We start from the raw sequence: 54,965 nt of genomic DNA on the forward strand, positions 1-54,965 counted from the left end.
TTTCTTTTGGCCTTTTTGGCTCCATTCATGAAAACCAGTCGGCAAAACACCAATGACAACGAAGGATCTTTCGACAAGACCGACCTTGCCATCCTGCGCGTTCTGCTGCTCGACTCGCGCAAGACCCTGCAGGAGATCGGCAACGAGGTCGGCCTGTCGCCCACCAGCTGCTGGACGCGCATCAAGAAGCTCGAGGCCTCGGGCGTCATCAAGCGCTACACGGTCGACGTCGATCCGGCCAAGCTCGGCTACCACGACTCGGTGATCGTGCAGGTCACGCTCGAAAGCCACACCGACGAGACCCTGTATGACTTCGGCCGCACGCTGGCGACCATTCCGGAGATCCAGGAGGCCTACCTCGTCTCGGGCGACTACGACTACTACATCCGCATCGCCGTGCGCGACACGCGCGACTACGAGCGGCTGCTGCGCGAAAAGCTCTACAAGATCCCCGGCATCCGGCACAGCAAGTCGCACTTCGTCCTGCGGGTGCTGAAGGAAACCAGCGTGCCCGTGATCTAGGGGTGAACGCGCCGATGCCCGCGTTGGCGGGGAAGTTGAGCCAAGGACATAATCGGCTCGCGGTCGGCCGGCGGGAGCGGGAGCCGAACCGCATCACAGTGCCTACGCTCGTCAGGCGCATCCACAAAAATGAGTTCCATGGCAGAAGCGATCTAGATCTATGAGGCCAGCCAGCAAAGGCTGTTGGAGAGTCAGCCGATGGATCGCCAAGCTGTGGCTGGCATTGCCGCTCGCCGTACTGCCTTGTGCGCATGCCAGCGAACCATCGGAGGCCGATGCCGTGCCGCAGCGCGATGGCGTCGTCCACATCACGAAGGCCGAGCTGCTGTCCGTTTCCGGCACGGGTTATTCCGCCCCTCCGAAGCGTGCGGAAGACGCCGCGCTGCCGGCCGACGGCTGGAAGACAATCAGCCTTCCGCATACGGCCCCGCGCGAACTGGTGCCGACGTCTTCCAGCGGCGCGCGGACCGTCACCGACTGGTACCGCATCGACCTGGCCGGGCTGGCGCCATCGGCGCAGCCGCGCCTTCTTTATCTCCCGCGCTGGAAGACCCTGGGCCACATTGCGGTGTACGGCGACGGCCTTTTGCTCTATCAGTCGCATGGCAGCCCCGTCCACAACGACTACAACCATCCGCTCCTGCTGCCGCTGAACGCGACCGCCAACACGCCTTCGCCCACGTCCGTGCTGATCCGCGTCGACCGCCTGCGCAACAGCGGGAGCGGATTCTCGACCGTGTGGGTGGGCGACGAGGATTCACTCAGCTGGCGCTACCAGGTGCGCCAACTGCTGCAGGTGCAGTTGCCGTTCATGGGCAGCGCCGCCTTCCTGGCGGTCGGCGCATTCGCGTTCGCCGTGTGGCTGGGCAAGAGGCGCGAATCGCTCTACCTGCTGTTCTTCGCCATCTCCGCGCTCGCCTTCCTGCGAACGCTTCACTACTACGTGGGCGGCAGCTACACCCCGATTTCGGACGAATGGTTCGAATGGATAACCGTGGCCAGCCTGCTCTGGCTGATCGTCCTGATCCACCTGTTCCTGCAGCGCCTGCATCGGCAGCCTTCGGCCTGGCTGACCCGCTCGGCGCTGGCCTTGACACTGGCCTGCAATGTCGCAACGCTGCCTCACGCCTCGACGTGGGTGGTCAGCCTCTACCTCTTCACGCCCCTGCTCAACCTGATGGTGCTGCCCGTCGCGGTGCTGATCTTTGCGGTGAATTTGCGCAAGGCGTTGCGCGCGCAACTGCCCGAGGGACGGCTGGTGGCGGGCTGGACCGTCTTCGCCGTCGCCTTCACCTCCTACGACGGGTTCCTGCAGAACAACCTGGTCAGCCCGGAGAGCGTGTACACCTCTCCCTACGCCATCATCGGCCTGTTCTTCGTCTTTTCGTACATCCTGTTCCAGCGCTACACCGACGCGTTCGCCGAAGTGGGCCGGTTGAACAAGGGCCTGGCCCAGCGCCTGCAGGCCCGCGAAGCCGAGCTGGGGCAAAGCTACCGGCGGCTGCGCGCCATCGAAACCCAGCACATGCTCAGCGCCGAGCGCCGGCGCCTGATGCAGGACATGCACGACGGACTCGGTTCGTCGCTGATCAGCGCCATCCGCTCGGTGGAGCGGGGCACCATGAGCGACGCCGAGGTTTCCGACGTGCTCAAGGGCTGCATGGACGACCTGAAGCTGGTGATCGACTCCATGGAGAACGTGGACGCCGACTTGCTGCTGCTGCTGGCAACCCTGCGCTTTCGCCTGGCGCCGCGCATCGAGAGCGCGGGTGTCGCGCTGCGCTGGGAGGTGCAGCCCGTGCCCGTGCTGTCCTGGCTGGAACCGAAAAGCGCGCTGCACATCCTGCGCATCGTGCAGGAATGCGTGGCCAACGTGCTGCGCCACACACGGGCCACCACCATCTGCGTGAGCACCGCGACGCTCGACCAGGCCGTGTGCGTGGCGATCGAAGACAACGGCGCGGGCTTCGACGTGGATGAGGCCCTGCGCCGCGGCGGCCGCGGGCTGCGCAACCAGCAGCGGCGCGCACTTGCCATCGGCGCCACCGTGAGCTGGGAATCCGGCAGCACCGGCACCCGCTTCATGCTGTGGCTGCCCCTGCACCGCAAGGTCGACGCCGAGAAGGCCATCGATGCCTTCTAGGCCCGCCGGGCTTCAGAGGCTCGCCGCGATCTGCTCGCGCAGCCACTTATGCGCAGGGTCGCGGTGCCGGCGCTCATGCCAGAGCATGGCCATCTCGTAGCCGGCCACCTCGAGCGGCGCTTCCACCACCCGCAGCCCGGGCGCGCCGCGCGCCAGCCGCTCGGGCAGCATCGCCACCATGTCGGTGGAGGCCAGCACCGACATCATGAAAAGGAAGTGCGGCACCGACAGCACCACGCGCCGCGCGAGGCTCTTCCCTGCGAGCGCCTCGTCCGTCGGCCCGGCGAAGCCGCCGCCGCCGAGCGAGACCACCACGTGCTCCAGCGCGCAGAACTGCGCCAGCGTCGGCCGCCGCTTCAGGCGCGGATGCCCTGCCCGCCCGGCCAGCACATAGCGCTCATGGAACAGCACGCGCCGGTGCAGCCCCGGTGGCGCGCCAACGCTGGTGTGAAAGAACAGGTCGATCTCCCCCTGCTCCAGCTGCCGTGCCATGCGCGACGGCACCGCCTCCACCACGGCCAGCCGGGTGTTCGGCGCTTCGGCGCGCAAGCGGGCCAGCGCCGGCAGGAGGATCGCCGACTCGGCGTAGTCGGCAGCGGCCACGCGCCAGGTGATGGTCGCCTCGGCCGGATCGAAAGGCCCCGTGGGTGCGACCGCGCGGCCCAGCGACTCCAGCGCTTCGCGCAGCGGCTCGCGCAGCTCGTCCGCGCGAGCGGTGGGCCGCATGCCGCGCTGCGCGGGCACCAGCAGCGGATCGCCGAACACTTCCCGAAGCTTGGCGAGCTGCACGCTCACCGAGGGCTGCGAAAGGTTCAGGCGCTCGGCCGCGCGCGTGACGTTGCGCTCGGCCAGGAGCGTGTCGAGCGTGACCAGCAGGTTGAGATCGAGGCGGCTGAAATTGTTCATGGCAATTGCTGGAATTCAGACTATTCATTTCCAATATATCGCCACGGCGCCTAACCTGCGGACATCTTCATTCCAACCCTTGTGAAACCGTGAACATCCTGCTGGTCCTTGCCCATCCCGAAGCCGCCTCGCTCAACGGTGCGCTCCATCGCTTCATGACCGAACGCCTCGCGGCCGCCGGCCACTCCGTGCGCGTGTCGGACCTGTACGCCATGCGCTGGAAGCCCGCGCTCGACGCCGACGACTTCCCCGCGCGCGATGCCGCCGCGCGCTTCGACCCCTCCCTCGAATCGCTGCAGGCCTTCGAGGCCGGCACGCAAACCGCCGACATCGCCGCCGAGCAGGAAAAGCTGCTCTGGGCCGACGCGGTGATTCTGCAGTTTCCGCTGTGGTGGTACTCGATGCCGGCCATCCTCAAGGGCTGGGTCGAGCGCATCTACGCGTATGGCTTCGCCTACGGCGTGGGCGAGCACTCCGACACGCACTGGGGCGACCGCTTCGGCGAAGGCACGCTGACCGGCAAGCGCGCCATGCTGGTGGTGACGACCGGCGGCTGGGCCTCGCACTACGCGCCGCGCGGCATCAACGGGCCCATGGACGACCTGCTGTTCCCCATCCAGCACGGCATCCTCTACTACCCCGGCTTCGACGTGCTACCGCCTTACGTGGTGCATCGCACGCACAAGGTCGACGAGGCCGCTTACGCGCGCATCACCGAAGAGCTGGGCCAGCGGCTCGACACGCTGTTCACGGCCGAGCCGATTCCGTTCCGCCGGCAGAACGGAGGCGACTACGAGATTCCCGCCCTCACGCTGCGCGAGGACATCGCGCCGGGTGAGGCGGGCTTTGGGGTGCACAGTGCCTAAGGCAGTTGTCGGTTCTCACTGGTTCGCAATTTCTGGTTCAAGTCGATCCCGCCGCATGGCACGCCACAGGGCGAGATCGTAGGAAATCTTGAGCAGCCCGCACGCAATGAGCGGCAAGGAGATCCATCCGGCCGCAAACAGTGCGCCACTGAGCGTCGGACTGATGGCCGCGGCCAGGCTCCGCGGAACGGCAGTGAAACTCGCCGCGGCGCTGCGCTCTGCAGGAGTCACCACGGCCATCACATAGGCCGTCCGGGTGGGAACGTCCATCGATGACAACGCGCTGCGAACCATCAGCAAACCAAGCGCAATCGGCAAGCTGGGCGCCAGCGCAGCCAACACAAGGCAGACGTTGGCGGGCAGATGCGTGAAGACCATCGTGTTGAGCAGCCCTATTCGTTGTGCCACCACAGGAGCCGCGAGCTGCGATGCGGCACTCAGCAAGCCAGTCCAGAAGAAGAACACTCCGGCCTGGGTCAGCGAGAAGCCGAATCGCTGCAGCAGCCACAACGACATCAACGCGTTGACCGTCAATCCGCCGGCGAAGGCGTCGACGCTGAAGAGTGCCGCCAATCGCATCACCACGCCGCGTGAAGGCCCCAGGGGTGCCGGGGCGACAGGTGCGCTGCTTGAGTTGTTGCCTGCGTCAGGGGCCGACAGGTTTCGATAGAGCCAGAAAACAATGAGCCCGATCGCGGCATACACTAGGAACATTCCGCGCAGCGCGTCGAGGCGCGCAAGCCGGCTGTGTTGAACCAGCCAATCCGGCACGGCCGCAGCCAATGCGCCTATCGCGGCACACAGCGCACCCAGGAGGCTGTAGCGGGCAAACAGCGCGGTTCGCGCATGGCCTTGCGCCGCTGCGGCCAGCCGGGCGTGTTCGAGAGGTAGGAAGACGCTCACATCGCCCGAACTGGGGTTAAGGGTGCCGACGAGCGCGACGACCAGCAACGGCCAGAATGCCGACAAACCCGCAAAGCCGAGGCCGGTCGCGGCCATCAGCACGGCGGCAATGCGCAGCAATTTCCCTCCTGCGAAGCGGTAGCCCCATGCACCAACCGCCAGCGTGGCCAAGGCGGAGCCCAGCATCGTGGCCGTGCTGAGGATGCCGACCTCCAGCGTACCCAGCCCGTTCGAAAGCAGGTAGGCCGGTAGCAGCACGGCCATGTACCCATCGCCGAAGGCGCGCAAACCTCGTGCGGCGAGCAGAGGCATGGCGACGGGGTCGACGCCGGCGGGCAGCAGGCGCATGAGACCGCCCAATGAACGAGACGAAGGGGGCGTACTCATTGCGTGCCGGAGAGGAAAGAAGGCCGGGCCACGATCGCGATTTGCCCCGCCGGTCCGCCAAAGCTGATGAAGCCGGGCTTGCGCCAGAAGCGGAAGGCTTCAGCGAATGAAATGGACTGGATGGGCGCAGAAGGCGCGGGCTGTGCGTCAGGCAAGGCGGTGTCCACAGATAGCTCCGTTATGAGTCGCCAGCGCTTGGACGGGACACCGTCTAACTTTGCAGAACGGGAGGCTGTATTCCCGGTGGCGAGATCGTAGCAGACAGAGCCGGCCAGCTGTGTGCGCCCAGACTGCGGATGCCCGCCACGGCGCGCGGGCTACTCGGCCTCGATGCCGGCCGCCTTCACGATGCGGCCCCACTTCTGGGACTCGGCCGCCTGGAACTTCGCGAGCTCTTCGGGCGAGGTCGTGTACACCTCGGTGCCGGTCGGCTCGTAGAAGGCCGTCTTTGCAGCGTCGCTCTTCGCGGCCTTCACCAGCAGCTCATTGAGCCGCTTGACCACGGCCGGCGGCGTCTTCGCGGGCGCATAGGCCGCGAACCAGTAGCCCATCTCGTAGCCCTTCACGCCGGCCTCGGAAATGGTGGGCACATCGGGCGCGAGCGGCGATCGCACCGAGCTGGAAAAGCCCAACGCACGCAGCTTGCCTGCCTTGACCTGCGGCAGGCCGGTAGCGGTGTCGGTGATCATCATGTGGATCTGGCCGCCCAGCAGGTCGGTCACGGCGAGCGTGTTGCTCTTGTAGGGCACGTGCAGCAGCCTGATGTCGGCCATCTGCTGCAGCAGCTCGCCCGCCATGCGGCTCGACGAACTGCCGCTGCCGAAGCTGTACTTGCCCGGCTCCTTCTTCGCAAGCGCGATGAATTCGGCAACGCTCTTTGCTGGGAACGAGGGGTTCACCACCATGATCTGGCCGCCCTTGCCGAGCGCGGCCACGGGCACGAAGTCTTTCACCGGGTCGTAGGGCAGCTTCTTGAACAGGTGCTCGTTGGCAGCGTGCGTGGTGTTGGTAGTGATGAGCACCGTGTAGCCGTCGGCGGGCGCCTTGGCCACGTTCTGCGAGGCGATGAAGCCGCTGGCGCCAGCCTTGTTGTCGATGATGACGGCTTGCTTGGTCTCGGCCGCGACCTGGTTGCCGATGGCGCGCGCGATCTGGTCGGTAGCGGTACCGGCCGCGAAGGGCACGACGAAGGTAATGGGCTTCTCGGGGAAGGCCTGCGCATGGCCCAGCAGCGGCGCCAGGGCCAATGCGGTGGTCAGTACGGTGAGGGGAAATCGTTTCATTGTTTTGTCTCCGGATGGAATGGTTCAAAGAAAAAAAGAAGCCGCCGCTACGGCCCGGCCAGCAAGGGCTCGAGTGCGCGCGGCACGCGCACAGGCATGTCGAGCAGCAGGAAGGACAGCGCCTTGCCGTGTGCATCGAGGTTCAGCGCATCGTTGACGCCGCCGTCGAGCACTGCGTCGAGCACGAAGTTCATCGCGTGCAGCTTCGGCAGCACGAAGCGCTGCACCTGCGACGGCGCGCGATGGCGGAACTGCGCGGCCACGCGCTCGGGCGTGATCTGTTCGACCAGCAAGGGATACAGCTGCGGGTGCCAGGCGATCACGCTGATGTTGGAGCGATCGCCCTTGTCGCCGGTGCGGCCGTGGGCAGCGCGGTAGAGCGGCACGTCGATCATGTCGAGGGTGTTCATGCCAGTGCCTCCGCGTCGAGCAATTCGAAGCGCACCGGCACTGCTTCGCGCGGCAGCAGGCACGACAGCGTGTTGAGCCGCGGCGTGAGCGCGGTGCGCACGCCGCCGCCGCCGGCCGGGCCGCAGGTGTAGAGCGCCATCACCTCGCACGCCAGCCGTTCAGCCTGCGCGCGATCGGTATGCGTGGCCGCCACGCGCAGGCGCACGTCGCGCAGGCCCGCATCGGGCGTATCCGCCAGCGCGCGGCCGGCGTCGTCGCCGAGGATGCTCAGCGCGCCGATCAGGTCCACGCGCAGCGCGAGTCCGTCGAGCCGCTTGCGAAGCACATCCGCAGCAAGCCGAGCGCGGGCCTCGGCGCGTGCCCCCGCATAGGAGATCTCGCCCTCCGCCAACCAGCCGCCTTCATGGCAGACATTGACCTTGTAGCGGCCCGGCCGTTCGTGGCCGCGCACGCCGGAGAGCGCCACGCGGTCGGCGCCGGGAAGCGCGTGCACGTCGGCATCGGCAATGTCCGCGACCACGTCGGGCGTCAGGTAGGCGGCCGGGTCATGCACCTCGTAGAGCAGTTGCTCCTTCACGGTGGCCTCGCTCACGAGGCCGCCGGTGCCGTCGGCCTTGCCGATGGTGCAGCGGCCATCGGCGTCGATCTCGGCGATCGGAAAGCCGACCGCCTCCAGCCCCGGCACGTCCTTGTAGTCGGGATCGGCAAAGTAACCGCCGCACACCTGCGCGCCGCATTCGAGCAAGTGGCCCGCCATGGTCGCGCGCCCGAGCCGGTCCCAGTCGTCGGCGCGCCAGCCGAAATGCGACATGGCCGGCCCGACGGTGAGCGAAGGGTCGGCCACGCGGCCGCACACCACGATCTGCGCGCCCGCGTCGAGCGCCGCGGCAATGGGTTCCGCGCCGATGTACGCATTGGCGCTGACCACGCGCAGGCCTTGCATCCGCGCGCCGAGCGCTTTATTCAGCAATGCGCGATGCTCGGGTCCCGACAGGTCGTCGCCCTCCACCACCGCGATGCGCGGCGCATCCGCGCCCAGTTCGCGCGCCATGCGGGCGATGTGCCGGGCGGCGGCACGCGGATTGGCGGCACCGAAGTTGCTCACGATGCGAATGCCATGCACCAGGCAGCGCGCGAGCACGGGCCGCAGCATGTCGTCGAGCAACGGCTCGTAGCCGGCGTCGGGGTTGGCGCGACGGCGCAGCTGCGCCAACGCCAGCGTGCGTTCGGCCAGCGTCTCGAAGATGAGGAAGGCGCGACTGCCGGCGGGCCCCGCGGCGAGCCGTGCGATCAGCGTGTCGACCACCGGCCCGGCTGCATCGGTGCGGTCGCCCGAGAAGCCGGCAGCGCATCCGATCAGCAGCGTGGACGGTTCGATGGAGTTCATTGCCATGCACTGTAGGCAGCGGCCGCTCATCCGTAAAATCGAAAATCCGGATCGATTGATCCGAGTTTCAAATAACAAGCCGGCCACCGACATCCAGGACATGAGAAAGACGCCCGACCTCTCCGCGCGGCAGCTGCGCGCCTTTCTCGCGCTGGCCGAGCACCGCAACTTCACGCGCGCGGCGCAGAGCAGCCACCTTTCGCAGCCCGCGTTCAGCGCGCTGATCCGCACACTCGAAGACGCGGTCGGCACGCGTCTGTTCGACCGCGACACGCGCAGCGTGCAGCTCACGCCCGAGGGCCGGCTGTTCGAGGGCTCCGCGCGCCGGCTGCTCGACGATATGGGCAGCGCCATGGCCGACCTCGCCGACCACGTGGAACGCCGCAAGGGCCGCGTGCGCGTGGCCGCCCTGCCCTCGCTCGCGGCCGGCTGGCTGCCCGCGGTGTTCGCCGAGTTCATGCAGGCCTGGCCGGGCATCCGCATCGACCTGGACGACGCGCTGTCCGACGCCTGCATCGCGCTGGTGCGCAGCGGCCAGGCCGACTTCGCGCTCGCCGCATCGGGCGCCGGAGGCACCGCCGACGGCGACCTGCGCGCACGCAAGCTCTGCACCGACCGCTTCCACCTCGTGTGCCGCGCCGACCATCCGCTCGCGCGCGAGCCGCGCCTCACGGCGAAGAAGATCGCGCCCTACCCCTTCATCCAGATGGCGCGCAACAGCAGCGTGCGGCAGGCGCTCGACGCGGCGCTGCATCCGCAAAGGTTGAATGCGGTGTTCGAGGTGGAGCACCTGGCCACCGTGATGGGCCTCGTCGAGGCCGGTCTGGGCATCAGCGTGGTGCCTGCCCTCACACTGTTCCATTTCCAGCGCGAGACGCTGGTGACCCGGCCACTGCCCCTGGCTTCCCTCACGCGCACGCTCTACATGGTGCAGCGGCGCGAAGGCAGCCTGTCGGTGGCGGCGCAGACGCTGCACGACCTGATCGTCGCGCGGCTGGGGTCGCTGCGGCTGGACTGATGCCCGGCGCGCAGCAAGCCAGGACCAGCTGGCGATAGCCGCTCAGCCCACGGCGCTCGCCATCGCGGCACGCGCAGTCGGATTCGGCGTGGGCTCCCCGATCTTGCGCATCGTGTTGCGATCGGTGTGGCTGAAGGGTTCGGGCTTTCCGCGCACGCTCAGCACCGTCTCGAGTTCGTAGGACCAGCTGCCATCGTCATGGATCGACACCTCGATGCTGTAGCGCAGCGTCTTGAACGCATGCTCCAGGAACGGGTTGGCCACGATGCCGTTGGTCTCGCCGCCGCGCACCGCTTCGAGCCTGAAACTGCGGTCGCCGGGCTTCGCGTGGCCGGTGGCCATGGCCGTGAGCCCGCGCGGGATCGACAGCGTCTGGATCAGTGCGCCCGTGGCGGGCTCCCACAGCCAGTAGCCGACCTGGTCGTGAAAAGTCTCCACCTCGTCGGGCTTGGCGATGCGCAGGTGGTAGCGCAGCCCGTAGAAGATCTGCGGCCCGTTGGTCTGTGCATCGATGGGCTGGAACTCCGCGTGCTCGATGAAGGCTTCGGCCTCGGGGCCGTCTTCCTTCGGGCTCACGTCGTGGCCGGCCGTGCCGATCCAGAGGCCCGCCAGGCCCGCGAGCGGGCCGAGGTTGGCGAGCGTGTGCGGATCGGGCTCGGGTTCCGTGTAGATGTCGCGGGGAAACTGTTCCATGTTCTTTTCCTGATGAAATCTTCTCTTGTGGCGTGCGGATAAATGTCACTGGTCGAGGCGAATGCCGACCTTGGCGATGATCGCACCCCATTTGCGGCCCTCGCTGTCGATGAAGGCCTTGAACTCCTCGGGCGAGCCGCCGCCCGCCACCAGCCCCTGGTTGGCCAGCAGTTCGCGCACGGCCGGCTCCCGCAGCACCTCGTTGACGTCGGCGTTGATGCGGCGCACCACCTCGGGCGGCGTGCCGCTGGCGGCGAAGAAACCATTCCAGGCCAGCGCCTCGAAACCGGCATAGCCCGACTCGGCCACGGTGGGCAGGTCTTTCATGAGCTCGGAACGCGTGGCGCTCGTGATGGCGATGAGCTTCACGCGCTGCCCCTGGATCAGCGGCAGCAGCGCGGGCGCCACCGCGAACAACGCCTGCGTGTCGCCCGCCGCCAGCGACAGACCCGCGGGCGGCGAACCTGCATAAGGCACATGCACCGCCTCGATGTGCGCCACGCTGCGAAACAGCTCCATCGTGAGGTGCGAAGAACTGCCCGCGCCCACCGACGCATAGCTGAATTTGTCGCCCCGCTTCTTCGCCCATTCGACGAACTCGGGCAGCGTGTTCGCGGGGTTGTTCGCCTGCACCGCCAGCACGTTGGGTTGCGAGGTCGTGAGCACGACGGGCACCAGGTCGCGCGAAGGCACATAAGGCATGCGCGCATACATGTAGGGGCCGAAGGCAATCGGGCCGTTGAAACCGATGCCCAGCGTGTAGCCGTCGTGCGGCCCCTTGGCCACGGTGTCCATGCCGATCAGGCCGCCCGCGCCCGCCTTGGTCTCGATCACCACGGGTTGCTTCCAGATCACGCGCAGGCGGTCGGCCAGCGTCCGCGCAATGAGGTCGAGCGAACTGCCTGCAGGTGCGGGCACGATGACGCGAACTGGCTTCGCGGGCCAGTCCTGAGCCCATGCGCCGGCGGCCAACACGCTGGCAAGCAACAACATGCCGAGCTTGTAGTTCTTCTTCACTTCAGTCTTTCACTAGTGATTTACCCGAACGATACGGCCTGCGCTTTGTCAAGAACTGATGCGCGAACGACACACAAGCGTGACCGCACGCATCCTGCACATCGAGACCTCGCAAATCCAGGTCCGAATATGAAGTCGAAAGGCTTCCAGAGCGGTTCCGATGGGCTCGATGGCCTTTAACCACTTTGCGAACGGGCCAATTGTGCAGGGGCTTCAAACTGCCATCGCATCGCGGCAAGATGCGCATCCGCCGAATCTTGCGTCAACCCGATCTGACCGAAGGAGCATTCTCATGTTCGCTACCGCGGAACGCACCATCAAGACCCCCGGCCCCGATCATCCGATCACAATCACACCGAACCCGCTGCGCGTGGTGGTGTCGGTCGACGGCCGTGTCATCGCCGACACGCGCGAAGCGTTGACGCTGCGCGAAACGCATTTCGGAACGGTGCACTACATCCCCCGCAAGGACGTCAGGATGTCGCTGCTGGAGCGTACGCAACACGCGACCTATTGCCCGTACAAGGGCGAGTGCAACTACTACAGCATTCCTGCGGGCGGCGAACGCTCGGTGAATGCGGTATGGACCTACGAGTCGCCCTACGAGCCGGTCGCACAGATCAAGGACCACCTGGCGTTCTATCCGGATCGCGTGGGGCCGATCGAAGAGCGGGTTGCCTAGAGCGCGAACTCACCTCGCCGGTCTTGACCGGCGCGAGCGTCACCGTGTTCGGCTCGGCGTGCGCTAAAAGCCCAACCAGCCAACGGCTGACATGCCGATTACAAGCCGGCGAACAGCGCCATTGCGGCGCACCGTGGCGCAGGCTTGCTGATGGGCTTCACCAACATCAACACCACCGCCGAAGCGCACCAGCTCGCGGCAAGGCTGCGCGCGGCTTCCGGCTGACCTGCCGTCAGGCCGTTCCGTGGCCGAGGGCGGTCACGATGCGCGCGTCAAAACCACACCGCACTTCACAGCACGCGGCAAGCCAGCTACATTCGTCGCTTCGACAACCACACAGAAAGCGGAGGTGCGCGATGGAAGACACTGCAATTCAAGCCCCCACCAACGTGCGGTTTGCCGGGCCTCATCTGAACTGATCGTTCACGCGTCGACCGCGTAGCCGGTCTGCCCCGCGCGGCCATCACCCGCCGCGACGACCACAAACCGCCCCGATTCAAACGCCGCTACCGGTACGCACGTGCCGGCAGCGCCCCGTTCATTTGTCGAATCAAGGCCAACGACCATGCTTGAAAACCGTGCCGCACCTGCGCGGCATACCGTGACCACCGTGTTCGATCCCCAGCGCGCTTCCGAAACCGACTGGGGCCATTTCCTCGCCTACTGGCGCCTGCGCGCCGCGGAAGACTTTCCCGGCGACCCTGTTCCTCCCGATGCCGACACCCGGCACAACGTGCTGCAGCCCGGCCCGCTGTATGCCGTTCATCGCGTGCTCGCCGTTGGCGCACACGGCGAATTCATCGGCAGCCTGAGCGCGAGCTTCCGCCGCGAAGGCACGCCCGGGCACGAGGCGTTCGCACCGTTCCTCGAAGCCTGGGGCGGCGTGCTGCGTCCGCACCGGCGCCGCGGCGTGGCGAGCACGCTGCTTCGCGCGTTGCTGGCATTGATGGAAATGCACTGCAAGTCCGTCGCAACCATCAAGACCCACCTGCCCGACGGCCACGCCTTCCTGCAGGCCATCGGCGCCGTCGAAAAGCACCGCAGCGTCGAGAACCGCATGCCCCTGGCCGGGCTCGACTGGCAGATGCTCGCCCGCTGGCGCGCTGATGGCTTCGCGCCCGCCCACGGCCTGCGCGCCGAGGTGCACGCGGGCCGCGTGCCCTTCGAGCGGCTCGCTGCGCTGATGGCGCCGCTGTCCGCGCTGCTGAACGACGCGCCCACCACCAACCTCGAACGGCCGCCGCTGCGCTACGACCTGGAGGACTTCCCGCCCTGGTACGCCGACATGGACCGCCGCGGGGGCGAGCACTTTCTCGTGCTCCTGCTCGACGGGGACGAGGTGGTCGCGGTATGCGACGCCTCCTGGAACCAGCGCTTCCCCGACCGCTTGCAACAGCGGCTCACGGCCGTCGCGCGCCAGTGGCGCGGCAAGGGCCTTGCAAAGGGCGTGAAGGCCGCCATGCTGCAGCTCGTGCGCGAGCGCCACCCCGAGGTCACGCTCGCCGTGACCCACAACGCCGAAGTCAATGCCCCCATGCTCACCATCAACCACCGGCTCGGCTTTGCCGCGCACAAGCACGACGGCCTCTACCAGATCGACACGCAAAGCCTGCGGACCTTCCTGGAGGCACGGCCATGAAGGCACCCCAGCGACTGCAGGCATTGATCGACGAGGGCCTGATCGACACCGTGGTGCGCCAGCTCATGAGCGGCAAGGAAGCCATGGTCTACGTCGTGCGCTGCGGCGACGAGACGCGCTGCGCCAAGATCTACAAGGAAGCCGACAAGCGCAGCTTCCGCCAGGCCGTCGACTACACCGAGAACCGGCGCGTCAAGAACACCCGCGAGGCACGCGCCATGGCCAAGGGCACGCGCTTCGGCCGCAAGGTGACCGAGGCCATCTGGCAGAGCGCCGAGGTCGATGCGCTCTACCGCCTGGCCGCCGCGGGCGTGCGCGTGCCCACGCCGCACAACTTCCTCGAAGGCGTGCTGCTGATGGACCTGGTGACCGACGCCCACGGCGACGCCGCCCCGCGCCTCAACGACGTGGTCTTCTCGCCCGAAGACGCGCTGCGCCACCACGCCAACCTGCTGAAAGAGGTGATGCGCATGCTGTGCGCCGGCATCGTGCATGGCGACCTCTCCGAGTTCAACGTGCTGCTGGCCGAAGACGGCCCGGTGATCATCGACCTGCCGCAGGCGGTGGACGCCGCCGGCAACAACCACGCACGGCGCATGCTGCTGCGCGACGTCGAGAACCTGCGCAACTTCTTCGGCCAGTTCGCGCCCGCGCTGCTGCGCACGCACTACGGCGACGAGATCTGGCAGCTGTACGAACGCGGCCTGTTGCGCCCCGAGACGGAACTGACAGGCACGTTCGTGCGCGAGACCGGCCCGGTCGACCTGCGCAACGTGATGCGCGAGGTGGACGACGCGCGCGAGGAAGAAGCGGCGCGGCGCCTGCGCATGCAGGCACCGCGACAATAGCGGGCTGACAACGCCCGCCCCGATGAACCCCACCACCTCGCCGCCCCCTGCCCCGCACCCGCCGTTTGCCTCCGCCGCCCGCCAAATCGCGAAGGCCGCGGCCTTCGTGGCCCTGGGCTTCGGTTCGGTGGCGCACGCGGCGGGCATCCGCCTCGAAGACGACCGCGGCACCACGCTCGAACTGCAGGCGCCGGCGCGGCGCATCGTGTCGCTGATGCCCTCGCTGACCGAAACGGTCTGCGCGCTCGACGCCTGCGACCGGCTGGTGGGCATCGACCGCCATGCCAACTGGCCGGTGTCGGTGAAGGGCTTGCCGCAGGTCGGCGGCATCGACGACGCGAACATCGAGCGCATCGTCGCGCTCAAGCCCGACCTTGTGCTGCTGCGTCCGCGCAGCCGCGCTGCCGAACCGCTGGAGCGCCTTGGCATCAAGGTGCTGGCGCTCGACGCCAAGACCCACGCCGACATGCGCCGCGTGATGGAAACCGTGGCCCGCGCCACCGGCCGGCCTGGAGCGGGCGAAGCCTTCTGGCGCAGGCTCGACGCCGGGCTGGACGCCGCCAAGGCCCGCGTGCCGGCTGGCTGGCAAGGCCGTCGCGTTTACTTCGAGGTGCACGGCGGCATGGCCGCGGCCAGCGAGAGCTCCTTCATCGGCGAGACGCTGGCCCGCCTCGGGCTTGGCAACGCTGTGCCGGGCACACTCGGCCCGTTCCCGAAGATGAGCCCCGAGTTCGTGGTACGCGCCAATCCGGACGTGCTGATGGTGTCGGCGCTCGGCGAAATCTCCGCCATGGCTTCGCGGCCCGGCTGGTCGGCCATGTCGGCCATCCAGCGCGGGCGCGTGTGCAGCTTCGCCTCGGCGCGCTTCGACCTGATGATGCGCCCCGGTCCGCGGCTGGACGAAGCGGCCGACGCCATCGTGGGCTGCCTGGCCTCGCTGGGCGCACCGAAGCCCTGACACCCGACGACTCATCCCTTCCGCCATGAAGCATCGCAAGCAAACCTCCTCCACTCCTTTCGTCCGGGTAGGCCCCAGCGGCGTGCACGGCCTCGGCGCCTTCGCCACGCGCGACCTGCCGGCGGAAGCTTTCCTCGGCCTCTACGAAGGCCGCCGCTACACCCAGGCCGAAATCGCCACCAAGGTCTGGGACGACCAGCTCACCTACCTGTTCACGCTGTCGAACCACGAGACCATCGACGGCGCCAAGGGCGGCAACGCCACTCGCCACCTGAACCATTCATGCGAGCCGAATTGCGAGGCCGTCGAGGAATACGACGAGGGCGGCGAAATGGTGCTGAAGTTCCAGACGCTGATGGCCGTGGACGCAGGCGACGAGCTATTCATCGACTATTCGCTGACCGCGGACGACGGCTCGCCGCCGTCGAAGTACCCGTGCCATTGCGGCTCGCCCAGTTGCCGGGGAACGATGCTGGCGCCGGTCGAAACAGCGGCCGGGCAAGACGCTCAAGCGTTCGGGTTCGAGGCCACGACGTAGCGCGCATCCCAATGCGTGGCAAGCTGCCGCGCACGGTGCAGCGGCACGCGCGCCGTCTCGAAGTCCACCACGCAGGCCATGTCGGCGGCCTCGGGCCGCGCGGGGTTTTCGCTGCTGCGGCCATCGGTCAACAGCCACAGCCAGCGTTGGCGCGACTCGCTCTTCGCCAGCAGGTGCCCCGCGCGCTGCACGCCCAATGCCAGCGGCGTGCCGCCGCCCGCTGCGATCGGCGCGACCCAGTCGTCGTTCCAGGCGCTGGCGCGGCGCGGCGGCAGGCGCAGTTCGACCACCTCGCCGGCAAAACACAGCAGCGCGACGTGGTCGCGGCGCTGGTAGGCCTCCTGCATCAGCGCGAGCAGCAGGCCCTTGGCGCGCGCGAGGCTGCTGTCGCTGCGCATCGAGGCCGAGCAGTCGAGCAGGAAGCAATGCAGCGCGCCGCTGCGTGCCTGCTGCGGGCGGCGGCGCAGGTGCTCCGGGCGCAGGTGGCCGGCACCGCGCGCCGCGAAGGTGCGCGGCCAGTCGAAGGCCGCGCCCTGCGAGGCGGGGCCGCGCCATGCATCCCTCTGCGCGCCCTGCCTCCGGTCACCCTGGCGTGCGCCAGTGGGTACGGCGTCCCGGAGGCTCAGGCTTTTTTTGACGCGGCCTGTGCAGGAGCGATCAGCGGTCGCAGCGGCTTCACGCGCTCGATGCCGACGGGCTCGGGCGGCATGGCCCCCCAGTCTTCATCGCCCGCACTGTTCGCGGCGTCGTTCGGATTCGCGTCGGGCATTGCGGAGCGAGGAGCCGCCGATGGCGCAGCCTCGGCTTCGGGCCTGCGCCGGTGCAGCAGCACGGCTTCGGCCACGCGCTGCACGTGGCCAGTGGTAATGGCGCCCGCCCCGTCCCAGGCCGCGAGCGCGCGAGCGGAGCGCAGCATCACGAGATCGGCGCGCAAGCCATCGACGCCGGCTGCGATGCACAGCGCACCGACCGCCTCATGCACCGCATCGCCATACGGCAGCGCTGTCGCATCGGCCACGAGGGCGCGCGCACGGACCAATGCGGCTGCCAGTTCGGCTTGCGCCTTCGCATGCGTCGTGCGAAAGCCCTGCGGATCGGCATCGAAGGCCAGCCGCGCACGCACGATGGCCTGCCGTTCTGCGGCATCCTCGATGTTGCGCAGCTGCACGCACAGGCCGAAGCGGTCGAGCAGCTGCGGGCGCAGCGTGCCCTCTTCCGGGTTCATGGTGCCGACCAGCACGAAGCGCGCGGCATGCCGGTGGGAAATTCCGTCGCGCTCCACCACGTTGACGCCGCTGGCCGCGGCGTCGAGCAGCGAGTCGATCAGCGCATCGGGCAGCAGGTTGATCTCGTCGACGTACAGCACGCCGCCGTGCGCGCGCGCCAGCAGGCCGGGCGCGAACTTCAGTTCGTGGCCGGCCAGCGCCTGCCCGAGGTCGAGCGTGCCCACGAGGCTTTCAAGGCTCGCGCCCAGCGGCAGCGTGACAAAAGGCGCGCGCGGCAGCAGCTCTGCCAGCGCGCGCGCAGCGGTGGTCTTGGCGGTGCCGCGCGGTCCTTCGATCAGCACGCCGCCAAGGCCCGGATCGACAGCGGCCAGCAGCAGCGCCTGGCGCAGCTGCGGCTGGCCCGCGATCGCGGCAAAAGGAAAAGGGACCGGCATGGGGGCGGCAGTGGTCATCGCGAAAGTCCTTCCATCTGCTGCTCGTGGCCGAGCAGCAGGTTTTGCAATTGGTCCTTGTAGTCGCCGGGCGATTGCCACAGGCCGCGCTGCATGGCCTCGAGCAGGCGGCTGAGCATGTCGTGCAGCGCGCGCGGATTGTGTGTGTTCACGAAGTCGCGGGTGGCTTCGTCGAGCACGTAGGCGTCCGCCACCATCGCGTACTGGTGGTCGCCGACCACGCGCGCGGTGGCGTCGAAGCCGAACAGGTAGTCCACCGTCGCGGCCATTTCGAAGGCGCCCTTGTAGCCGTGGCGCTTCACTCCGTCGATCCACTTCGGGTTGACCACGCGCGCGCGGATGACGCGGCTGATTTCTTCCTTCAGCGTGCGCACGCGCGGCGCCTGCGGGTTGCCGTGGTCGCCGTGGTACATGGCCGGCTGCCGCCCGCTCAGGTGGCGCACGGCGGCGGCCATGCCGCCCTGGAACTGGTAGTAGTCGTTGGAGTCGAGCAGGTCGTGCTCGCGGCTGTCCTGGTTCTGCAGCACGACGTTCATCGCGCGCAGGCGGCGCACCAGCGCGCCGGTGGCGGGCACGCCGTCGCTGCCCTGGCCGTAGGCGTGGGCGCTGCCGCCGACATAGGCTTTCGACAAATCGTCGTCGGTCTGCCAGTCGCCATGATCGAACAGCCGTTGCAGGCCGGAGCCGTAGCTGCCGGGCGCGGAGCCGAACACGCGCCAGCCCGCCTGCGTGCGGGCGGCCTCGGGCGCCATGCCCTGCGCTTCGAGCGCGGCGGCCTCGCTGAGGATGCGCGCGCGGACGGGGTTGCGCTCGGCGTCTTCGTCTTCCTGCGCGGCGACGGCCTGCACGGCCGCGTCGAACATCTGCACCGCATTGGGAAACGCGTCGCGGAAGAAGCCCGAGATGCGCAGCGTGACGTCGATGCGCGGACGGCCGAGGCCCACCGTGGGCAGCACCTCGAAATCGACCACGCGCTGGCTGCCCGGCGCCCACTTCGGCCGCACGCCAATGAGGGCGAAGGCCTGCGCCAGGTCGTCGCCGCCGGTGCGCATGGTGGCCGTGCCCCAGACCGAGAGGCCCAGCGCCGCGGGATAGTCGCCGTGCTCCTGCAGGTGCCGCTCGACCAGCTGCGCGGCGGACTTGAGGCCGAGCATCCAGGCGGTGGGCGTGGGAATGGCACGGGTGTCGACCGCGTAGAAGTTGCGCCCGGTGGGCAGCACGTCGGGGCGGCCGCGCGATGGCGAGCCGCTCGGTCCGGGCGGAACGAAGCGGCCTTGCAGGGCGCGTGAAAGCTGCAGCAGCTCCTGCGCACCGCAGGCGTCGAGCGCGGGGGCGAGATCTTGTTCGACGCGGCCCATCACCGCAGCGGTATGCGGCATGCCGGACGGACAGTTGTTGTCCTCCAGCAGGCGCTGCGCCAGCAGCTCCAGCCGCTCACGCGTATCGCCCTGATGCCGCCACGCATCGGTGCTCACCGATTGCAGCAGCGCGGGACGCGCGCCCAGCCACGGTTGTGCCGCGTCGATGTCGAGCGGGTCAAACGCCTCGCCCGGCAACAGGTCTTGCGACAACGCGCCGAGCAGCCCGGCATTCGCGCCCGCGCCGTCCGCAGCCGGATAGCGCGACAGCGCCAGCAGCGTGTCGCGCCGCAGCCGCTCGCGCGGCGACGCGCCGAACACATGCAGCCCGTCGCGGATCTGCGTTTCCTTCAGCTCGCACAGGTAGGCATCCACGCGCGCCAACACCGCATCGTCTTCCGCGCCCGGCAGGCCGCCCAGCTCTTCGACCAGATGCTGCGCCCGCACCGCCGCGAGGATCTGCGCGCGCAGCACCTTCGCGCGGCGCGCATCGGCCAGCAACGCGTCGTAGTACTCGTCGACCTGCCGCTCCAGGTCCTGCATCGGGCCATGGTTCTCGGCGCGCGTGAGCGGCGGCATCAGGTGGTCGACGATGACCGCCTGCGTTCGCCGCTTGGCCTGCGCACCCTCGCCGGGGTCGTTGACGATGAAGGGGTACACGTTGGGCAGCGGCCCGAGGATCGCGTCGGGCCAGCAGGCCCGTGACAGCGCGATGCTCTTGCCCGGCAGCCATTCGAGGTTGCCGTGCTTGCCGACGTGCACGACCGCGTCGATGGCGAAGGCATCGCGCAGCCAGAAATAGAACGCGAGGTAGCTGTGCGGCGGCACCAGTTCGGCGTCGTGGTAGCTCGCGTAGTCGGCCATGTCCAGGGTACCCAGCGCGCGCGCGGGCTGGATGCCGACGAACACGCGGCCCAGCCGCAGGCCAGCGATCATGAAGCGATCGCGCCGCAGCATCGGGTCCTGCTCGGGCGGGCCCCAGCGTGCGTCGATGGCGTCGGCCATACCTTCAGGCAGCAACGCGAGCCGCATGCGGTACTCGGCCAGCCCGTAGCTCTGCCACGCCGGCCGCGCAGCCCACTGCGCGGGATCGTTCGCAATACCTTCCTGCAGCTTGCGCATCAGCGCATCGCCGTCGGCGGGCATCGCACCGGGTTCGCCCAACGCATAGCCCTCGGCCGCCATCGCCTGCAGGATCGCCATCACCGAAGCCGGCGTGTCGAGCCCCACACCGCTGCCGATACGGCCCTCGCTGCCCGGGTAGTTCGCAAGGATCAACGCAATGCGCTTCTCGTCGGCGCGCAGGCTGCGCAGCCGGCACCAGCGGCGCGCCAGCTCGGCCACGAAGGCGATGCGGTCCGGCTCGGGCTGGTAGCTGACCACCTCGGTCTGCGTGAGTTCGCAGCGGTGCAACAAGCCCTTGAAGCTCACGGCGCGCGTGACGATGCGGCCGTCCATCTCGGGCAGCGCGATCTGCATGGCGATGTCGCGCGGACGCAGGCCCTGGCTGTCGGCCAGCCAGTCCTCGCGGTTGCCGCCGCTCACGATCACCTGCAGCACCGGCGCGTCGCCGGCCAGGGCCAGGGCTTCGCCGTCTTCATCCTGCGCGCCCTGCCCCAGCGCCGCGAAGGCCGTGGTGTTGAGCACCAGTTGCACGTCGTGCTCGATGCACAGCGCACGCAGCGTGGACAGGCACAGCGGGTCTTTCAGCGAATCGAGCGCCACCGGCAGCGGGTTGAGCCCCTCGGCGCTCAGCGCCGCGGCGAGCGCATCGAAGGCCGCCGTGTTGCCCGACAGCAGATGCGAGCGATAGAACACCAGCGCCACCACCGGCGCACCCGCATGCCAGCCGGCGCGCAGGTCGTCGATGCCGGCGACGGCATGCGCCGCGCCCATGCCCTGCGGCACATGCAGCGCGACCTGCGGCAGGCTGCGCGGCGGCAGCGGCGCTTCGCCGTGGCCAAGCCCGTGGAAAGCCACCGCACGCAGGAACTGCATCGCATTGCCCGCTCCGCCGCTGCGCATGTACTGCCACAGCTGGCGGCTCACCGCGCGCGGCGCCGTGCTGCGCGCGAGCAGGTCTTCGTCTTCCTGCAGGTCGCCGGAGAACATGGCGAGCTGCTGGCCTTTGCGTTTGGCCAGCTTCTCGAGCTGCTGGAGTCCGTAGGCCCAGGCCGATTCCGCGCCCAGGTGGTCGACCACCACCACGCGCGCGTGCTGCAGCACCTCGTCGATGTACAGGTCTAGCGAGGCCGGCTGGCGCAGGTGCATCAGGTTGGCCAGCCGCAGCGACGGGTAGCCCGGGTCGGTGACCGCCAGCGCAGTGCGCGCGGCCGCGAGCAGCGCGAGCGTGGTGTCGGCCGAGCTGAGCACCACGATGTCGCCCGGCGTCTGGTCGAGGCGGGTGACGACGCTGTCGTCCTCGACGAAGCGTCCGGGCTGGGTGCTCAGCAAGTGCATCGGTTCAGGTGGTCAGGCGGCGACTGCGCTCACCTCTTCCAGCGCCTTGCGCAGCATCGCTTCGTCAAGGTCTTCGCCGATGAACACGAGGCGCGTGCGCTGCGCCTCGCCATCGCGCCAGCGGCGATCGAAGTGGTGGTCGAAGCGGCGGCCCACGCCCTGCACCAGCAGGCGCATCGGCTTGCCCGGAATGGCGACGAAGCCCTTCACGCGGTAGATGGTGTGCTGCTCGACCAGTTGGCCCAGCACAGCCAGCAGGCTGTCGCGGTCCACGGGCGGCAGCTCGATCACGAGCGAGTCGAACTCGTCGTGATCATGGTCTTCCTCATGGTCGTGGTGGCTCTCGCGCAGGTGGATGGTGGCTTCGGCCTCACGGCCCTGGCCCAGCAGCAACGCGAGCGGCAGCCTGCCCTCGGTGGCGGCGACGATCTTCACTTCGGGCGGCAACTCCTCGCGCACCAGCGCCTCGACCTTGGCCCGCGCGGCGTCGTCCATCAGGTCGGTCTTGTTGAGCACCACGAGGTCGGCGGCCGAAAGCTGGTCTTCGAACAGCTCATGCAGCGGCGATTCGTGGTCGAGGTTGGGGTCGGCGCGGCGCGCTTCGTCCACGGCCTGCGGGTTCTCGGCGAACTGGCCCGAGGCGGCGGCCGAGCCGTCGACCACCGTGACCACCGAATCCACAGTGAAGATGTTGGCGATGTCCGGCCACTGGAAGGCCTGCACCAGCGGCTTGGGCAGCGCGAGGCCGGAGGTCTCGATGAGCACCGCGTCAAGCTCGCCGCGGCGCTCGGCCAGCTGCAGCATCACGGGCAGGAACTCTTCCTGCACAGTGCAGCAGACGCAGCCGTTGGCCAGTTCGTAGAGCGCGCCCGCACGCTCGTTGCCTTCATCGTCGCAGCCGATGCCGCAGCCGCGAAGAATCTCGCCGTCGATGCCGAGCTCGCCGAACTCGTTGACGATCACCGCGATGCGGCGGCCTTCCGCGTTGCCAAGGATGTGGCGCAGCAGCGTGGTCTTGCCGCTGCCGAGGAAGCCTGTGACGATGGTGACGGGGATCTTGGCGTTGTTTGCTTGTGTCATGGATGTGTTCGAGGCGCCGCTGGCAAGGGGATGGGTGAGCGAGAACCAGGCGCCCAGCGGCGCGCCTGCTTCGGATTTTTCCAGGGGATGCGCCGCTCCCCCGAGGCGTGCTCAAGGCAGTGGCGCCGGGCTTGGGTCAGACGCTGCTGTACAAGCGGCGCTCGACGAAGGCCGTCCCTTGCAAACGGCGCCAGCCCTTCGCGGCGGCCAGTACACCCAGGTCGACCAGCGGCTCGACAAGCACGACGGTCATGTAGGCCGCGCCGAAGCTGGCGATCTGGCCCAGGTTCTCGAGCCCGGTACCGCGTCCGTACAGCGCCCAGAAGCCGACCCAGACCACGATGCCGCCCTGGTAGGCCACCGAGAGCTTGAAGGCCTGCTGGTAGCCGATGTCCACGTAGGCCAGCTTTTCGGGAATGATCCGGCGGGCCAGCGCGGAAGTGGCGAACAGCGGCACCAGCAGCGTGGTGACGTTCATGCCGTACTGCGGCAGATCCTGCGGCTCGAAGAACAGGCCCTGCACGAGCAGCCCGCCCGCCAGCCCGATGGCCGCGGGCGCCAGCCCGAACACCAACAGCAGCGTGGTGCCCAGGATCAGGTGCACCTCGGACACGCCCACCGGATGGTGCGGGAACACCTCGAAGAAGCAGAACACCAGCGCCACCGCGATGGCGGAGCGCAGCACCAGCGCGGCGGGCCCGTCCTTCATGAGCATCTGGAACGCGACCTTGCCGGTGTAGGCAAGAGCGGCTGCCGCCGTCGCATAGCTGAGGAAAATCTTGGATCCGTCGACGAGACCTGGTTCGATGTGCATCGAGCACCTCCTGAAATGCACCGCAGTGCGAAAGTTGATTGTTGGTGGATGGGCCGGCTCGCGCAAGCCCCTGTCATGAACGCCGAAGCACGGGCTGCGCTCCCGGCGCGGCCGACGAGCGAGGCTTGCGCAGCAACCGCCGCCAGCCGATCACCACGCCGCTGGCGGAGGCCAAGGCGCCGATGATCGACAGCAGCCACATCACGATGTCCCAGGCCGGCCGGTACTGGATGAGCCAGGGAAAGTCGAGGCTGTGCGCCGCGTTGAAGAGCCAGCGGCGCAGGCGCGAATTGCTGTCGTTGCTGCCGACGACCTGCCCGCTCGCGGGATCGATGTAGATCCAGCTGCGCGCGGAGTCGTCGAACTGAAGCCGCCATACGGGCACGATGCGCTCGCGGTGGTGGCCGTACCAATGGAAGTCCTCGCGGGTCTGGAGCGTGGCCTGCGTGACGGCCGATCCGGGCCGCAGGCGCGGGGCGGCGCGCAGGATGTCTTCGCGGCTTATCGACGCAATCGCGCCAGTGGCAGCGTCGATCACGCGAACGTGGGCCTGCGCATCGCGCAGCTGCAGCAGCGGCTTGCCATCGAACCACAACGGCACGGCTTCGCGCGGTGCGGCAGCGCCCTCGCCGGTCTGCAGCGAAGCCGGTGCCCATGGGAACGGCGATGTGCCGGCGCCCGTGTAGCGCGCCATCACCGCCGCATCGACCGGTCCGCGCTGGAACCAGCCATTGGGGTTCATCGACAGCCAGCCGCTGACGATCCACGTCAGCACGAAGAAGCCACCGATCAACCCTGCAATGTGGTGCCACGCCATCCAGCCGGTGTACGGCGTGACCGCGCCGTTGCGGAATCGCCGCCGCAAGCGCACCCGCAGGATGCCGATGACGATGCCCGTCACGGCCGAGACGATGCACGCCCCCGACAGCCACACCACCACGTCGTGCCACAGCGGCGGATCGGCGCGCAGCGGCGTGAAGTAGATCCAGTGCGGCACGGAGCCCAGCCAGTTCCACAAACGCTCCGAGCGCGAGGTGTCGCGCACCACCTCGCCGTTGCGCGAGGACACATACAGCTCGGTGCCGGCCGCGTCGCCGACCTCGATGCGGTGCAGCGGGCGCAGCGGGTCCAGGCCCTGCGGCACGGTCCACTGGTCGCGCTCCAGCGTCTCGGCCCAGTGCGCGCCGGCACGGCCCGAGAAAGCTCGCGCGATGGCCTGGGCCTGCGCGACATCGACCGGGCCGGGCACATGGCCGTCGCGCGCCGAGACGGTGTGCCGGCCGCCGCGCGCATCGACGATGCGCCACACCCGTTAGGGGCTGTCGCCGCCCTGCATCTCCAGCACCATGCGCCGCGGCGGCTGGGGTAGTCGATCGAGCGCGGCAGCGGGCGACACCGCCGCCTGCCCGAAGCGCAGCGGCGCGAGCCCCGCCAGCCGCTCTTCGTCCGTGAGGTTGGGATATCCCACGTACATCATCACCACGCCCGAGACGAACCACATGGCGAACAGCAGGCAGCCGCCGATGCCCAGCCATCGATGCGTCCAGTAGAGCCAGTGCCGAATTCGCGGCCAGGCGCGGCGCCATGCAGAGGTCATGAGGGCACTGCTCAGAAGTTGACCAGCGCCGACAGCTCGAACGAGCGCGGCCGCCCCAGCAGCCACTGGTTGCCGCCGTTCGAGAACGACACCGGATAGCGCCGGTCCGCCAGGTTGTAGGCGCGCAGCGCGAGCTTGAGCGACGGGTTCGCCTGCCAGCTCACGCCTGCGTCGGCCACCGTGTAGGAACCGATCTTGCGCGAGTTGGCCGTGTCGGCCTGGCGCGGGCCGACGTAGCGCACGCCGAACTCGGCTTCCCACTGCGGCATGAAGCGCCAGTTGAGCCACAGGTTGGCTGCCTCCTCGGGCACGCCTGTGGGCGTGTTGCCCGTGCGCGAGACCAGCGACTGGCCGACCAGCTCATTGAAGTCGTCGTAGCGCGCACGCAGCTTGGCGACGTTGGCTTCGAGCCTCAGCGTGGATGTCAATGCCAGGTCGAGCGTGGCCTCGACGCCTTCGGACGACTGCTTGCCGATCTGCTGGGTGATGGTCGGGTCGGTCGCGTCGCGCGAGAGCAGCTTGCTCTTCTCGATGCGATAGGCCGCCACCGTCCAGGCACCGCGGTTGTCGGCCAGCTGGCGCTTGTAGCCGACCTCGACCTGCCTGCCGGTGCTGAGGTCGAAGGCCGCCTGCGAAGTCGAGGTCGTGACCAGCGAGCCCAGCGGATCGGCCGCGCGCGCCACCTGTGCATAGAAAGACTGCGACACATCGGGCGCATAGACCACGCCGAGTCGGCCGGTGGCGTACTCGAAGGTCTTGCCGAAGCTGTTGGCGGCGTTCAACAGGTCGGTGCGCGCGATCTTCGCGTGATCCCAGCGCAGGCTGCCCACCACCGACCACTGCTGGTTGAAGGCCAGCTTGTCCTCGGCGAAGAAGGCGTAGGTGCTGGTCCTGGTCTTGTAGCGCGGCGTGTAGGCCACGGGCGAAGCGTAGTAGCCGGGGTTGAAGACGAAGGGGTCGACCACCGAGCGGCCGCCATAGGGCGAGTCGTTGGTGTGCGTGAAGTCGATGCGGTTCGCATCGAAGCCCACCAGCACCTGGTTGGCCAGGCCGAACAGACCATGCCTGAAGGTGGCGTCGGTGCGGTTGCCGATCTGCTCCTGGTCGTGGCCGATCTCCAGGTAGTCGCCGCGCGTCACGCGCCGCGTGGCGGCGTTGTAGGTGTAGGTTTCGCTGTTGCGCCAGTGGCGCTTGCTCTCCAGCCGGTAGAGCTGGTTGCGCACGGTGACGGCATCGTTGGGCGTCCACTGCGCGTCGAGCCGGGTCCACTTGTCGCGGTACTTGATCTCGGCGTCGTCCACGTTGTAGTTCTGGCGCAGCGTCTGGCTGCCCAGGCGGCCGTCGATCAGCGGCACGCCGTAGTAGCGCTGCGGCGACTGGCTGCCTTCGTCGTGCGACAGCGTGAACTGCAGCTGCGGCGACACGTCGAGCCGCACGGCCGCGCCCACGGCGAGGCTCTCGGCCTCCCCGCGCTGCATGAAACCGTCGGTGGCGCGGTGGCTGATGTCGAAGCGGTACGAGAGCCTGTCGTCGATCGCCCCGCCGCTGCCGAAGGCCACCTGGCGGGTGGCGTCGGAGCCGAGCGTAACGAGCGCCTCGTTGCGGATCGGGCCGCGCGTGGGCTTCCTGGGCACCACGTTGATCGCGCCGCCGATGGCGCCCTCGCCGTACATCACCGAGGCCGCGCCGCGCAGCACCTCGATGCGATCGACCGACCAGGTGTCGAACGGAAAGGTGACGGTGCCCGCGCCCGCATACAGGCGCGTGCCGTCGAACAGCTGCATCACCGAGCCGTGGCCCGAGAAGCCGCGCGCGGCCATGGCGGTGCCGCCGTTGCCGGGGCCGGGCGAGCCGGTGATGCCGGTGGCGCGGGTAGCGGCGTCGATCACCGAGACGTCGCCGCGCGCGCGGATGGTGTCGCCCGTCAGCACCTCGATGCTGGCCGGCGTTTCCAGCGGGGAGAGGCCGAGGCGGCTGCCGGTGTACGAGGGTTCGTCGATGGCCAGCGGCGTGTGCCGCTCGGCCTCGACCTGCACCGGCCTCAAACCATGGCCGCTGCCGGCCGCTTCATCCGGCGATTGCGCGAAGCCGGCGGAAGGCCCGAAGGCCAGCCCCAAGCCCAATGAGAAACCCGAAAGGCGCGCCCAACGCAGCGGCGTACCCATGCAATCGCGCGCCGGCGATGCTTGCTGACCCATTTGATCTCTCCTGCGACCTGCGTCCCCGCAGGCTCCCGACCGATAGAGGACGCAACGGAAGAGGCGAAGGGACTGCGGCGGTCCGCGCGAGCGCGAGGCGGCAGGCCCGGACACGCACTCCCGCAGCGTCCGAAGGCGATTGCGAAGGCCGGTATCCGGGCTCGCGGAGCGCCGCGGTGTGCTGTTGGATGCACACCGCGGCCGAAACCCTCGCCTTCCCACGCCGATGCGCAGTGGCTGCCCATGCCTGCGTGGAAGCAGGCATGGGCGTGAGGGTTTCCAGATCCGCCGACCGTTGCGGGGGCAGCGCAGGAATTGACGCGTCAAGATCGACGCGGCGCACCTGCTTCCCGTTTAACCCCGTGGCCATCACATGGCGTGCGGGGCACCTTCGAACCGTGTTGCCTGGCGCAAGTCAGTTCATAAGAACTGACACACCAGGGCGGGCGGGATTATAGGGAACGGCCTGCGGCAAGCCGCATTGCGCCGAGAACTTCAGGCGGGCTTCCCGTCGGGCCCGAACAGCCGCCGCAGCACGGCCACGCCCGCCACCAGCGCATTCGAGTAGGTGGCGTAGGGATCCTGGGCGGCCTCCAGCGGCATGTAGACGTGGGAGGTTTCGCCCGGCGTGTCGTCGACCGCCTCCATCAGCACCCAATAGAACTCGCCCGCTTCCAGTTCATGGACGGTGAGTGCGACGTTTCTTGATAAGGACATGGAAATGGGCGTGACGGGATGGTCTGTCCTGAATGGGCGGGGAACGCATGCGGTTGACAGTGCTTTCGGGGTTCTCCTACAGAGCCCGACCCGCGCGCGGCCTAATGTTGTAGTCAGGGATCTTCGAAGAACCTCAAAAGAGCCAGGAGGCATCATGAAGCATTTCACTCTTGAACCGAACATGCGGTCGAGCATCGGCGGCGCCTTTTACCCGACCGGCTACTCGATGGTGATGTTTCCAAGCGCAGAAGATGCCAACCGCATCGGTCACCGCCTGATCGAAAAAGGCATGAGTGGGGACGAGGTCTACCTGCTTCCCGCGCAAACGGTGCTGGCCGAGATCACCCCGACCGTGAAGAGCTCCGACGATCCGTTGCCGTCCGCCGGCACCGATGCCGCGACCGTACGCGCCTATACCAAGCTGGCGAACGAAGGCCACACCGGCCTGCTGGTCAGGACCCGCGACAGCGCGACGGCCGAACGCCTGATGGAACTGGTGCGCACGGTGCCCTATTCCATCGCCCAGCGATACCGCACGCTGGTCATCGAAGACCTCTGACGGCACGGGCGTCAAGCCGGCACGGCCATCGACACGGCCCGCTGGACCACGTCGCGCGCCATGGCCTGGGCCAGTTCCTGTTCGCCCAGGAACACGGTGGCGGAAGTCTCCTGCGTGAGCAGCCGGGCCTCCTGCTCGTTGTGGCTGCGAATCACGGTCTGGATGGTGGGGTTGAGCGTGCGGGCCGTCCCCATCATCTGGCGCACGTTCATGGCGTCGGGCGTGGCCACCACCAGCACGCGGGCACGCGCGATGTGCGCCTGGATCAGCACGGCCGGATCGGCCGCGTCGCCCCACACGGCCGGCGTACCGGCCTCGCGCAGCCTCTCGACCAGTTCGCGGTTCTGCTCGGCCACCACATACGGGATGTCGTGCGCGTCGAGTTCGGCCGCGATGCGGCGCCCCACGCGGCCGTAGCCCACGAGCACCACCTGCCGCGAGAGGTATTTCGCCTCGGTGGTCATGGGCAGTTCGGCCAGCGGGTCATCGCGCGATTCGAGTCCGCGCGCGAAGGAGGAATGGGCGTGCAGCCACTTCTGCATCGGCACGATCAGGCTGAACCACAGCGGGTTGGTGGCAATGGAGATCAGCGCGCCCGCCAGCACCAGGCTCTGCCCTTCCACCGGCAGCAGGCCCAGCGATACGCCCAGCCCGGCCAGGATGAACGAGAACTCGCCGATCTGCGCGAGGCTGGCGCTCACCGTGAGCGCGGTGCCCAGCGGGTATCGAAACACCAGCACCAGCGCGCAAGCCGCGAGCGACTTGCCCAGCACGATGACGAGCACCACCGCCAACACCTGCAGCGGCCGCTCGATCAGCACCGAGGGATCGAACAGCATGCCGACCGACACGAAGAACAGCACTGCGAAGGCATCGCGCAGCGGCAACGACTCCTGCGCCGCGCGATGGGCGAACTGCGACTCGCGCATCACCATGCCGGCAAAGAAAGCACCCAGCGCGAAGGACACGCCGAACAGCGCCGCCGAGGCGAAGGCGATGCTCACGGCGGCGGCCACCACGCACAGCGTGAACAGTTCGCGCGAGCCGGTGCGCGCGACCTGCCAGAGGATCCACGGGAACACGCGCCGCCCGACCACCAGCATCAGCGCGACGAAACCGCCGACCTGCAGCAGCGTGAGGCCCAGCGTCTGCCACAGCGGATCGCCCGGCCCGGCCTGCGCGCTCTGGCCGCCCAGCGCGCCCGCCAGCGGCGGCAGCAGCACGAGCACCAGCACCATGGCCAGGTCTTCGACCACGAGCCAGCCGACGGCGATACGGCCGGTGAAGGAATCGAGGATGCCCAGGCTTTCGAGTGCGCGCAGCAGCACGACGGTGCTGGCCACCGACAATGCCAGCCCGAACACCAGCGCCGCGCCGGGGCTCCAGCCCCACCACAGGGCGAGCCCGCCGCCGAGCAACGTGGCCACGGCGATCTGCGCGAGCGCACCGGGCAGCGCGATCTTGCGCACGGCCAGCAGGTCGTCGAGGGAAAAATGAAGGCCGACGCCGAACATCAGCAGCATCACGCCGATTTCGGCAAGCTGCGCGGCAATGCCTGCGTCGGCCACGAAGCCCGGTGTGAACGGGCCGATGATCACGCCGGCCAGCAGGTAGCCGACCAGCGCCGGCAGCCGCAGCCTGGCTGCCAGGAACCCGAGCACGAGCGCCAGCCCCAGGCCGGCGGCTATCGTGTTGATGAGGGAGACGCTGTGGGGCATCGCTGCATTCTGCAGGAACGATGTCTGGCCTTTTATTTCACACGGCCTTCTTTGAGGGGCTCTTTTTCGGACTCTTCTTCGGGGGGCGTGCACAGGCCACCGGGTGCTCCCCTGCGCGAATGTCCCCCGTCGGCGTGAGCACCCCCGAATCACATATGCAAAAAGTTCAGCCTCAACCAGCCATCTTGCTGCTGCGCGCCGCGTCGAGCGCCTCGGGTTCCTGCGCCTCGACCCAGCTCTCGTTGTTGAGTCCAGCCTGCAGCCGTGTCTCGTCGAGCTCATGGGTCCACTTGGCCACCACGATGGTGGCGACGCCGTTGCCGATCAGGTTGGTCAGCGCGCGGGCTTCCGACATGAAGCGGTCGATGCCCAGGATCAGCGCGAGGCCCGCCACCGGCACATGGCCCACGGCCGACAGCGTGGCCGCCAGCACGATGAAGCCGCTGCCCGTGACGCCGGCTGCGCCCTTCGAGGTGAGCAGCAGCACGGCCAGCAGGGTGATCTCCTGCGTGAGCGTCATCGGCGTGTTGGTGGCCTGTGCGATGAACACGGCCGCCATGGTCAGGTAGATCGACGTGCCGTCGAGATTGAACGAGTAGCCGGTGGGAATGACGAGGCCCACGCAGGTCTTGTTGGCGCCCAGGTTCTCCATCTTCTCCATCATGCGCGGCAGCACCGACTCGCTCGACGACGTGCCCAGCACGATCAGCAGCTCTTCCTTGATGTACTTGATGAACTTCCAGATGCTGAAGCCGTGGAAGCGCGCGATGAGCCCCAGCACCACGAAGATGAACAGCAGGCAGGTCAGGTAGAAGGTGCCCATCAGCTTGCCGAGCGAGAACAGGCTGCCCAGGCCGTACTTGCCGATGGTGAATGCCATCGCACCGAAGGCGCCGATGGGCGCGAGCTTCATGATGTAGTTGACGATGCCGAAGAGCACGTGCGAGCCTTTCTCGATCACGTCGAACACCAGCGTGCCGCGACCGCCGAAGCGGTGCAGCGCGAAGCCGAACAGCACCGCGATCAGCAGCACCTGCAGGATCTCGCCCTTGGCGAAGGCGTCGACCACCGTGCTCGGAATGACGTTGAGCAGGAAGTCGACCGTGCCGGTCATCTTGCCAGGGCCGGTGTAGGCCGCGATGCTCTTGGTGTCGAGCGTGGCCGGGTCGATGTTCATGCCGGCGCCGGGTTTGAGCAGGTTCACCAGCACCAGGCCGACCAGCAGCGCGATACTGCTGACGATCTCGAAGTACAGCAGCGCCAGCCCGCCGGTCTTGCCTACCTTCTTCATGTCCTCCATGCCGGCGATGCCCACCACCACCGTGCAGAAGATGATCGGCGCGATGATCATCTTGATCAGCTTGATGAAGCCGTCGCCCAGCGGCTTCATCGCCTCACCCGTCGCCGGGTAGAAGTAGCCGAGCAGCACGCCGATGATCACCGCGGTGATCACCTGCACGTAGAGGGAACGGTAGATCGGGAGCTTTCTGGCGGGTGTGATTGTTGTGCTTTCCATGGCTTGCCTTCCGGAGGGTTTGGAAACTGTAGGACGCATATCGGCCGCTTTCTATCCGTGGAACCCGCATCGATGAAATGAAAAAACCCGCCGAAGCGGGTCTTGTCGATCAGGTACAGGTCCGCATGCTCAGTGCATGTGCAGGCCGCCGTTGACCGAGAAGTCGGCCCCCGTGCTGTAGCCGCCCTCGTCGGTGGCGAGCCACGCGATGATGGAGGCGATTTCGCTCGGTTCGCCCAGGCGCTTGACCGGGATGGTGGCGACGATCTTGTCGAGCACTTCCTGTCGGATGGCCTTGACCATGTCGGTGCCGATGTAGCCCGGGCTCACGGTGTTGACCGTCACGCCCTTGCTGGCCAGCTCCTGCGCCAGCGCCATGGTGAAGCCGTGCATGCCGGCCTTGGCCGCCGAGTAGTTGGTCTGGCCCGCCTGGCCCTTGGCGCCGTTGACCGAGCTGATGTTGATGATGCGGCCCCAGCCCTTCTCGACCATGTCGCCCACCACCTGCTTGGTGACGTTGAACATGCTGTTGAGGTTGGTCTCGATCACCGCGCTCCAGTCCTCGGGCGTCATCTTCAGGAACATGCGGTCCCGCGTGATGCCGGCGTTGTTGACCAGCACGTCGATCGGGCCGTGCGCGGCCTTGGCGGCGGAGAAGGCCTCGACGGTGGATTGCCAGTCGCCGACATTGCCGACCGACGCATGGAACTCGAAGCCTTCGGCCTTCTGTTCGGCCAGCCACTTGGCGTGGTCGCGCGTGGGGCCGCATCCGGCGACCACGGTGAACCCGTCCTTGTGCAGACGCTGGCAGATGGCAGTTCCGATGCCACCCATGCCCCCGGTGACATATGCAACTTTCTTGCTCATGAGATTTCCTTTATGTACATAGCAAAAGCCTGAACGGCCGCCTTCACTCTAGCGAGTTTCAAGCCGTGGTCCTCTGAGGAAAACACTGAGCCGAGCTTGCAACCAGCTGTCACGAAGCGACCTTCGTGCCCGGGCTCTATCCTCGCATCTGTACGCTCTCGCGCAAGCGTCATCGCCAACCTTATTACCAAGGAGTCGAAAGTATGAATTTCGGGATCATCGTCTTCCCCGAGGTCGAGGAACTCGACTTTGTCGGCCCCTGGGAAATGCTCACCATGTGGAGCAAGCTGGCCGGCGGTCCCGAGCATTGCCTGATCGTGGCCGAAAAGCGCGAACCGGTGGTCTGCGCCAAGGGGCTGTCCATCAACCCGCACGTGTCCTTCGCTGACTGCCCGCCGCTCGATCATCTGCTGGTGCCCGGCGGCATGGGCACGCGACGCGAGGTCGACAATCCCGCAATGACCCGTTTCCTCGCCGACCAGGCGCCGGGATGCCAAACGCTGATGTCGGTATGCACCGGCGCCTTCGTGCTGCACGCGGCCGGGCTGCTCTCGGGCAAGACCGCTACCACGCACTGGGGATCGCTGGACCGCCTGCGCGCACTGGGCGACGTGAAGGTGATCGAGCAGCGCTTCGTGCAGGACGGCAACGTCTGGACATCGGCGGGGGTATCGGCCGGTACCGATCTGATGCTGGCCTTCATCGCCCACACCGCCGGCGATGAAGCCGCCGCCCGGGTGCAGCTGCAGGCCGAGTATTACCCGGCGGATACGGTATACGGCAGTACCGCGAGCCACGAGCGCGCGCCGGCCTACGTGACGCGTCCGGGCACGCCCTTCAAGACGCCATGAGCGCCGTTCCCCCGCCCGAACTTCTGTCCGTCCTGGCCGCGCGCGTCGGCGAAACGCTGCGCGCGCGGGGCCAGACGGTGTCGGTCGTCGAGTCTTCGGCCGGCGGCCTCGTGTCTGCCGCTCTGCTCGCCATTCCCGGTGCATCGGCCTACTTCCGCGGCGGCGCGGTCGTCTATTAGCGGCGCGCCGGCCGCGCGCTGCTGGGCCTGACCGCGGAAGACATGGCCGGCATGCGCGGGGAAACCGAGCCCTACGCCCGGCTCGTGGCAGGCCGGGTGCGCGACACCCATCACACGACTTGGGGCATCGCCGAAAGCGGTGCGGCCGGCCCGTCGGGCAGTCCGTATGGCGATGCGCCGGGACACGTGTGCGTCGCCGTGGTCGGTGGGGTCACGGTGAGCCGGACTATCGAGACCGGCGACACGGACCGTCCGAGGAACATGGAGGTGTTCGCGCGCCACCTGCTCGCGCTGTTCGACGAGACGCTGCGGGCGCAGCCGCAGACACCGCCCGCCTGAGAGATTCAATCCGCCTGCACGCCCGCTGCGCGGATCACCTTGCCCCATTTCTCGATCTCCGCCGCGAGGTGCGTGCGCAGGCCTTCCGGCGTCTGCTTGTCGAGCGGCACGATCTCCGAGCTGAGTTCGGCCAGCCGGTGCTTGACCATGTCGTCCTGCAGCGCGGCGCGCAGGGCGACGTTGAGCTTCTCGAGCACTGCGGGCGGCGTGCCCTTGGGCGCGTAGATGCCGTGCCACACCTTCACGTCGAAGCCCTTGAGCCCCTGTTCGTCGAGCGTGGGAATGGTCGGCATGCTCGACAGCCGCCTTGGCGTGGTCACGCCGAACACCTTCACGCGATTGCCGTCCTTGATGACCGGCGCGGTCTGCGTGGTCTGGTCGCACAGCAGGTCGACCTGCCCGCCCATGAGGTCGTTGAGCGCCGGGCCCGCGCCCTTGTAGGGCACGGTGGTCAGCTGAACGCCGATCTGGTTCATGAACAGCAGGCCGCACAGCTGCGACACCGCGCCCACGCCCGCATTGGCCAGCGTCACCTTGTCCTTGTGGGCCTTCACGTAAGCCAGCAGCTCCTGGTAGTTGTTGGCGGGGAAGTCCTTGCGCGACAGCAGCGTCATCGGCACGTCCATCACCTGGCCGATGTATTCGAAATCTTTCAACGGGTCGTAGTTGAGCTTCTTGTAGAGCGCGGGCGCGGTGGCCATGCCCATGTGATGGATCAGGATGGTGTAGCCGTTGGGCGCCGCCTTGGCCACCCGCGTGGGCGCGATGGTGCCGCCCGCGCCCACCGTGTTCTCGACGATCACGGTCTGGCCCAGCGACTTGCCCATGGGAATGGCCAGCATGCGCGCCACCACGTCCGTCGGGCCGCCGGCGGAGTACGGCACGACCAGGGTGACGGGCTTGTCGGGCCACGCAGCCTGTGCGGCCGCCGGTGATTGAAAGGCAAGCAGGCAGGCGCTCGCCGCGGCCGCGAGCAGGGCCTTGGATTTCCAGGTCTTCGTTGCTGTCACTTCGTTGTCTCCTTCTGGGGGTTATTTATTTACGGATGTTCGAGCGCGAGCAGGCGTTCGGCCAGGCGCACCACGGGCGCGTCGACCATGCGGCTGTCCAGGCTGACGACTCCGCCGCCGGCTGCGCGCACGGCATCGATCACGCGGCGGGCCCATGCCACTTCGTCGGCGCTCGGGCCGAGCGCGGCGTGCACCGGCGCGACCTGATCGGGGTGGATGCACAGCTTGGCGCCGAAGCCGCCGCGCCGGGCGCGTGCGGTGTCGGCCGCAAGCCTTGGCGCATCGCGCCAGTCGGGCGTCACGCCGTCGATGGGCGCGGGCAGGCCGGCGCGGCGCGAGGCCAGCAGCAGCGCGAGGCGCACCGGCACGAGTTCGGCTTCGTCCGCATCGCAGGCCAGGCCGAGGTCGGCCTGGAAATCCAGGTTGCCGAACGCCAGGCGCAGCACCTGCGGGCCAGCCGCGAGCTCATCGACCGCCGACAGGCCTTCGGCCGACTCGATCAACGGCACCAGCACGCCCTTCGGGCCGATGGCTTCCGCAATCCTGGACAGATGAGCCGCGCGCTCCGCCTTGGGCAGCACGACGCCGGCAATCAAGCCTTGCGCCGCCAGTGCGCCGACCTGCGCGCAATCGTCTTCATGCCACGGCGTGCCGGCGGCATTGATGCGCACCAGCAGGCGTTGCCGGTCGATCTCGGGCAGCTTGGCGAACGAGGCGGCGAGCGCCTCGCGCGCCGCCACCTTGCGCTCGGGCGCCACCGCGTCTTCGAGATCGACGATCACGCCGCCCGCACCGGTCGCCAGTGCCCGCGCATGGCGCTCGGGCCGGTCGGCCGGCACGAAGAGAAAGGCGCGCGCGAGAGCAAGCGGAGCCAATGGCACGCTCACACCGCCCCTGCCTCGCGCAGCGCCGCGATGTCCGCCTCGCTGCGGCCGAGGCTGCGCAGGATGGCGTCGGAGTGCTCGCCCACCGCCGGGATCGGGTCCATGCGGTAGTCGAACGCGCTCTGCCGGCCGGCCGGCAGCAGGGCCGGGATGTTTCCGGCCGGAGACCCCACCTGCCGCCAGCGCTCGCGTGCCTGCAACTGCGGATGGGCCCACAGCCCGGCCATGTCGTTCATGCGGGCGTTGGCGATCTGCGCCGCGTCGAGCCGTTCCAGCACCTGCGCGGTGCTCAGCGCGCCGAAGGTCTCGACGATGATTGAGCGCAGAGCCTCGCGGTTGTCGTTGCGCCGCGCATTGCTGTCGAAGCGCGCATCGGCCGCGAGCCCGGTCTGCAGCAGCACCTTCTCGCAGAAGGTGCGCCATTCGCGTTCATTCTGCAGGCCCAGCATCACCGTGCCGCCATCGCCGGCGGGGAACGGGCCATAGGGATAGATGGTCGCGTGCGAAGCGGCGCTGCGTGGCGGCGGCGCCGCGCCTTCGTACGCGTAGTACATCGGATAACCCATCCACTCGGCGAGCGATTCGAGCATCGACACGTCGATGTGCGAGCCCTTGCCGGTCTTGCCGCGCTGCAGCAGCGCCGCGAGGATGCCGGTGTACGCATACATGCCCGCTGCGATGTCGGCGATGGAGTTGCCCGACTTGCACGGATCGTTGGGCGTGCCCGTGACCGACAGGAAGCCGGCTTCGCTCTGGATCAGCAGGTCGTAGGCCTTCTTGTCGCGGTACGGGCCGTCTTCGCCGTAGCCCGAGATGTCGCAGACGATGAGCCGCGGATGCTTCGCCTGCAGCGCCTCGGCGCCGAGCCCCATGCGCGCCGAGGCCCCGGGTGCGAGGTTCTGCACCAGCACGTCGGCGCCGGCCAGCAGCTCCTGCAGGACCGCGAGCGCGGCGGGCTGCTTGAGGTCGAGCGTGAGGCTTTCCTTTGAGCGATTCACCCACACGAAGTGCGAGGCCTCGCCGGCCACGCGGGCGTCGTAGGCCCGCGCGAAGTCGCCTACCTCGGGGCGCTCCACCTTGATGACTCGGGCGCCGAGGTCGGCCAGCTGGCGGGTGCAGAACGGTGCGGCAATCGCGTGTTCGAGCGAGATGACGGTGATGCCGTCCAGGGGTCTTGTCATGTGTTCCTTCTCCTGTCAGGCGAGTACGGCCGTGGCCTGCATCGTGAGCCAGCCGTCGGCGTCCTCGCCCCAGAGGCTGAATGTCTTTCCATCGGCGTCCGGCTTGCCGTGCACGCGGAACGGCGCGATGTCGAAGGTCGGGCGCACGGCGCGAAATTCGAAGCGCGCGAGCAGCGCGCCCGGCACGTTGCGGCGAAGCAGGTCGACCAGCAGCGTCGCGATCAGCGGGCCATGCACGATCAGGCCCGGGTAGCCCTCGACCTGCGTCACGTAGCGGCGGTCGTAGTGGATGCGGTGGCCGTTGAAGGTCAGCGCGGAGTAGCGGAACAGCAGCACGTCGTCGGGCGCGATGTCGCGGCTGAAGGCAGCGTCTTTCGGCGCGGGCGTGGGCGGCGGGGCCTTCTCGCCAGGCGCGGCGGCGGCGCGGTAGACGATGTCGTGCTCCTCGGTCAGCGCGAGGCCGCGCTCGTTGCGCACCTCATGGCGCACGAGCACGAATACCAGTTCGCCGGTGCGGCCCGCCTTGTGCGTGACCGAGGCGATGGTCGAGGTGCGCTCCACCTTGTCGCCGACCCGCAGCGGATTGCCCGCCTCCCAGTTGAGCCGCCCGCCGGCCCACATGCGGCGCGGCAGCGGCACGGGCGGCAGGAAGCCGCCGCGTTTCGCATGGCCGTCGTCGCCGATCTCGGACTGGCGATGGTGCGGCAGGAAGTAGAGCCAGTGCCACAGCTCGGGCAGGCGCGTGCCGGCCTGCGGCAGCGGATCGTCGCGATCGAGCGTCGCGGAGAGCGCGCGCACGGGTGCGGCGGTAATGTCGTCGGCCAGCGTTTCGCTGCGGCCCTGCCAGGCCTGCAGCCTGGCCAGCGCATCGCTGTCGATCATGGAAGGCGCCGTGCGGTTGTCGTTGCTCATGGGGCTTCCTTCAGTCGACCGCAGCGCCTGAGGCCTTGACGATGCGCGCCCACTTTGCGAGATCGCCCTGCAGCAGCGCCGCGAACTGCTCGGGAGAAGTCGGCGCCGCGATCTCGACGCCCTGCTGTTCGAGCTTGTCGCGCAGGTCTTTCGAGGCGAGCGCCTTGCGCGTGGCGTCCTGCAGCGCCGCCAGCACGTCGGCCGGCACGCCTGCGGGTGCGAACAGGCCGATCCACAATGTGCCGTTGTAGCCTGGCACCGCCTCGGCGATGGTCGGCACGTCGGGCAGCACGGCCGAGCGCTTGTCGCCGCTCACGGCCAGCGCGCGCAGCTTGCCGGCCTTGATGTGCGAGAGCGCAGAAGGCAGGCTCGCGAACACGATCGGCAGTTGCCCGCCCAGCACGTCGTTGAGCGCGGGCGCCACGCCTTTGTACGGCACGTGCTGCAGCGAGATGCCGGCCATGCTGTTGAGCATTTCGCCGAGCAGGTGGTTGAGCGTGCCGTTGCCGGCCGAGGCGTACTGGTAGTTGGCACCCTTCTGCCGTGCGAGCTTCAGGAACTCCGCGAAGTCCTTCGCCGGGAAGGTGGGGTTGACCAGCAGCACGTTGGGCACCGCGCCGATCAGGCCGACGGGCTTGAAGTCCTTTACCGGGTCGAAGCCCGGGTTCCTGTACAGCGCCGGGTTGATCGCCTGGCTGCTGCTGATGGTCATGAGCAGCGTGTAGCCGTCCTTCGGCCCCTTGGCGACGAGCTGCGTACCGATGTTGCCGCCCGCACCGGGACGGTTGTCGACCACCACGCTGGCGCTGTTCATCACCTCGCCGAGCTTCTGGCCCACGAGGCGCCCGACGATGTCGTTGGTGCCTCCGGCGGCCTGCGGCACGACCAATGTGATGGGGCGCGAGGGATACGGCTGGGCGCTCGCCGCGCCCGTCGGGATCAGAAGCGCTGCCGCAGCCAGCGACAGCAGCGCACGTAGGCGGAATCTCATGTGTGGTGTCTCCATGGCCGCATGGTCGTTCGCCCTCCTCCTGCGCGCAATCTGCGATTTCGGAACCCAGCCTTCTGCATTTCCGAAGGCTCGGCGCATAACATCGCCTCATGCTTTTCGATCTCACCGACCTGCGGCTGTTCGTGGCCACGGCCGAACTCGGCAACCTCACTCGGGCCGCCGAACGCCAGCACCTGTCGCTGGCCGCCGCGAGTGCGCGCATCAAGGCGCTGGAAACACAGGCGGGCCTTCAGCTGTTGCAGCGAGAAGCCCGCGGCGTGCGGCTGCTGCCGCCGGGCGAAGCCTTCCTGCACCATGCGCGCCTCGTGCTGCACCAGACCGAGCAGCTGCGCGCCGACCTGCTCGAATACGGCGGCGGGCTGCGCGGCCACCTGCGCGTGTTCGCCAACACCACGGCGGTGACCGATTTCCTGCCCGAAATCCTGCCCGGCTTCCTCGCGCACAACCCGCGCATCAACGTCGACCTTCAGGAAAAACCGAATGCTCAGATCCCGCGCGGCGTGCTCGACGGCCGCGCCGACATCGGCATCGTCGCAGGCCGCGTCGACACGTTAGGCCTGGAGGCGATCCACTTCAGCACCGACCGGCTGGTGCTCGTCACATCGCGCAAGCACCGCTTCGCGAAGCGCCGCAGGATCGCCTTCGCCGAGACGCTCGACGAGGATGCCATCGGCATGCAGCAGGGCAGCACGCTGCAGACCTTCCTGGCGCAGATCACAGACAACCTCGGCAAGCGGCAGAAGCTGCGCATCCAGCTCGGCAGCTTCGACGCGATGTGCCGGATGATCGGCAGCGGCGTGGGCATTGGCGTGGTGCCAGAGTCGGCGGCGCGGCGCAACCAGGAGAGCATGCAGCTCGCGCTGATCGATCTCAGCGATGCGTGGTGCGTGCGCGAGCGGTATCTGCTGGTGCGGAACCGGGCGGCGCTGCCGGTCTATGCGCAGGCGCTGGTCGAAACCTTGTGCCGGCACTACGCCGAACAACAGGCCGAAGAAAACTGAGCGCGGCACCCCCGAAAAACAGAGGACTTGCAGGCGATTGCCGAACAAGCCGATCCCGTCCCCATTTTCCGTGGACAACTTTGGGGGTAACTCACGAGGAGCCTTGTAAAACAGATTTAAGTCATTGTTTTACAAGGGTAATCCTTAGTTTGCTCAAAATTTGGGCGGTGAACAACCTGAGCGGGCAAAACGGTCCCGATGGGCCTGAAAACGGCGATGAAGAGAACTTTCCTCCAATTTCTGGAGGGCAGAAAGCCCCATCGGATCAGTGACTTACGCCCGAATCAAGAAAACCTGATGTCGTCCCCATTTTCAGTGCACAACTTTGGGGATAACTCATGAGGAGCCTTGTAAAAGGCTCATAAGCTGTTGTTTTACAAAGAAATTAATCACTTTGCCCAAAAAATGGGCGGTGAACAAAGTGCTTCGCCGGGCCTGCCGCTCAGTACGGCGGTGCCTTGCGCCCACGTTGCGCACGCGCCGCTTCGGTCCACCACGCCAAGTCGTCCGCAAAGCGGTCGAACGAGCGCTCGAGCGATTCACCCGCCGGCCCGGTCGGTTTGCCGGCCGCGTCCAACGTCTGCGAGATCGGGCCAACCGCGAGCGTGCTCGACACGACGACCATGCCCATCTCCGACAGGATCGAATGCCACACCGTGCCCGAGCGCACGCCCGAGAAGCGCCCCGCCGAATAGCTCGCGATGGCCGCGGGCCGCCAGAACCACTCTTCGAGAAAATGGTCGGTCAGGTTCTTCAGGCCCGGCTGCGGACCCCAGTTGTATTCGCCGGTAACGAAGACGAAGGCATCGGCCGTGCGGATCTTTTCGGCCAGCGCTTCCATCGCCGCCGGCGCGGTGCCCCTGGGATATTCCTTGTACATGCGGTCGAGCATGGGCAGGTCGACCACCTTCGCGTCCACCAACTCCACATCGTCGCCCCGCGCGCGAAGGCCGGAGACGACATAGTCCGCCAGGCGCACGCCCATGCGATCGGAACGGTACGAACCGTAGAAGACCAGGATCCTGTCGCTCATCGCTGTTCCGTTTCGAGCTTGTCCTGGGTGCGGGTCCCGAAGTCGCCTGCATCGTGGCGCTCGTGCAGCTGGCTCGAAGGCTGGCCCCAGGCGCGATTGACCATGCGGCCGCGCTGCACCGCCGGGCGCTGCGCGATCTCGTCGGTCCAGCGCAGCACGTTCCTGTACTCGCCCACCTGGAGGAACTCGCCCGCCTCGTACAGCTGCCCCTTGGCGAGCGTGCCGTACCAGGGCCAGACGGCCATGTCGGCAATGGTGTACTCGCTGCCCGCCAGGTAGCGGCTCTCGGCCAGCCGGCGGTCGAGCACGTCGAGCTGGCGTTTGGTCTCCATGGCGAAGCGATCGATCGCGTATTCGATCTTCGTTGGCGCATAGGCATAGAAGTGCCCGAAGCCGCCGCCCAGGTAGGGCGCGCTGCCCATCTGCCAGAACAACCACGACAGGCATTCGGCGCGGGCTGCCCGCTCGGTCGGCAGAAAGGCATTGCCGAACTTCTCGGCCAGGTACTGCAGGATCGCGCCGGACTCGAACACGCGGATGGGCGTAGCGCCGCTGCGGTCCATCAGCGCGGGGATCTTGGAATTCGGGTTCACCGCCACGAAGCCGCTGCCGAACTGGTCGCCGTCGCTGATGCGGATCAGCCAGGCGTCGTACTCGGCGCCGGTGTGGCCGAGCGCCAGCAGTTCTTCGAGCATCACCGTCACTTTCACGCCATTGGGCGTTGCCAGCGAATAGAGTTGCAGCGGATGTCGCCCCACCGGCAGGTCCTTCTCGTGCGTGGCGCCCGCGATCGGGCGATTGATGTTCGCGAAGCGGCCGCCGCTTTCCTTGTCCCAGGACCAGACGGTGGGCGGCGTATAGGCTGTCGTGCCATTCATGCGATGAGTTCCAGGAGTTGGACAGACGATGATCATTCTCTACGACTGCGCCACCGCGCCGAGTCCGCGGCGCGCCCGCATCCTGCTTGCCGAAAAGGGCATTGCCCATGAAACGGTGCAGGTCGACCTGGCACATGGTGAGCAATTGGGTGCAGCCTACCGCGCGATCAACCCGCAATGCACGGTGCCCGCGCTGCGCACCGAGGAAGACGGGCTGCTGACCGACAACGCCGCCATCGCGGCCTGGCTGGAGGCCCGCTACCCGGAGCCACCGCTGATGGGCCGCACGCCCAAGGAAAAGGCCGAGATCGCCAACTGGAACTGGCGCATCGAATTCGAAGGCCTGCTGGCCATTGCCGAGACGCTGCGCAACGGTTCGCCGGCCATGGCCAATCGGGCGCTGCCCGGCCCTGCGGACTATGCGCAGATTCCCGAGCTGGCACAGCGCGGGCTGGCACGTGTACAGCATTTCTTCGAGACGCTGAACGAACGGCTGGCCGGCCGCGAGTTCGTCGCCACCGACCGGTTCAGCCTGGCCGACATCACCGCCGTGGTGGCGGTGGACTTTGCCCGCGTGGTACGGGTCAAGCCCGGGGAACAGCACCCCGAGCTGCTGCGCTGGCGCGCTGCGATGGCGCAGCGCCCGTCGATGTCGCGCTGAGCGGCACGACGGCGCGCCGGACGCTGTGGATCAGCGCTCGATGGTCAGCGCCACGCCCATGCCCCCGCCGATGCACAGCGAGGCAATGCCCTTCTTGGCGTTCTGGCGCTGCATTTCGTGCAGCAGCGTCACCAGGATGCGGCAGCCCGACGCGCCGATGGGGTGGCCGATGGCGATGGCGCCGCCGTTGACGTTCACCTTGTTCACGTCCCAGCCCATTTCACGGTTCACGGCGCAGGCCTGCGCGGCGAAGGCTTCGTTGATCTCGAGCAGGTCGAGGTCGGCCGCCTTCCAGCCCGCGCGCTGCAGCGCCTTGGTCGATGCAGGCACCGGGCCCATGCCCATGATGGCCGGATCGAGGCCGGCGGTGGCGTAGCTGGCGATACGGCCCAGCGGCTTCAGGCCGAGCGCGGCTGCTTTCTTGGCAGTCATCACCATCACGGCGGCAGCCCCGTCGTTCAGGCCCGAGGCATTGCCCGCGGTCACGCCGCCGGCCTTGTCGAAGGCGGGACGCAGGCCGGCCAGGCCTTCGGCGTTGGTCTTGCGGTTGATGAATTCGTCCTTGTCGAAGACGACGGGATCGCCCTTCTTCTGCGGAATGCTCACGCCGACGATCTCGTCCTTGAACTTGCCGGCGTCCTGCGCGGCGGCGGCCTTGGTCTGGCTGCCCAGGGCCAGCTCGTCCTGCGCGGCGCGGCTGATTTCGTACTTCTTGGCCACGTTCTCGGCCGTGATGCCCATGTGGTACTGGTTGTAGACGTCCCACAGGCCGTCCACGATCATGGTGTCGACCATCTTCCAGTCGCCCATGCGCTGGCCGTTGCGCGAGTTGGGCAGCACGTGGGGCGCTGCGCTCATGTTTTCCTGGCCGCCGGCGATGACGATCTCGCTGTCGCCCGTGGCCACGGCCTGGGCCGCCAGCATCACGGCCTTCAGGCCCGAGCCGCACACGGCGTTGATGGTGAGCGCCGGCGTCTCCTTGGCGCCGCCGCTCTTGAGCCACGCCTGGCGCGCGGGGTTCTGGCCGGCGCCGGCCGCCAGCACCTGGCCCATGATGGCCTCGCCGACCTGTTCGGCCGTGAGGTTCGCGCGGGCAATCACTTCCTTGATCACGAGGGCGCCCAGCTCGGTGGCGGGAATGCCGGCGAGCGAGCCGCCGAACTTGCCGACCGCCGTGCGTGCAGCCGAAACGATGACGATGTCTTCCATGAGGTTCTCCGTTGAAGTGATCTGAAATTCGAGGTGAGAGGGATCAGGCGCGAGCCTTGACGTAGCGGCCCGGCGCCGGCTCGATGGCCTTGTAAGCCTTGCCGTTGCCGTAAGCCTTGGGCGCGGGGATCTGTTTGCCCGCGTGGCCCTTGAGCCATTGTGCCCAGTCGGTCCACCAGCTGCCGGGATGCTCCTGCGCGCCGGCGAGCCATTCGGCCTGCGTCTTCGGGAACTTGCCGTCGTCGCGGATCCAGTGGCTGCGCTTTTTCTTGGCGGGCGGGTTGATCACGCCTGCGATGTGGCCCGAGGCGCCCATCACGAAACGCTTCTTGCCCGGCAACAGTTGCGTAGAAGCATACGCGCCGCCGATGGGCACGATGTGGTCTTCGCGCGAGCCGTAGATGTAGGCCGGGATGTCGATGTTGCCCAGGTCGATCTTCTGCCCGCATACCGTCAGCGCATTCGGCTTGGCCAGCTTGTTCTCGTGGTACGTGTTGCGCAGGTACCAGGCATAGAACGGGCCCGGCAGGTTGGTCGCGTCGCTGTTCCAGTACAGCAGGTCGAAGGGAGGCGGGGTTTCGCCCTTCAGGTAGTTGCCGACCACGTAGTTCCACACGAGGTCGTTGGGCCGCAGGAAGCTGAAGGTCGAGGCCAGGTCGCCGCCCGGCAGCAGTCCGCCCTTGCCGAGCTGCATTTCGCGGTACGCCACCATCTGCTCATCCACGAAGATGTCGAGGATGCCGGTGTCGCTGAAATCGAGGAAGGTGGTCAGCAGCGTGACCGATGCGGCCGGCTTCTCGCCGCGCGCCGCGAGCACGGCCAGCGCGGTGCTCAGGATGGTGCCGCCCACGCAGAAGCCCAGCGTGTTGATCTGGTTGCTCCCGCTGATCTCCTGCACCGTGTGGATCGCCTTGATGGCGGCGTTCTCGATGTAGTCGTCCCAGGTGGCCTTGTCCATCGACTCGTCGGGGTTGCGCCAGCTCACCACGAACACGCGGTGGCCCTGCTCGTTCGCATAGCGGATCAGCGAGTTCTCGGGCTGCAAGTCGAGGATGTAGAACTTGTTGATGCACGGCGGCACCAGCAGGAACGGCCGCTCGTACACCTTGGGGGTGAGCGGCTTGTATTCGAGCAGCTGGAAGAACTCGTTCTCGAACACCACGGCGCCTTCGGTGGTGGCCACGTTGCGCCCCACCTCGAAGGCGCTCTCGTCGGTCATGCTGACGTGGCCCTGCTTCATGTCGTGCAGCAGGTTCTGGATGCCTTTGGCGATGCTCTCGCCCTGCGTGTCGATGGCCTTCTTCTGCGCTTCGGCATTGAAGGCCAGCGAGTTGCTGGGCGACGAGGCCGCCATCCATTGCTCGACCGCGAAGCGCAGGCGCGCCTTGGTCTTTTCGTCGGCGTCGATGGCCTCGGCCATGCCGAGCATGGTGCGGCCATTGAGCAGGTACACGGCCGCCGAGAAGGCCGACAGCGGGTTGCGGCCCCAGGCGTCGCCAGCGAAGCGCTTGTCGCCTTCGGGCTTGGCGCCGAAGCCCTGGCGCCAGAGTTCGGTGGCTTCCGCCATGTACTGCTGCTGGATGGACTGGAGCTTTTCGGGGTCGATGGAGAATTTTGGCAGCTCGGGCATCTTCGCGGCCTGCGGCAATTGCCATAGCGGCGTGCCGCCGCCGTTGAAGGCCGAAGCCCCTTGCGCGGCGGACTGCCGGAAAGCTTCCAGCGCCTGGGTCCATCCCTCGGTCATTGCCTGCTGGAAGGGCGCGAACGCATCGGCCCCCGTGGCTTGTTGCTTCATCATGTCTCCTGGTCCTCGCCTGAGTCGAAACGGATGGCTTGCGTGTTTTGAGTATCCTGCATTTCACGGGACCCTCACAACGCCGCTTCCTTGCTTACCAACTGAAACTACTTGTGTTTATCCATCTGATCGTCATCGGTTGGTTGTACGTCGCCCTGATGATGGCGGTGGCCGAGGCCACCAACACCACAGGCACGGTGCTGGGCGCCATCTTCACATTTCTTTTGTACGGATTGGTGCCGGTGGTACTGGTGGTTTACCTGATGGGCACTCCGGGTCGCCGCCGCGCGATGAGGCAACGCGAGGCCGAGGCACAGGAAGCCGCCCGGCGTGCAGCAACCGAGAAAGCGGCGCCGCCGGTCGCAGGCTCAGGCCGTCTTCCAGACCAGGGCGGCGAAGCGGCCGCTGACGCTGTCCCGCCGGTGCGAAAAGAACCTTGAGGGATTGGCGACGGTGCACCAGCCGTCGCTGCCGTCGTTGCCATGGACGGCCTCGATACCCACCGCGCGCAGCCGCTGGCGCGCCAGTGCGGGCAGGTCGGCCAGCCATTTCCCGGTGGCAGCCGCGGGCCTGAAGCAGGACGCCGCTTCGGGCGCATGCGCCTCGAAGGCAGCCCTGACCTCGGGGCCGACCTCGAAGGCCTTGGGCCCGATGCACGGGCCCAGCCAGGCGATGACGCGGGCCGCGCCATCGGCCTCGAAGGCCTTGGCGGCCTGTTCGAGCACACCGCCCGCGAGCCCGCGCCAGCCGGCATGCGCGGCCGCGACGCGGTGGCCCGCTTCGTCGGTGAAGAGCACGGGCAGGCAGTCGGCCACCATGATCGTGCAGGCCAGGCCGCCGGCAGTGGCCGTGCAGGCATCGCCAACGGTGCCGTCGCGCACCGCGTCCTGTGCGGCGTCGAGCGAGACGACGCCGGTGCCGTGCACCTGCTGCAGGAAGACCGGACCCGCTCCGATGGCCGCGCGCAAGCGGTTCCGGTTCTCCGCCACATGCGCGGGCTCGTCGCCCACGTGGTCGCCGAGGTTCAGGCTCTCGTAGCGCCCCAGCGAAACCCCGCCGTCGCGCGTGGTGCACACGGCCCGCACGTTCGGCGGCGCGGGCCAGTCGGGGACGAGCCAGCGCTCGTTCATGGGGCTCAGGCTTCCGCGTCGGGCGCCTGCGAGGGCTGCGCGCGCTGGAAGGCGTCGAGCTCCATGCAGGCCTCGAAGGCGGCCATGGTGCGCGGCAGGCCGCTGAAGTCGCAGTCGAAGCGGCGGCCGTTGAAGATCTGCGGCACCAGGCAGCAATCGGCCATGGTGGGTGTGTTGCCCCAGCAGTAGATGCCGGCTGGGTGCTGCGCAAGCTGGCGCTCGAAGGCCAGCATGCCGTCGCGCACCCAGTGGCGGTACCAGGCGTTCTTGGCCGCATCGTCGAGCTTCAGCTCTTTCACGAGGTACTTGAGCACGCGCAGGTTGTTGAGCGGATGGATCTCGCAGGCGATCGACTGCGACAGTGCGCGCACGTGGGCGCGGCCCACCGGATCGGTCGGCAGCAGCGCCGGCTCGGGGTGCACTTCGTCGAGGTATTCGATGATCGCCATCGATTGCGAGAAGCGCTCGCCCTCGTCCTCCAGCAGGGGCACCAGCATGTCGGCCGAGATGGCGGAGTAAGGGCCGGTGCGATGGTCGCCGCGCGCGATGTGCACGGGGATGTACTCGAAATCGAGGCCCTTCAGGTTGAGGGCGATGCGCACGCGGAACGAGGAGGAGGAACGGAAGTAGTTGTGCAGCTTCATGATTTCCCAAGCATAGCGCTCCGTCACGGGCGCGGCATGGCCCTTCAGCGCGCCGTTCTGGCCGGCTTCTATTGTGGACCTCCCGCCTCTGGCACACTGCCGGTCTCCCGCTTAGGTTTCGCTGAAAAGGACACGTCGCAATGGCTTCCGAGTTCGTCTTCGCCCCGCCCGCCACCGTCTCGGTGCCGGTGGCCGGCCAGCCCGCCCGCTTCCCGGTGCACCGCATCTACTGCGTGGGCCGCAACTACGAAGATCACGCCAAGGAAATGGGCTTCACCGGCCGCGAGCCGCCCTTCTTCTTCATGAAGCCGGCCGATGCGCTGGTGGTGGTCGACGCGGGCCAGACCGGCACCATGTCCTACCCCTCGCTCACGAAGAACCTGCATCACGAGATCGAGCTGGTCGTGGCCATCGGCACGGGTGGCAAGAACATCCTGGCGGCCGATGCGCACAAGCACATCTACGGCTACGCCGTCGGCCTCGACATGACGCGCCGCGACTTGCAGAACGACATGAAGAAACAGGGCCGCCCCTGGGACATCGGCAAGAGCTTCGAGCAGAGCGCACCCCTCGGCCCGATCGTGCCCGTGGCGCAGGCCGGCAATGCGGAAAAAGCCGAGATCTCCCTGCAGGTGAACGGCACCGACCGCCAGCGCAGCAACGTGGGCAAGCTGATCTGGAACGTCGCCGAGACCATCGAGCACCTGTCGGCCGCGTGGGAGCTGCAGCCCGGCGACCTGATCTTCACGGGCACGCCCGAAGGCGTGGCCGCGGTGGTGGCCGGAGACACGCTCGTGGGCGAAGTCGCGGGCCTGCCCAAGCTGACCGTCAAGATCGCCTGAAGACGGCAGCCGGCTCCATGCTCCTGCGCGTACCCATCAAGCATTGCAAGAACTGCGGCACCGCGGTGGTCTACCGCGTGCCGGACGACGGCGACACCAAGCAGCGCGCCGTCTGCCCGGCCTGCCACACCATCCACTACGAGAACCCGCTGAACGTGGTGGGCACCATCCCGGTCCTGGGCGACAAGGTGTTGCTGTGCAAGCGCAACATCGAACCGCGCTGGGGCAAGTGGACGCTGCCGGCCGGCTTCATGGAGCTCGAGGAAACCACCGCCCAGGGCGCGGCCCGCGAGACCGACGAAGAGGCCGGCGCCCACTATGTGATGGAGGGCCTGTTCTCCGTCATCAGCGTGGTGCGCGTGGGCCAGGTGCACATGTTCTACCGGGCCCGGTTGCTCGACGACAGGTTCGACCCAGGCCACGAGACCATCGAGGCCAGGCTCTTCGCCGAAGAAGAGATTCCCTGGGACGAGATCGCCTTTCGCACCGTGCGCGAGACGCTCGAGCACTACTTCGAGGACCGGCGCCGCGGCAGCTTCGACCGAGTCCACACGTTCGACATCGTCTGAACCCGCAGCGCCCCATGACACTTCGCTCCATCCTGCTTCGCGCCGCGATCGGCCTCGGATTCATCCTGGCCACGACGGCGCAGGCGGAAACCGTGGGCGACGTCGACACCGCCTTCAAGCTCATCGGCCCGGACCACAAGATCGTGATCGAGGCCTACGACGACCCCAAGGTCAGCGGCGTGACGTGCTACGTCTCGCGCGCCAAGACCGGCGGGCTGGCCGGCGCCTTCGGCGTGGCCGAGGACAAGGCCGAGGCCTCCATCGCCTGCCGCCAGGTCGGCCCGGTGAGCATCACGCAGCCGCTGCCCAAGCGCGAGGAGGTCTACAGCGAGCGGCTGTCGGTGCTCTTCAAGCGCCTGCGCGTGGTGCGCATGGTCGACCCGAAGCGCAACACGCTGGTCTACCTGACCTACTCCGACCTGCTGATCGACGGTTCGCCCAAGAACAGCGTGACGGCGGTGCCCATCGACCGCGGCACGCCGATCCCGCTCAAGTAGCGCCCGGGGGCCGATGGCCCCTTCACAGCCGGTTGCTCTTTCGCGGGGCGCCGTCGCGGCAGTTTGCTAGCATCGCCCGCGTGGCCTCCCCCCGCGGGCCGCGGCGAGCCAGATCGCCGGAACCCTCCGCAACGAAACCGTTCCAACACAGCGCCATGCATCTTCAGACTTTTGTTTCCCGTATCGCCGCCCTGGCCCTGGTTGCCGCGAGCCTCGCGGCCTGTACCACCACCGACCTCAACGCGCCGCGGCCCGGCCCCTCGGTCACTCCCCCCGTGCAAAGACCCACCGCGATGTTCGTGCGCCCCGCCACCGGCGCGACGCTGGCGCGCTTCGACGGCGTGCGCACCAAGGGCATCGACATCGCCGGCAACCTGGGCGATCCGGTCGTCGCCTCGGCCGACGGCCGTGTGGTGTACGTGGGTGGCGAGCTGCCGGCCTACGGCAACATGATCATCGTCAAGCACAACGAGACCTTCCTCACCGCCTACGCGCACTTGCAGACCATCCTGGTGAAGGAGAACCAGGTGGTCCGACAGGGCGAGAAGATCGGCGAGATGGGCAAGAGCAACGCCGACCGCGTGAAGCTGCGCTTCGAAATCCGCAAGAACGGCACGGCCGTGAACCCCGAGCCGTATCTCAACGGATTGCTTCAGCAATGACAGGCGGCGCCAGCCGCCCATGAAAAAAGCCCCTCGTGGGGCTTTTTTGCTTTCAGGGCGCTGTCATGCCGAAGCCCTGGCCTCGTCGGCTAGAGCAGGCTCTCGGGCACCAGCGGCGCCAGCAACTCCAGCTTCCAGCGCGACCAGTAATCCGTTTCGGGCTCCTGGTGCAGGATGGTGTCGGCCGCGTCCCCCGTGGCCGGGCTCACCCACTCGATGGCGCCCGTCGGTCCCAGCTGCAGTTGATAGGCGCCGTCCAGCCGGATGAAGCCGATCAGGCTGGTGAGTTGTTGGGCGATCTGCGGGCTGAAGATGAAGATGCCGACCTCGGTGTTGTGCAGCATCGAACGCGGATCGAAGTTCATCGAGCCGATGAACACGATCTTGCGGTCGATCACCGCCGACTTGCCGTGCAGCCGGCCGCTGGCCGAGCCGTACATGCCGAAGCGCCTGGTCTGCTCCACCCGCTTGGGGCTCAGTTCGTACAGCTCCACGCCCAGGCGCAGCATCTCCGCGCGGTAGCGGCGGTAGCCGATGTGCACCAGCGACTCGTCGGTGGCCGCCAGCGAGTTGGTGACGATGCTGTAGCCCACGCCGTTGCCGCGCACGAGGCGGATCGTCTCCATGCCGCCGCGCCCCGGAATAAGGTAGGGCGTGGTCTGCATGATCTCGTTCTCGGCACCGCGCAGGTAGCGGCGCACGTTGTAGAGCACGCTGTCCTTCGATTCGTCGGCGGGCAGGCCGCGCGCTTCGTCCGTCGGCGCAAGCGCCTTGGCCGGCGCGTCGGCGTAAGCCTCGGCGCGCGCCCAGACCAGCTTGAGCGCGCCCGCGTCCAGGTCCTTGGCCAACGGGTTGTTGCCCAGCAGGTCGGTGGAGGCGGGCTCCTCGGGGTGCAGCTGCTCGGGGCCGGTGGTCAGTTTGTCGAAGCGCTCGCGCAGCTGTTGCGGCGTTTCGCCCGTGGCGGGCACCAGCGATTCGATGGGGTAGACGTACGGGCTGCTCCAGTACATGTCGAACAGCGACGACAGCCTGGGCACCACAGCGCCGGCCACCAGCGTGTCGATGTCGATGAAGTTCGAGCCCCCGTCGCGCAGGAAGTACTCGTTGGCCATGTTGCGCCCGCCCATGACGCCGATGACGTTGTCCACCACATAGAGCTTGTTGTGCATGCGGCGGTGCACGCGGTCGAAGTCCAGTATCGACCAGGCCCAGCGCGTGCCGAAGCGGCCCCGCCCCGCGGGGAACGGGTTGAAGAACCGCACCTCGACGTTCGGATGCGCGGCGAAGCTGGCGAAGAGCGGGTCGGCGCCAGCCGTGTAGAGATCGTCCACCAGCAGCCGCACGCGCACGCCGCGGTCGGCCGCATCGCGCAGGGCACGCAGCAGGTAGCGGCCGGTCTCGTCGTTCTGCACGAGGTAGTACTGCACGTCGATGGAGCGCTGCGCGCGGCGTGCGAGCTCGATGCGCGCGTGCAGCGAAAACTGTGGCATGGGCAGCAGCCTGAATCCGCTGAGCGGCTCGCCGGGCGGGGCAGCCGCCTGCACGAGACGGCCCAGGGTGGTGTCCGCGCCATCGCTGATTGCCACGGAGGGTTTGCGCTGCACGTCGGCAGGCAGTCCGGCGCAGCCGGCCATGCACAGCGCAACGATGCCGAGCAGCAGCCACGCCAGCCACCGGGCGCACGGTTCGTCGGCAGCCCGACAGGGGAAATTCGGCATGAAAAACAGAGGTGGGTTGGAGCGTGGATCGAAAAGCTCGCGGTTTCTACCACGCGCCTGTCGAACGTGCTGCACCGCCGATCGCGTCCGGGTTCAGTGCCCGCGCGTCGGCTCCCATTGCCTGACGAAGTGATCCGCCCGCAGCGTGGCCCGCTCTACCGCCGCATCCCACGACAGCTGCTGGGTGATCACCAGGGCACAGCGCGGAATGCCGCCCAGGCTCAGCTCGCAGATGCCGGCATAAGTGCCGCTGGGTGTGCGCATGAGCTCGATCCAACCCGTCCAGCCTTCTGGAACGCTGAGAGCGACTCGAGCGCTGGCCATGATGAATACACCCTACCCTTTTTGTAACGCAGTGCCATGAATTGAAACCCTAAGCACTACAAATATTCGTCAGGCGGAGACTAAAGGCGGCACTCTCGAACAGCATCCCTCGAATATGGGGGCCGGCACATGCCTCCGCTTTTCAGCAAAGATCGAGGGGCATGAACACAAAGACCAATTCCGCAGCGGGCAGGCCGGCCACCCTCGCGCTGTTCGACGACCCGCCGCGCGAGGGGCGCGAACGGCTCGGGCCCGGGGCCTTCGTGCTGCCCGGCCTCGCCCTGCCCTTCGTCGATGCGCTCCTGCCGGCCATCGAAGGGCTGGCGGAACGCGCGCCGTTCCGCCACCTCGTCACGCCGGGCGGCTTCACCATGTCCGTGGCGCTGACCAACTGCGGCGCGCTGGGCTGGACCAGCGACCGGCGCGGCTACCGCTACAGCGCCACCGATCCCGACACCGGCAAGCCGTGGCCCGCCATGCCCGAGCCATTCACGCGGCTGGCGCGCGAGGCGGCCTCGGCAGCCGGCTTCGACGGCTTCGCGCCCGACGCCTGCCTTGTCAACCGCTACGCGCCCGGCGCACGCCTGTCGCTGCACCAGGACAAGGACGAGCGCGACTACGGCGCCCCCATCGTCTCGGTGTCGCTCGGCATGCCTGCCGTGTTCCTGTTCGGCGGCCACGCGCGCGGCGACAAGGCGGCGCGCATTCCTCTGATGCATGGCGACGTGGTGGTCTGGGGCGGCGAAGACCGGCTGCGCTACCACGGCGTGCTGCCACTGAAGGATGAACCGCATCCGCTGCTGGGCGCGATCCGCATCAACCTCACGTTCCGCAAGGCGGGGTGACGCGCATGCAGGCGACCGGCAAGACAAGGAAGATATCGAAGAGGTCTTTCCTGAGGGGGCAGCCTGCAAGTTGCGCAACGACCGTCGCCAACGGCCTACAGACAACTCCCCCTCGCCGCGCCATGTTGCAAGCCATGACACATCCCATCGAACTCACCATCGTGGAGCCGCTGCCGGGCGCCTTTGTCTGGCAGTTGCTCGAAACCGACGACGCAGGAGCACACCCGCGCGTGCTGCGCAGGGCTTACGACGCAGCGGAAAGTTATGAGCTGGCGCTCTCGGCCGGCCAGCGGGCGCTGCAAAGCGAGATCCGGCACCGCGTGCCTGCCGGCCACGGTTGAGTGGAACGCTACGCCTTACAGCCTTGGGGCTCAGGCGTGCAATGCGAAGTCGTCGACCGTGAGCGTGATGGCGCCGCGCTGCCCCGCCTGGTAGCGGGCAATCGCCACGGGCTCGATGACGTGGAAGTACCGCCTGCACGTTTCCAGCAGGCCCTCTCCCATTTCGCGTGCACCGAATTCGTCGTGCAGGGTTTCCTCTGAAATCTGCGCGACGACGCGCGGCCCGTCAGGGCCTTCGGGGTAGAAGGCAAATCGCACGCTCGCCGTGTCGAAGCAATAGATGCCTTCGAAGTTCATCTCTGGTGTCTCCTTGTGAAGCGGCGGCGATTGGACGCGTGTGCCGCGGCGGTAGGGAGCGGAAATCAGCGCATCTCCGTGCAGGACATTTCCTACAGGCAACAGGGAGCGCGCTTGCATCCGGAAACGGTTCCGGCCTCCGTTGCAAGACGTCGATGCAGCGAAGATCGGGCCTCCAATTTCCTCGCTCACGGAGCACCTGATTCGATGATGACCGCCACGATCACGCGCCCTGCACCTCGATGCGCCGCTGCATGCGCCCTCGCCGCCTCGCTCCTGCTGGGCGCGTGCACCGGAACCAGCGAGGCCCAGCGCCAGGCCACCGCCAGCACGCCGCCGCCCACCGATTGCACCGCCTGGGTCGGTGCCGACCGCAACGCCATGATGGGCGGCTACCTGCTGCCGCAAGGCCAGAAAAACAGCACAGGCACCAAGGTCTGCGTACCGGTGCTGACGACAGCCAACCGCGCGCCCGCCGGCTACGCGGGCGGCGACTATCACATCGGCGAATTCACCGGCGACAAGCTCAAGGCCCGCTGGCGCGCCTGCAAGGAAGACCCGGCCTGCTTCAAGCGCATTGACGCGCAGATGCAGCGCTGGCTGCCGCCCAACAAGGAGCGCGCCACACGCTCGACCGGCGTGGTCGACCCTTCCGGCAAGATCGATCCGGACGGCCAGGTCGACCTGAAGCAGATCCGCCGGCCCGCCTTCTTCGCCAAGGCGCCGTACCGCGAGGGCATCGCGGAGGCCGACGCCCGCACCTACATCGTCGAATTCACCGCGCCGCGCGACACCTTCGAGCGCATCGACCTCAAGATGACCGGCGACATCAAGCTGCGCGGCTGGTACATCGAAGGCGCCGGCGTCGATGACGGCAAGGGCAGGAAGGTGCGCGCGCTGGCCATCATGGCGCCGGGCGGCGGCGGGCAGCTCACGGCCGTCCAGCATCCGGACGAAGCTGCGTACCGCATCGACGAGAAGACCGGCAGGACCGTGCCCATCAGTTTTCCCAACGCGACCACCGAGACCATGGGCCAGCGCTGGTGGCGCGAGAACCTGTACGCGCTCAACCAGGCCGGCTTCGACGTGCTGGCCTACGACCGGCGCGGCGAGGGACTGTCGGGCGGCTTCAGCGACACCAACACGCTGGAGCAAGGCGAGGACGTGTTCCGTGCGCTCGCCGCCCTGGACACCGGGCGCGGCCTGCGCATCCTGACGCCGAAGGGCGAGGTGCTCGAAGGCAACGCCACCCGGGGCCGGCTGCTGGCGGGCATGGCGTCGAGCGAAATTCCGCTGGTGCTCGGCGGCTATTCGCGCGGCTCGATGTCCACTGCGTGGGCCATGACCCGCAACTACGTGGCGCAGTGCAGCTTCGACATGCCCGAGCC

General features: G+C 67.8%; 54 protein-coding genes, 2 pseudogenes and 1 riboswitch (1 of these 57 cut by a window edge). Of the genes and pseudogenes, 22 read left to right on the plus strand and 34 right to left on the minus strand.

What is annotated here, in order from left to right:
* Positions 1–27: 27 nt before the first annotated feature.
* Complete coding sequence (locus ACEN9N_RS12435) at positions 28–522, plus strand: Lrp/AsnC family transcriptional regulator (RefSeq protein WP_007839162.1); 495 nt, start codon at positions 28–30, stop codon at positions 520–522.
* Positions 523–745: 223 nt separating this feature from the next.
* The gene (locus ACEN9N_RS12440; RefSeq protein ID WP_495656166.1) at positions 746–2,665 is read left to right on the plus strand and encodes a sensor histidine kinase; all 1,920 of its coding nucleotides are present in this window, start codon (positions 746–748) and stop codon (positions 2,663–2,665) included.
* A gap of 12 nt (positions 2,666–2,677) precedes the next feature.
* On the opposite strand, the gene ACEN9N_RS12445 is transcribed toward ACEN9N_RS12440, so the two are convergent.
* Positions 2,678–3,571 carry a LysR family transcriptional regulator gene (locus ACEN9N_RS12445; RefSeq protein ID WP_413316194.1) on the minus strand — a complete coding sequence of 298 codons (894 nt, stop codon included), beginning with the start codon at positions 3,569–3,571 and terminating at the stop codon, positions 2,678–2,680.
* Between the two features lie 89 nt (positions 3,572–3,660).
* Between ACEN9N_RS12445 and ACEN9N_RS12450 the strand changes: the two genes are divergently transcribed.
* Complete coding sequence (locus ACEN9N_RS12450; RefSeq protein ID WP_413316193.1) at positions 3,661–4,437, plus strand: NAD(P)H-dependent oxidoreductase; 777 nt, start codon at positions 3,661–3,663, stop codon at positions 4,435–4,437.
* A gap of 15 nt (positions 4,438–4,452) precedes the next feature.
* Here the strand turns inward: ACEN9N_RS12450 and ACEN9N_RS12455 are convergent, their stop codons facing one another.
* The 5 genes and pseudogenes from ACEN9N_RS12455 to ACEN9N_RS12475 form a co-directional block, all read right to left on the minus strand.
* Positions 4,453–5,688, minus strand: a complete 1,236-nt coding sequence (locus ACEN9N_RS12455; protein WP_413316192.1) for an MFS transporter — start codon at positions 5,686–5,688, stop codon at positions 4,453–4,455.
* 68 nt (positions 5,689–5,756) lie between these two features.
* Positions 5,757–5,894: pseudogene (locus ACEN9N_RS12460) on the minus strand (chromate efflux transporter); the annotation flags it as partial.
* Between the two features lie 150 nt (positions 5,895–6,044).
* A complete protein-coding gene (locus tag ACEN9N_RS12465) occupies positions 6,045–7,010 on the minus strand; it encodes a Bug family tripartite tricarboxylate transporter substrate binding protein (protein ID WP_413316191.1) in 966 nt (321 codons plus the stop codon).
* Positions 7,011–7,057: 47 nt separating this feature from the next.
* Positions 7,058–7,420: an AtuA-related protein gene (locus tag ACEN9N_RS12470; RefSeq protein ID WP_007839145.1), complete on the minus strand. Its 363-nt coding sequence runs from the start codon at positions 7,418–7,420 to the stop codon at positions 7,058–7,060.
* Entirely contained in the window at positions 7,417–8,808 is a 1,392-nt protein-coding gene (locus tag ACEN9N_RS12475; protein WP_495656167.1) for an acyclic terpene utilization AtuA family protein, read from the minus strand. Before ACEN9N_RS12475 ends, ACEN9N_RS12470 begins: the two co-directional genes overlap by 4 nt.
* Positions 8,809–8,908: 100 nt before the next feature.
* Between ACEN9N_RS12475 and ACEN9N_RS12480 the strand changes: the two genes are divergently transcribed.
* Complete coding sequence (locus tag ACEN9N_RS12480) at positions 8,909–9,826, plus strand: LysR family transcriptional regulator (RefSeq protein WP_495656168.1); 918 nt, start codon at positions 8,909–8,911, stop codon at positions 9,824–9,826.
* A gap of 42 nt (positions 9,827–9,868) precedes the next feature.
* On the opposite strand, the gene ACEN9N_RS12485 is transcribed toward ACEN9N_RS12480, so the two are convergent.
* On the minus strand, positions 9,869–10,519 hold the full coding sequence (locus ACEN9N_RS12485) for an FABP family protein (protein WP_413316188.1): 651 nt from the start codon (positions 10,517–10,519) through the stop codon (positions 9,869–9,871).
* A gap of 45 nt (positions 10,520–10,564) precedes the next feature.
* On the minus strand, positions 10,565–11,512 hold the full coding sequence (locus tag ACEN9N_RS12490; protein ID WP_495656377.1) for a Bug family tripartite tricarboxylate transporter substrate binding protein: 948 nt from the start codon (positions 11,510–11,512) through the stop codon (positions 10,565–10,567).
* A gap of 316 nt (positions 11,513–11,828) precedes the next feature.
* Between ACEN9N_RS12490 and ACEN9N_RS12495 the strand changes: the two genes are divergently transcribed.
* The 5 genes from ACEN9N_RS12495 (at position 11,829) to ACEN9N_RS12515 (ending at position 16,201) form a co-directional block, all read left to right on the plus strand.
* Positions 11,829–12,218 carry a DUF427 domain-containing protein gene (locus ACEN9N_RS12495; RefSeq protein ID WP_007839128.1) on the plus strand — a complete coding sequence of 130 codons (390 nt, stop codon included), beginning with the start codon at positions 11,829–11,831 and terminating at the stop codon, positions 12,216–12,218.
* 565 nt (positions 12,219–12,783) lie between these two features.
* Positions 12,784–13,857 (plus strand): GNAT family N-acetyltransferase, encoded by a 1,074-nt coding sequence (locus ACEN9N_RS12500; RefSeq protein WP_495656169.1) that lies wholly within the window; start codon positions 12,784–12,786, stop codon positions 13,855–13,857.
* Positions 13,854–14,705 carry a PA4780 family RIO1-like protein kinase gene (locus ACEN9N_RS12505; protein ID WP_495656170.1) on the plus strand — a complete coding sequence of 284 codons (852 nt, stop codon included), beginning with the start codon at positions 13,854–13,856 and terminating at the stop codon, positions 14,703–14,705. The genes ACEN9N_RS12500 and ACEN9N_RS12505 overlap by 4 nt, the downstream gene beginning before the upstream one ends.
* A 22-nt stretch (positions 14,706–14,727) precedes the next feature.
* Entirely contained in the window at positions 14,728–15,663 is a 936-nt protein-coding gene (locus tag ACEN9N_RS12510) for an ABC transporter substrate-binding protein (protein ID WP_495656171.1), read from the plus strand.
* Between the two features lie 25 nt (positions 15,664–15,688).
* Positions 15,689–16,201, plus strand: a complete 513-nt coding sequence (locus ACEN9N_RS12515; protein ID WP_007839124.1) for an SET domain-containing protein — start codon at positions 15,689–15,691, stop codon at positions 16,199–16,201.
* On the opposite strand, the gene ACEN9N_RS12520 is transcribed toward ACEN9N_RS12515, so the two are convergent.
* The 9 genes from ACEN9N_RS12520 to ACEN9N_RS12560 all read right to left on the minus strand — a co-directional run bounded on the left by ACEN9N_RS12520 (position 16,171) and on the right by ACEN9N_RS12560 (position 28,103).
* Positions 16,171–16,599, minus strand: coding sequence for a vWA domain-containing protein (locus ACEN9N_RS12520; protein WP_495656172.1), 429 nt, complete (start codon positions 16,597–16,599; stop codon positions 16,171–16,173). The two genes, ACEN9N_RS12515 and ACEN9N_RS12520, sit on opposite strands and share 31 nt — an antisense overlap.
* 224 nt (positions 16,600–16,823) lie before the next feature.
* The gene (locus tag ACEN9N_RS12525; RefSeq protein ID WP_495656173.1) at positions 16,824–17,879 is read right to left on the minus strand and encodes a magnesium chelatase ATPase subunit I; all 1,056 of its coding nucleotides are present in this window, start codon (positions 17,877–17,879) and stop codon (positions 16,824–16,826) included.
* Positions 17,876–21,697: a cobaltochelatase subunit CobN gene (gene cobN, locus ACEN9N_RS12530; protein ID WP_495656174.1), complete on the minus strand. Its 3,822-nt coding sequence runs from the start codon at positions 21,695–21,697 to the stop codon at positions 17,876–17,878. Before cobN ends, ACEN9N_RS12525 begins: the two co-directional genes overlap by 4 nt.
* Positions 21,698–21,709: 12 nt before the next feature.
* A complete protein-coding gene (gene cobW, locus ACEN9N_RS12535) occupies positions 21,710–22,777 on the minus strand; it encodes a cobalamin biosynthesis protein CobW (protein ID WP_495656175.1) in 1,068 nt (355 codons plus the stop codon).
* Between the two features lie 136 nt (positions 22,778–22,913).
* Entirely contained in the window at positions 22,914–23,591 is a 678-nt protein-coding gene (locus tag ACEN9N_RS12540) for an energy-coupling factor ABC transporter permease (protein WP_413312789.1), read from the minus strand.
* Positions 23,592–23,664: 73 nt separating this feature from the next.
* Positions 23,665–24,900 (minus strand): PepSY domain-containing protein, encoded by a 1,236-nt coding sequence (locus ACEN9N_RS12545; RefSeq protein WP_495656176.1) that lies wholly within the window; start codon positions 24,898–24,900, stop codon positions 23,665–23,667.
* Between the two features lie 3 nt (positions 24,901–24,903).
* Positions 24,904–25,188, minus strand: coding sequence for a hypothetical protein (locus ACEN9N_RS12550; protein WP_495656177.1), 285 nt, complete (start codon positions 25,186–25,188; stop codon positions 24,904–24,906).
* A gap of 11 nt (positions 25,189–25,199) precedes the next feature.
* Positions 25,200–27,386 (minus strand): TonB-dependent receptor, encoded by a 2,187-nt coding sequence (locus ACEN9N_RS12555; RefSeq protein ID WP_495656178.1) that lies wholly within the window; start codon positions 27,384–27,386, stop codon positions 25,200–25,202.
* Positions 27,387–27,515: 129 nt separating this feature from the next.
* Positions 27,516–27,793, minus strand: a riboswitch (cobalamin riboswitch).
* 88 nt (positions 27,794–27,881) lie between these two features.
* Complete coding sequence (locus ACEN9N_RS12560) at positions 27,882–28,103, minus strand: hypothetical protein (protein WP_007839105.1); 222 nt, start codon at positions 28,101–28,103, stop codon at positions 27,882–27,884.
* Between the two features lie 154 nt (positions 28,104–28,257).
* Between ACEN9N_RS12560 and ACEN9N_RS12565 the strand changes: the two genes are divergently transcribed.
* Complete coding sequence (locus tag ACEN9N_RS12565; protein ID WP_413312784.1) at positions 28,258–28,662, plus strand: hypothetical protein; 405 nt, start codon at positions 28,258–28,260, stop codon at positions 28,660–28,662.
* Positions 28,663–28,673: 11 nt separating this feature from the next.
* On the opposite strand, the gene ACEN9N_RS12570 is transcribed toward ACEN9N_RS12565, so the two are convergent.
* From ACEN9N_RS12570 to phbB, 3 genes are all read right to left on the minus strand, one after another.
* On the minus strand, positions 28,674–30,380 hold the full coding sequence (locus ACEN9N_RS12570; protein ID WP_495656179.1) for a cation:proton antiporter domain-containing protein: 1,707 nt from the start codon (positions 30,378–30,380) through the stop codon (positions 28,674–28,676).
* Positions 30,381–30,552: 172 nt separating this feature from the next.
* Entirely contained in the window at positions 30,553–31,896 is a 1,344-nt protein-coding gene (locus ACEN9N_RS12575) for a dicarboxylate/amino acid:cation symporter (RefSeq protein WP_413312781.1), read from the minus strand.
* Positions 31,897–32,025: 129 nt separating this feature from the next.
* A complete protein-coding gene (gene phbB / locus ACEN9N_RS12580) occupies positions 32,026–32,763 on the minus strand; it encodes an acetoacetyl-CoA reductase (RefSeq protein ID WP_007833119.1) in 738 nt (245 codons plus the stop codon).
* Positions 32,764–32,966: 203 nt separating this feature from the next.
* On the opposite strand from phbB, the gene ACEN9N_RS12585 reads away from it, so the two are divergent.
* Positions 32,967–33,614, plus strand: a complete 648-nt coding sequence (locus ACEN9N_RS12585; RefSeq protein WP_495656180.1) for a DJ-1/PfpI family protein — start codon at positions 32,967–32,969, stop codon at positions 33,612–33,614.
* Positions 33,611–34,132: pseudogene (locus ACEN9N_RS12590) on the plus strand (CinA family protein). Before ACEN9N_RS12585 ends, ACEN9N_RS12590 begins: the two are co-directional and overlap by 4 nt.
* A gap of 5 nt (positions 34,133–34,137) precedes the next feature.
* Here ACEN9N_RS12590 and ACEN9N_RS12595 read toward each other — a convergent pair.
* Genes ACEN9N_RS12595 through ACEN9N_RS12615 form a run of 5 tightly spaced genes read right to left on the minus strand, consistent with a single transcriptional unit; the run spans position 34,138 to position 39,110 of the window.
* Positions 34,138–35,142: a tripartite tricarboxylate transporter substrate-binding protein gene (locus ACEN9N_RS12595; protein WP_413335364.1), complete on the minus strand. Its 1,005-nt coding sequence runs from the start codon at positions 35,140–35,142 to the stop codon at positions 34,138–34,140.
* A gap of 29 nt (positions 35,143–35,171) precedes the next feature.
* Positions 35,172–36,023 carry an HpcH/HpaI aldolase/citrate lyase family protein gene (locus ACEN9N_RS12600; protein WP_495656181.1) on the minus strand — a complete coding sequence of 284 codons (852 nt, stop codon included), beginning with the start codon at positions 36,021–36,023 and terminating at the stop codon, positions 35,172–35,174.
* Positions 36,024–36,025: 2 nt separating this feature from the next.
* Complete coding sequence (locus ACEN9N_RS12605) at positions 36,026–37,207, minus strand: CaiB/BaiF CoA transferase family protein (RefSeq protein WP_413312776.1); 1,182 nt, start codon at positions 37,205–37,207, stop codon at positions 36,026–36,028.
* Positions 37,208–37,222: 15 nt separating this feature from the next.
* On the minus strand, positions 37,223–38,119 hold the full coding sequence (locus ACEN9N_RS12610; protein WP_495656182.1) for an HTD2 family dehydratase: 897 nt from the start codon (positions 38,117–38,119) through the stop codon (positions 37,223–37,225).
* 10 nt (positions 38,120–38,129) lie between these two features.
* On the minus strand, positions 38,130–39,110 hold the full coding sequence (locus tag ACEN9N_RS12615; RefSeq protein ID WP_495656183.1) for a tripartite tricarboxylate transporter substrate binding protein: 981 nt from the start codon (positions 39,108–39,110) through the stop codon (positions 38,130–38,132).
* Between the two features lie 110 nt (positions 39,111–39,220).
* Here ACEN9N_RS12615 and ACEN9N_RS12620 point away from each other — a divergent pair, with 110 nt between their 5' ends.
* On the plus strand, positions 39,221–40,132 hold the full coding sequence (locus tag ACEN9N_RS12620) for a LysR family transcriptional regulator (RefSeq protein WP_056599545.1): 912 nt from the start codon (positions 39,221–39,223) through the stop codon (positions 40,130–40,132).
* A gap of 442 nt (positions 40,133–40,574) precedes the next feature.
* Here ACEN9N_RS12620 and ACEN9N_RS12625 read toward each other — a convergent pair whose 3' ends face one another.
* Both ACEN9N_RS12625 and yghU read right to left on the minus strand, forming a co-directional pair.
* Positions 40,575–41,165 carry an NADPH-dependent FMN reductase gene (locus ACEN9N_RS12625; protein ID WP_413312770.1) on the minus strand — a complete coding sequence of 197 codons (591 nt, stop codon included), beginning with the start codon at positions 41,163–41,165 and terminating at the stop codon, positions 40,575–40,577.
* The gene (gene yghU, locus ACEN9N_RS12630; protein WP_413312768.1) at positions 41,162–42,043 is read right to left on the minus strand and encodes a glutathione-dependent disulfide-bond oxidoreductase; all 882 of its coding nucleotides are present in this window, start codon (positions 42,041–42,043) and stop codon (positions 41,162–41,164) included. The genes ACEN9N_RS12625 and yghU overlap by 4 nt, the downstream gene beginning before the upstream one ends.
* Before the next feature lie 28 nt (positions 42,044–42,071).
* Between yghU and ACEN9N_RS12635 the strand changes: the two genes are divergently transcribed.
* Entirely contained in the window at positions 42,072–42,704 is a 633-nt protein-coding gene (locus ACEN9N_RS12635; RefSeq protein WP_495656184.1) for a glutathione S-transferase family protein, read from the plus strand.
* A 30-nt stretch (positions 42,705–42,734) separates the two neighbouring features.
* Here the strand turns inward: ACEN9N_RS12635 and ACEN9N_RS12640 are convergent, their stop codons facing one another.
* Together ACEN9N_RS12640 and phaC are read right to left on the minus strand one after the other, a co-directional pair.
* Positions 42,735–43,913 carry an acetyl-CoA C-acetyltransferase gene (locus ACEN9N_RS12640; protein ID WP_007833100.1) on the minus strand — a complete coding sequence of 393 codons (1,179 nt, stop codon included), beginning with the start codon at positions 43,911–43,913 and terminating at the stop codon, positions 42,735–42,737.
* Positions 43,914–43,956: 43 nt separating this feature from the next.
* Positions 43,957–45,708: a class I poly(R)-hydroxyalkanoic acid synthase gene (phaC, locus tag ACEN9N_RS12645; protein ID WP_007833098.1), complete on the minus strand. Its 1,752-nt coding sequence runs from the start codon at positions 45,706–45,708 to the stop codon at positions 43,957–43,959.
* A gap of 113 nt (positions 45,709–45,821) precedes the next feature.
* Here phaC and ACEN9N_RS12650 point away from each other — a divergent pair, with 113 nt between their 5' ends.
* Positions 45,822–46,148, plus strand: coding sequence for a hypothetical protein (locus ACEN9N_RS12650; RefSeq protein WP_495656378.1), 327 nt, complete (start codon positions 45,822–45,824; stop codon positions 46,146–46,148).
* Here the strand turns inward: ACEN9N_RS12650 and pgeF are convergent.
* Entirely contained in the window at positions 46,077–46,838 is a 762-nt protein-coding gene (gene pgeF / locus ACEN9N_RS12655) for a peptidoglycan editing factor PgeF (RefSeq protein ID WP_495656185.1), read from the minus strand. The genes ACEN9N_RS12650 and pgeF overlap by 72 nt on opposite strands.
* A gap of 5 nt (positions 46,839–46,843) precedes the next feature.
* Positions 46,844–47,482 (minus strand): maleylacetoacetate isomerase, encoded by a 639-nt coding sequence (gene maiA, locus ACEN9N_RS12660; RefSeq protein WP_007833091.1) that lies wholly within the window; start codon positions 47,480–47,482, stop codon positions 46,844–46,846.
* Positions 47,483–47,622: 140 nt separating this feature from the next.
* Here maiA and ACEN9N_RS12665 point away from each other — a divergent pair, with 140 nt between their 5' ends.
* The 4 genes from ACEN9N_RS12665 to ACEN9N_RS12680 all read left to right on the plus strand — a co-directional run bounded on the left by ACEN9N_RS12665 (position 47,623) and on the right by ACEN9N_RS12680 (position 50,052).
* Positions 47,623–48,324, plus strand: a complete 702-nt coding sequence (locus ACEN9N_RS12665) for a fumarylacetoacetate hydrolase family protein (protein WP_495656186.1) — start codon at positions 47,623–47,625, stop codon at positions 48,322–48,324.
* Positions 48,325–48,341: 17 nt separating this feature from the next.
* Positions 48,342–48,893, plus strand: coding sequence for an NUDIX hydrolase (locus ACEN9N_RS12670; protein WP_007833088.1), 552 nt, complete (start codon positions 48,342–48,344; stop codon positions 48,891–48,893).
* A 14-nt stretch (positions 48,894–48,907) separates the two neighbouring features.
* Entirely contained in the window at positions 48,908–49,390 is a 483-nt protein-coding gene (locus ACEN9N_RS12675) for a CreA family protein (RefSeq protein WP_413312761.1), read from the plus strand.
* Between the two features lie 155 nt (positions 49,391–49,545).
* Positions 49,546–50,052, plus strand: coding sequence for a murein hydrolase activator EnvC family protein (locus ACEN9N_RS12680; RefSeq protein ID WP_007833081.1), 507 nt, complete (start codon positions 49,546–49,548; stop codon positions 50,050–50,052).
* Between the two features lie 89 nt (positions 50,053–50,141).
* Here the strand turns inward: ACEN9N_RS12680 and ACEN9N_RS12685 are convergent, their stop codons facing one another.
* Together ACEN9N_RS12685 and ACEN9N_RS12690 are read right to left on the minus strand one after the other, a co-directional pair.
* Positions 50,142–51,770, minus strand: coding sequence for a phospholipase D family protein (locus ACEN9N_RS12685; RefSeq protein WP_495656187.1), 1,629 nt, complete (start codon positions 51,768–51,770; stop codon positions 50,142–50,144).
* A gap of 93 nt (positions 51,771–51,863) precedes the next feature.
* On the minus strand, positions 51,864–52,094 hold the full coding sequence (locus ACEN9N_RS12690) for a hypothetical protein (protein ID WP_042673331.1): 231 nt from the start codon (positions 52,092–52,094) through the stop codon (positions 51,864–51,866).
* Between the two features lie 161 nt (positions 52,095–52,255).
* Between ACEN9N_RS12690 and alkB the strand changes: the two genes are divergently transcribed.
* Together alkB and ACEN9N_RS12700 are read left to right on the plus strand one after the other, a co-directional pair.
* Positions 52,256–52,939, plus strand: a complete 684-nt coding sequence (gene alkB / locus ACEN9N_RS12695; protein ID WP_495656188.1) for a DNA oxidative demethylase AlkB — start codon at positions 52,256–52,258, stop codon at positions 52,937–52,939.
* 134 nt (positions 52,940–53,073) lie between these two features.
* Positions 53,074–53,280: a hypothetical protein gene (locus ACEN9N_RS12700; RefSeq protein WP_413312755.1), complete on the plus strand. Its 207-nt coding sequence runs from the start codon at positions 53,074–53,076 to the stop codon at positions 53,278–53,280.
* Between the two features lie 30 nt (positions 53,281–53,310).
* On the opposite strand, the gene ACEN9N_RS12705 is transcribed toward ACEN9N_RS12700, so the two are convergent.
* Positions 53,311–53,577, minus strand: coding sequence for a hypothetical protein (locus tag ACEN9N_RS12705; RefSeq protein WP_007833071.1), 267 nt, complete (start codon positions 53,575–53,577; stop codon positions 53,311–53,313).
* A 207-nt stretch (positions 53,578–53,784) separates the two neighbouring features.
* On the opposite strand from ACEN9N_RS12705, the gene ACEN9N_RS12710 reads away from it, so the two are divergent.
* Positions 53,785–54,965, plus strand: the 5' portion of a protein-coding gene (locus ACEN9N_RS12710; protein ID WP_495656189.1) for an alpha/beta hydrolase. Its footprint extends 493 nt past the window's final position; the window shows 1,181 of its 1,674 coding nt (coding positions 1–1,181); it begins with the start codon at positions 53,785–53,787; the stop codon falls past the right edge of the window.

This window comes from Variovorax sp. Varisp46, assembly GCF_059491885.1.

Coding starts and splice junctions, on each gene's coding strand:
- ACEN9N_RS12435 (WP_007839162.1), top strand. CDS start 28: ATGAAAACCAGTCGGCAAAACACCAATGACAACGAAGGATCTTTCGAC.
- ACEN9N_RS12445 (WP_413316194.1), bottom strand. CDS start 3,571: ATGAACAATTTCAGCCGCCTCGATCTCAACCTGCTGGTCACGCTCGAC.
- ACEN9N_RS12455 (WP_413316192.1), bottom strand. CDS start 5,688: ATGCGCCTGCTGCCCGCCGGCGTCGACCCCGTCGCCATGCCTCTGCTC.
- ACEN9N_RS12465 (WP_413316191.1), bottom strand. CDS start 7,010: ATGAAACGATTTCCCCTCACCGTACTGACCACCGCATTGGCCCTGGCG.
- ACEN9N_RS12470 (WP_007839145.1), bottom strand. CDS start 7,420: ATGAACACCCTCGACATGATCGACGTGCCGCTCTACCGCGCTGCCCAC.
- ACEN9N_RS12475 (WP_495656167.1), bottom strand. CDS start 8,808: ATGAACTCCATCGAACCGTCCACGCTGCTGATCGGATGCGCTGCCGGC.
- ACEN9N_RS12480 (WP_495656168.1), top strand. CDS start 8,909: ATGAGAAAGACGCCCGACCTCTCCGCGCGGCAGCTGCGCGCCTTTCTC.
- ACEN9N_RS12485 (WP_413316188.1), bottom strand. CDS start 10,519: ATGGAACAGTTTCCCCGCGACATCTACACGGAACCCGAGCCCGATCCG.
- ACEN9N_RS12490 (WP_495656377.1), bottom strand. CDS start 11,512: ATGTTGTTGCTTGCCAGCGTGTTGGCCGCCGGCGCATGGGCTCAGGAC.
- ACEN9N_RS12495 (WP_007839128.1), top strand. CDS start 11,829: ATGTTCGCTACCGCGGAACGCACCATCAAGACCCCCGGCCCCGATCAT.
- ACEN9N_RS12500 (WP_495656169.1), top strand. CDS start 12,784: ATGCTTGAAAACCGTGCCGCACCTGCGCGGCATACCGTGACCACCGTG.
- ACEN9N_RS12505 (WP_495656170.1), top strand. CDS start 13,854: ATGAAGGCACCCCAGCGACTGCAGGCATTGATCGACGAGGGCCTGATC.
- ACEN9N_RS12510 (WP_495656171.1), top strand. CDS start 14,728: ATGAACCCCACCACCTCGCCGCCCCCTGCCCCGCACCCGCCGTTTGCC.
- ACEN9N_RS12515 (WP_007839124.1), top strand. CDS start 15,689: ATGAAGCATCGCAAGCAAACCTCCTCCACTCCTTTCGTCCGGGTAGGC.
- ACEN9N_RS12520 (WP_495656172.1), bottom strand. CDS start 16,599: ATGCGCAGCGACAGCAGCCTCGCGCGCGCCAAGGGCCTGCTGCTCGCG.
- ACEN9N_RS12525 (WP_495656173.1), bottom strand. CDS start 17,879: ATGACCACTGCCGCCCCCATGCCGGTCCCTTTTCCTTTTGCCGCGATC.
- cobN (WP_495656174.1), bottom strand. CDS start 21,697: ATGCACTTGCTGAGCACCCAGCCCGGACGCTTCGTCGAGGACGACAGC.
- cobW (WP_495656175.1), bottom strand. CDS start 22,777: ATGACACAAGCAAACAACGCCAAGATCCCCGTCACCATCGTCACAGGC.
- ACEN9N_RS12540 (WP_413312789.1), bottom strand. CDS start 23,591: ATGCACATCGAACCAGGTCTCGTCGACGGATCCAAGATTTTCCTCAGC.
- ACEN9N_RS12550 (WP_495656177.1), bottom strand. CDS start 25,188: ATGACCTCTGCATGGCGCCGCGCCTGGCCGCGAATTCGGCACTGGCTC.
- ACEN9N_RS12555 (WP_495656178.1), bottom strand. CDS start 27,386: ATGGGTCAGCAAGCATCGCCGGCGCGCGATTGCATGGGTACGCCGCTG.
- ACEN9N_RS12560 (WP_007839105.1), bottom strand. CDS start 28,103: ATGTCCTTATCAAGAAACGTCGCACTCACCGTCCATGAACTGGAAGCG.
- ACEN9N_RS12565 (WP_413312784.1), top strand. CDS start 28,258: ATGAAGCATTTCACTCTTGAACCGAACATGCGGTCGAGCATCGGCGGC.
- ACEN9N_RS12570 (WP_495656179.1), bottom strand. CDS start 30,380: ATGCCCCACAGCGTCTCCCTCATCAACACGATAGCCGCCGGCCTGGGG.
- ACEN9N_RS12575 (WP_413312781.1), bottom strand. CDS start 31,896: ATGGAAAGCACAACAATCACACCCGCCAGAAAGCTCCCGATCTACCGT.
- phbB (WP_007833119.1), bottom strand. CDS start 32,763: ATGAGCAAGAAAGTTGCATATGTCACCGGGGGCATGGGTGGCATCGGA.
- ACEN9N_RS12585 (WP_495656180.1), top strand. CDS start 32,967: ATGAATTTCGGGATCATCGTCTTCCCCGAGGTCGAGGAACTCGACTTT.
- ACEN9N_RS12605 (WP_413312776.1), bottom strand. CDS start 37,207: ATGACAAGACCCCTGGACGGCATCACCGTCATCTCGCTCGAACACGCG.
- ACEN9N_RS12610 (WP_495656182.1), bottom strand. CDS start 38,119: ATGAGCAACGACAACCGCACGGCGCCTTCCATGATCGACAGCGATGCG.
- ACEN9N_RS12615 (WP_495656183.1), bottom strand. CDS start 39,110: ATGAGATTCCGCCTACGTGCGCTGCTGTCGCTGGCTGCGGCAGCGCTT.
- ACEN9N_RS12620 (WP_056599545.1), top strand. CDS start 39,221: ATGCTTTTCGATCTCACCGACCTGCGGCTGTTCGTGGCCACGGCCGAA.
- ACEN9N_RS12625 (WP_413312770.1), bottom strand. CDS start 41,165: ATGAGCGACAGGATCCTGGTCTTCTACGGTTCGTACCGTTCCGATCGC.
- yghU (WP_413312768.1), bottom strand. CDS start 42,043: ATGAATGGCACGACAGCCTATACGCCGCCCACCGTCTGGTCCTGGGAC.
- ACEN9N_RS12635 (WP_495656184.1), top strand. CDS start 42,072: ATGATCATTCTCTACGACTGCGCCACCGCGCCGAGTCCGCGGCGCGCC.
- ACEN9N_RS12640 (WP_007833100.1), bottom strand. CDS start 43,913: ATGGAAGACATCGTCATCGTTTCGGCTGCACGCACGGCGGTCGGCAAG.
- phaC (WP_007833098.1), bottom strand. CDS start 45,708: ATGAAGCAACAAGCCACGGGGGCCGATGCGTTCGCGCCCTTCCAGCAG.
- pgeF (WP_495656185.1), bottom strand. CDS start 46,838: ATGAACGAGCGCTGGCTCGTCCCCGACTGGCCCGCGCCGCCGAACGTG.
- maiA (WP_007833091.1), bottom strand. CDS start 47,482: ATGAAGCTGCACAACTACTTCCGTTCCTCCTCCTCGTTCCGCGTGCGC.
- ACEN9N_RS12665 (WP_495656186.1), top strand. CDS start 47,623: ATGGCTTCCGAGTTCGTCTTCGCCCCGCCCGCCACCGTCTCGGTGCCG.
- ACEN9N_RS12670 (WP_007833088.1), top strand. CDS start 48,342: ATGCTCCTGCGCGTACCCATCAAGCATTGCAAGAACTGCGGCACCGCG.
- ACEN9N_RS12675 (WP_413312761.1), top strand. CDS start 48,908: ATGACACTTCGCTCCATCCTGCTTCGCGCCGCGATCGGCCTCGGATTC.
- ACEN9N_RS12680 (WP_007833081.1), top strand. CDS start 49,546: ATGCATCTTCAGACTTTTGTTTCCCGTATCGCCGCCCTGGCCCTGGTT.
- ACEN9N_RS12685 (WP_495656187.1), bottom strand. CDS start 51,770: ATGCCGAATTTCCCCTGTCGGGCTGCCGACGAACCGTGCGCCCGGTGG.
- ACEN9N_RS12690 (WP_042673331.1), bottom strand. CDS start 52,094: ATGGCCAGCGCTCGAGTCGCTCTCAGCGTTCCAGAAGGCTGGACGGGT.
- alkB (WP_495656188.1), top strand. CDS start 52,256: ATGAACACAAAGACCAATTCCGCAGCGGGCAGGCCGGCCACCCTCGCG.
- ACEN9N_RS12700 (WP_413312755.1), top strand. CDS start 53,074: ATGACACATCCCATCGAACTCACCATCGTGGAGCCGCTGCCGGGCGCC.
- ACEN9N_RS12705 (WP_007833071.1), bottom strand. CDS start 53,577: ATGAACTTCGAAGGCATCTATTGCTTCGACACGGCGAGCGTGCGATTT.